The sequence below is a fragment of the Sphingomonas sp. genome, assembly GCF_013816785.1.
Lineage (GTDB): Bacteria > Pseudomonadota > Alphaproteobacteria > Sphingomonadales > Sphingomonadaceae > Sphingomicrobium.
Genome location: NZ_JACDDV010000003.1, coordinates 1 through 55,754 on the forward strand (window position 1 = coordinate 1; position 55,754 = coordinate 55,754).

The window sequence follows — 55,754 nt, forward strand, 5'->3', positions numbered from 1 at the left end:
GCCCAAGATATTCGAGCAGGCGCGGCAGGCGCGCACGAATACCGTTGATGTTGAACGTGACCAGCCTGGTCATCAGACCGAAAAGCTTGATCCGCAGCCACAGCCCGAGGCAGCGTTGGGATTGGTTACCTTGAACGCCGATCCGCCGAGATCCTCGACATAATCGACCTGGCTGCCATCAAGGAGGTCGAGGCTGACCGGGTCGACCACCAGCGTCACGCCTTCGGTCTGTGCCTGGGTGTCGTCCTCGGCGATTTCGCCCATTTCGAACTTATAGGAGAAGCCGGCGCAGCCGCCACCATCTACCGACAGCCGCAGGATCGCGGGCTTGCCTTGCCGGTCGGCGATGAAGGCGACGCGCTTGGCGGCGCTGGAGGTCAAGGAGATGGTGGTCACGTCCGCGATGTAGGGATGGCCGAGGATTGCTGCAAGCAAGCCGAGCCCCGGACTTGATCCGGGGTTAGCGCTTGGCAGCGACCGGGCCGCCCAGCGCGACCGCGTCCATCGAATGGGTGCCGGCCCCGTTTTTCTGCATGGCGACGATATAGTCGTTCGACTTCATGAATGGGATCGGGTTCACTGCACGGCCATCGATACGCACTTCGTAATGAAGGTGGCTGCCGGTCGAGCGGCCGGTCGAGCCCATGCGGCCGATCATCTGACCGCGGACGATATGCTGGCCGGCACTGACCAGGATCCCCGAAAGATGGCCGTAGCGGGTTTCGATACCGCGCCCATGGTCGAGCTTGATGAGGTTACCGTAGCCGCCATTGTTGTAACCGGCGTCGGTGACGATGCCGTCGGCGGTGGCATAGATCGCTGTCCCCATCGGCGCGGCGAGGTCGATCCCGGCATGTTTGGCGGCACCGCCACGGAACGGGTCCGAGCGGATGCCGTAGCCCGACGTGAACTCGGCGGTCCGGACCGGCTTTTCAGAAGGCACCGCGATCGCGTTGCTGGCCAGGTTGTCGAGCTTCTTCCAGCTGTTGAATAAAGATTTGAAAGTCGGGTCGGCCTGCGTCGCCGCATCGAACGGTCCGCCCTGCGCCAGCCGGCCCGAGGTCGGCAGCGTGTAGCCCAATTGCGCGATCATTTCGGGATCGATCTTCTGGCCCGAGGCCATCGCGGCGAGGATTTGCTGGCGCTGCTCAATCTGCTTGATCCGCTGCTCAGTGGCGGCGGCGAGGCGGGCGAAGTCGCCCGAAATGGAAATCGGCACCGAAATGGTCGGCGCCGGGGCAAGGAAAAGGCGGATGGTGGCGAACGCCGACCAGGCAAGGAGCAATAGCATCGCGACGAGCATCGCCATCTGGACCGGGGCCGATAGGCGCAGACGGCGCAAGTGGCTGCCGTCGTGGACGAACAGGTCCCGCGTCTGGAACAGCCTGGCTGCCGCGATGGTCGCTTGCCTCATGTTGCCTTACGCTCCTGCGAACTCGTCACCGCGCGGTTGCGCACTGCGAGAAAATCTTCAAATATTTGGAGCTCCCCAGCCCCGGACACGCCGACCACAGTGCCCACCGTCGTCGACAGGGAGAAACTGACCCGCAACGGTTAATCAATTCAACACCGGGTTCCCCACGAAGGGGTGAGCCGTCCGCCTCCCACGACGAACCGTTCAAAATCTTGCGTTAGGTTAGTCATTTAATCAGAAGTTTACGGCCAATTACCTCAGCGTCGTTCGAATCCTCGAAACGCCCCAGCGTGAATTCGACGGTTTCTCTTGCACCCTTTTCCCGCTAGAGCCTGCGACGGGCCACGCCGTCCCAACGCGGCGCGCGCTCTCTGAGAGGAGAGTTTATGGTTAAGCCGACTGGGCGCCCCGCGCGTCCCCATTTCTCGTCCGGACCTTGCGCTAAACCGCCTGGCTGGAGCCCCGATAAGCTCGACACCCGCGTGCTTGGCCGTTCGCATCGCAGCGCGCTGGGTAAGCAGCGACTCCAATATTGCATCGACCTGATGCGCGACAATCTGGGCCTTCCAGAGACGCATTGCATCGGCATCGTCCCCGGATCCGACACCGGCGCGTTCGAAATGGCAATGTGGACGATGCTCGGGCAGCGCGGAGTGACGACGCTCGCCTGGGAGAGTTTCGGCGAGGGCTGGGTGACCGACGCGGTCAAGCAATTGAAGCTCGACCCGATCGTGATCCGCGCCGATTATGGCCAGCTGCCCGACTTGTCGCAGGTCGACTGGTCGACCGACGTGCTGTTCACCTGGAACGGCACGACCAGCGGCGTCCGCGTCCCCGACGGCGAGTGGATCGCCACCGAACGCAAGGGGCTGAGCTTCGCCGATGCGACCAGCGCGGTGTTCGCCAATGATATCCCTTGGGACAAGGTCGATGTCGCCACCTTCAGCTGGCAAAAGGCATTGGGCGGCGAAGGCGGGCATGGCATGCTGATCCTCGGGCCGCGGGCGGTCGAGCGGCTGGAAAGCTTCACCCCGGACCGGCCGCTGCCCAAGCTGTTCCGAATGACCTCCCGCGGGAAGCTCAACGAGGGCATCTTTAGAGGCGAGACGATCAACACCCCGTCGATGCTGGCGGTCGAGGACGCGATCGTCGCGCTGGAATGGGCCAAGTCGGTCGGCGGTCTCACCGGCATGATCGCCCGCACCGAGGCCAACGCCGCCGCGCTCGGCCGCATCGTCGAGGAGCGCGACTGGCTGAACCACCTCGCCGGCAATCCCGCTAGCCGATCGAAAACGAGCGTCTGCCTGACCGTCGATGGCGCCGACGCCGATTTCATCAAGCGGTTCGTCAAGTTGCTGGAAAGCGAGGATGTCGCATACGACATCGCCAGTTACCGCGACGCCCCGCCAGGGCTGCGCATCTGGTGCGGCGCAACCGTCGACACCACCGATATCGAGGCTCTCGGGCCATGGCTAGACTGGGCCAGGGAGCAATGCCGATGACCGTTAAAGTCCTTATCTCCGACGCGATGGACCCCAAGGCCGCCGCGATTTTCCGTGAGCGCGGGATCGAGGTTGACGAGATAACCGGCAAGACGCCCGAAGAGTTGAAGGCGATCGTCGGCGGCTACGACGGCCTCGCCATCCGCTCGTCGACCAAGGTCACGCGCGACCTGCTCGACGCCGCTAGCAAGCTAAAGGTCGTCGGTCGCGCCGGTATCGGAGTCGACAATGTCGACATCCCCGCCGCCACCGCCCGCGGCGTGGTGGTCATGAACACCCCGTTCGGTAATTCGATCACCACCGCCGAGCATGCCATCGCGCTGATTTTCGCGCTCGCTCGCCAACTGCCCGAGGCCGATGCCTCGACCCAGGCCGGCAAATGGGAAAAGAACCGCTTCATGGGGGTCGAGGTGACCGGCAAGACGCTCGGGTTGATCGGCGCAGGCAACATCGGCTCGATCGTCGCTGCGCGCGCGCTGGGCCTCAAGATGAAAGTGGTCGCGTTCGACCCGTTCCTTACTCCCGAACGCGCGATCGACCTCGGCATCGAGAAGGCCGAACTGGACGAATTGCTGCGCCGCGCCGACTTCATCACGCTGCATACACCGCTCACTGATCAAACTCGCAACATTTTGTCGCGTGAAAATATTGCGAGGACCAAAACAGGCGTCCGAATCATTAATTGCGCCCGCGGCGGCCTGATCGACGAGGCGGCCTTGAAGGACGCGCTCGACAGCGGCCAAGTCGCCGGCGCCGCCCTCGATGTGTTCGAAACCGAGCCAGCAAAGGCCTCGCCATTGTTCGGCACGCCCAACTTCATCTCGACCCCCCACCTCGGAGCTTCGACCAGCGAGGCGCAGGTTAATGTCGCGATCCAGGTCGCCGAGCAGATGAGCGATTACTTGCTGCTCGGCGGCGTCACCAATGCGATCAACATGCCCAGCCTCAGCGCTGAGGAAGCGCCGCGCCTGCGTCCTTACATGGCACTGGCCGAAAAGCTCGGGAAGCTGGTCGGGCAGATTGTCGGCGAGGACGTCAGGTCGGTGGCGGTCGAGGTCGAAGGGGCGGCGGCGCAGCTCAACCAGAAGCCGATCACAGGCGCCGTGCTGGCCGGGCTGATGGGCACCTATTCACAGACCGTGAACATGGTGAACGCGCCGTTCCTGGCCAAGGAACGCGGCCTTGACGTGCGCGAGGTCCGGCACGACCGCGAGGGCGATTATCACACGCTGGTCGCGCTGGAAGTCGGCACAAGCTCGGGGACGCGCCGCGTCGCCGGCACGCTGTTCGGCAATTCCGGGCCGAGGCTGGTCGAGATGTTCGGGGTAGAGGTCGAGGCTGAGCTCGAGGGCGCGATGATCTACATCGTCAACAACGACGCCCCGGGGTTTATCGGCAAGCTTGGCACGGCGCTGGGCGAGGCAGGCATCAATATCGCCACCTTCAACCTCGGCCGCCGCGCCGCAGGCGGCGAGGCCGTCGCGCTAATTGCGGTCGACAGCGATGTGCCACACTCGGTGGTCGAGCAACTATGCGCGATCGACGGGGTTCGACGGGTCGTGCCGCTTACCTTTTAGGACAATCGCATGACCGACGACATGAAATTGGTTCTGAGCAAGGTTCCTGCCGTCACGCTCGGCTTCTGGATCATCAAGATCCTCGCCACCACGCTCGGCGAGACCGGCGGCGATAGCGTCAGCATGACATGGCTGGGCGAGACCACTCCCAACGCCCCCCAATCCTGGCTCGGCGGCTATTTGATCGGCACTTTCATCTTCGGCGCGCTGCTTGCGGTGCTGGTGTGGCTGCAGATAAGGGCGCGGCGGTTCCACCCGTTGCTCTATTGGGCGACGATCATTGCCTCGACGACCGCCGGCACTACCCTCGCCGATTTCGCCACGCGATCGCTCGGCATCGGCTATGCCGGCGGATCGCTGCTGCTGCTGTCGTGCGTGCTCATTTCACTGTTCACGTGGTACCGGACGATGGGCAGCGTCAGCGTCGACACGGTCAACACGCCGAAGGTCGAGCTGTTTTATTGGATCACCATCACCTTCTCGCAAACGCTGGGCACCGCGCTCGGCGACTGGGTCGCCGATTCCGGGCCGGGCTATTCGGGCGGCGCGTTGATCTTCGGCGCCGCGCTCGCGGTGTTGGCGCTGCTTTACTACGCGACCAGCATCAGCCGGGTGATGCTGTTCTGGGCGGCGTTCATCCTCACGCGGCCGCTCGGCGCGACGGTCGGCGATTATCTCGACAAGCCGGTCGCCAAGGGCGGGCTCGAGTTCAGCCGCCCGCTAGCCACCGCCGTCCTCGCGATCGTTATCCTCGCGCTGATCCTGCTACTGCCACAGCGCCCCGGCGAGCATCCGCGCGCCGAGGCCACCGCGTAGCTGGACGCCTCGCGCTCCAGTCAATAGGAGGCGCGCTGAACCGCGACCGGCCGCTTAGGGTTAAGGAATTTCGACTTGGGCAACGTCACCGTCATCGGGGCGCAGTGGGGCGACGAGGGCAAGGGCAAGATCGTCGACTGGCTCGCCAGTCGCGCCGACATGGTCGTCCGGTTCCAGGGCGGCCACAACGCCGGCCACACGCTGGTCGTCGGCGATCAGGTCTATAAGCTTTCGCTGCTCCCATCTGGGATCGTCCGCGGCACTCCCTCGGTGATCGGCAATGGCGTTGTGCTCGACCCGTGGGCGCTCAAGGCCGAAGTCGAGAAACTGTCTGCGCAAGGCATCGTCATCACCCCCGACGTGCTGATGATCGCCGAAACCTGCCCGTTGATCCTGCCGATCCACCGCGATCTCGACGCGCTACGCGAGGATGCTAGCGGCGCCGGCAAGATCGGCACTACCCGGCGCGGCATCGGCCCGGCCTATGAGGACAAGGTCGGCCGCCGCGCGATCCGTGTCTGCGACCTCGCCCATCTCGCCGACCTTGACCCGCTGCTCGACCGCCTGTGCGCCCACCACGACGCGCTGCGCGCCGGGTTCAACGAGCCGCCGGTCGACCGCGACCGCCTGCGCCGCGACTTGGAAGGTATCGCCGACTTCGTCCTGCAATTCGCCCGCCCGGTGTGGCGTGACCTCGACGAGGCGGCGAGAGCTGGCCGCCGTATCCTGTTCGAGGGTGCGCAGGGCGTGCTGCTCGACGTCGACCACGGTACTTACCCTTTCGTCACCTCGTCCAACACCGTTGCCGGGATGATCGGTCCGGGAAGCGGCATGGGGCCGTCGGCGGCGGGGTTCGTGCTCGGCATCGTCAAGGCCTATACGACGCGGGTCGGCAGCGGCCCGTTTCCGACTGAGCTCGACGACGAAACCGGCCAACGCCTCGGCGAGCGAGGACATGAGTTCGGCACGAACACCGGACGCAAAAGGCGTTGCGGCTGGTTCGACGCGGTGCTGGTGCGGCAATCGGCGGCGGTCAGCGGTATCACCGGGATCGCGCTGACCAAGATCGATGTGCTCGACGGGTTCGATACGGTCAAAATCTGCACCGGATATCGCATCGGCGACGCCACCTACGACTACCTCCCCGCCCACGCCGCCGACCAGGCCGCGGTCGAGCCGATCTACGAGGAAATGGTCGGCTGGAGCGACACGACGGCGGGCACGCGATCATGGGCCGACCTTCCCGCCCAGGCGATCAAATACGTCCGCCGCATCGAAGAACTGATCCGCTGCCCAGTCGCGCTGGTCAGCACCTCGCCGGAGCGGGACGATACCATCCTTGTCTCCGACCCCTTTGCCACGTGACTTGAGCGTCCGCTTTCGACCCATTGCGGACATTCGACAAGCGAGGATTCAGCGCTTCTGTAGAGTGACGGCCAGCCATGGTCCGGTGCCGGACTCATAGCCGCCGCCTTCATATTCGAGTAGCGATTTGAGATGCCAATCACCGGCGCTGTGATAAGCCTCCATGAGACCGTCGCGAGTTAGGTAATTGAAGTAGCGACCAGCGCTGTCTCGACCTTCCTGCTTGCCTGCCTTGTAACTGGCGCAATGAACCCCGTCGGTCTTTAGAGCGCGATGCACTAGCGAAATAACCTGAGGGAGCTCCGCGCGGGGGACATGCAGTAGGCTCGCGCTCGCCCAAACGGCATCATACTCCTCGTGAGCATCAAGCTCGTCAAAGCGCATCACGCGAACGGATCGGTCAAGGCGAGCTTGAGCAAGCTGTGCCATGGCGGGGACCGCATCCGTAGCCTCTACCTCGAACCCCGCAGCTAGCATCGCTCTTGCATCTCGCCCGGCGCCACAGCCCAGGTCGAGAATCCTTGCTCCAGTTGGAAGCAACTCAATGAAGCTATGGAGGTGCCGACTAACGCCGTCTGGTCCAGCAGCTGCGTAGTCCGGACAATACGATTGATAGAAACTGAGCGTGTCCGCGTCATACCTGGGCATGATTACCGGCTAGAGCATTGTGGCAATATCTGGAATGCCCGCTTTCTACCCAGATCGGGCTTCGCGAAAAACCCCTGTCCTACAACCTGGCAATCATGCCATCGCAGGGATGGCTCTTTCGCAATCGAATCCACGACCCGCGCGATCCGGAAAATCCCGGCCGGCGACAAGCGACGTGACCATGAACACGTGTGAACATTCGCCCTGAATACCCCTCCCGGGAAGGGAGGGGCCGGGGGTGGGTTGACCTCCTGCTTGTTCCCCGGCGAAGGCCGGGGTCCAGGGCGGTGCGCAGCAGCGCCTGTCGGCGCTCCTGGGCCCCTGCCTTCGCCGGGGTACTAGACCGTCGCTATATCGGGCGCGTCTTCGGCCTTCATTCCGACGACGTTGTAGCCCGCGTCTACGTGATGGATTTCGCCGGTGACGCCGCTCGCCAGATCGCTGCACAGATAGAGTCCCGCGCCGCCAACATCCTCGATCGTGACGTTCCGCCTCAACGGCGCATTATATTCGTTCCACTTCATGATGTAGCGGAAGTCGCCGATGCCGCTCGCCGCCAGCGTCTTGATCGGTCCGGCGCTGATCGCGTTGACGCGAATGCCCTCGGGGCCGAGGTCGGCGGCGAGATATTTGACGCTCGCTTCGAGCGCGGCCTTGGCGACACCCATGACATTGTAATGCGGGATGACCTTTTCCGCGCCATAATAGCTGAGCGTCAGCAGCGATCCGCCCGGCCTCATCATCGCCCGCGCGCGCTGCGCCACCGCGCAGAAGCTGTAGACCGAGATGTTCATCGTCATCAGGAAATTGTCGAGGCTGGTATCGACATAGCCGCCGCGCAGCTCGTTCTTGTCCGAAAAGCCGATCGCGTGGACGACGAAGTCGAGCCCGTCCCAGCGCGCCTTCAGCGCATTGAACGCGGCGTCGAGCCTGCCCATATCCGCCACATCGCAATCAATCAGCAGGTCGGAGCCGAGTTGTGCCGCGAGCGGACGAACCCGCTTTTCAATCGATTCGCCCTGGTAGGCAAATGCCAGCTTGGCACCGGCATTGCCGAGCGCCTGGGCGATGCCCCACGCCAGCGATCGATCATTGGCAAGGCCCATGATCAGCCCGCGCTTGCCCGTCATGATGCCGCTCATCGGCTATTCCCCCCCATCACTTCCTTGGGCACCACTTCGTCGGGAGCCGGCTCCTCGACCGTCAGTTCGTCGCTGTGTGGCCCCTCATATTGCTCCCCCTTTAGCGCCGTATCGCCGGCGTCGGCTAGGGCCGCGTTGAGTTCTGCCCCGGTGACTACTCCCAGCCCGATGACGAAGAAGAACAGCAGTACGACCATCACCCCGCCAAGGCTGCCGTAGGTCAGCTCATAGCCGCCGAACAGGCCGATGGTCGGCGGCAGCAGCTCGACGGTGATCATCCACCAGACGGTCACGAATAACGCGCCCGGCCATTTGCGGCACTGAAGATTACGGTAGCGCGAGGGGGTCAGCGCCAGGAATAAAATATAGAAGGTCGCGAACAATGTTAGGCCCGGGATAACTCGATAGAATCCCAGTTGATGGCCAAGTCCTTCTGAAAATGGCAGCCGTGCGACTACGAAATGTTGAGCGGAGGTGAGGAACAGGGTCACGCCGAACGCGATCAGCAGCAGGATGACGGCGGCAACGATACCCGCCATCGATCCGAGGCGATATTGCCAGAAGCTCGCCGAATATTTGACGCCATAGGCGCGGCGCAGGATGTCGCGGATCGTCTCGATGAAGCTCGCCGCGGTCCACAGTCCGACGATCGCGCCGAACCACAGTAAATTGCCCGAGCGGCCCTTGAGCACTTCGGCGATCGGCATAGCGAGCACATCGCGTACTTCCGGGGGAAGCCGGGCAAGTATGGTCACGACGGTCTGCTGCCCCTGCTCGCCGCTGCCGAGAAGGTGAGCGACCGCAGCGGCGAGGATCAGGAACGGGAACAGCGCCAGCAGCGCGAGATAGGCAAGGTTGCCGGCGTGGACGAAGCCGTCCTCATAAACCCCGAGTCCAACGCGTTTGAGCACAGTGAGCAGCGGCGGGCCTCGCCTCATCCGCCTGACGAAATCCGAGCCCCAGCGCGCATGCGCGCTTGCTAGCTGCTTGCGCCGCTCTTCGGGCGATTGGGGATGAATTTCTTCCACGTGAGTGAGCTAAACCCCCAGCGACGCGCGCGGGTTGCCTCCGCCGGCCCACTCGCCGACGAACCGTTCGAGCGCTTCGTCGCCCGCGGGCACGTCGACCGCCAGCTGGACGATCTGGTCGCCGCGCGTCCCGTCCCTGGCGGTAAAGCCGCGATTCTTAAGCCGTAGCAGCTTGCCCGAGCTCGAACCCTTGGGGATGGTCAGCATCACCGGGCCCTCGGGGGTCGGCACCCTGACCTTGGCTCCCTCGACCGCTTCCTTAAGCGTGATCGGCAGCGCCAGACGGATATTCTTACCCTCGCGACTGTAGAAACTATGCCCGCCAATTTCGATCGCGACGATTGCGTCGCCGCGTCCGCCGGGGCCTTCCTGACCTTGGCCCGCGAGCCTGATCTTGCTGCCATCCTCGACGCCATTGGGCAGTTTAAGGTTGATCGACCGCCCGCCCGACAGCGTCACCCGCTGCTCCTTCATCGTCGCCGCATCGACAAACGAGACTTTCAGGCGATAGGCGACGTCGGCGCCTTTTTGGGGCGGCCGGTTGCGCCCGAAGTTGCCGGTGCTGCCACGCCGCGGACCGCCCGCGCCACCGAACAGACCTTCGAACAGGTCGGACAGGTCGGCGGTGTCGGCGCCCTGAAACCCGCCGGGATAGCCTTCGAATCCACCGCCCGGCCGCGGGCCGCCGCCGCCGTTGCCGGTGAAGCCACCGCCGAACGGCATCCGTGGATTGCCGTCATCGTCGATTTCGCCGCGGTCGTAGCGCGCACGCTTGTCCTTGTCCGACAGAAGGTCATAGGCGCGGGTAACGCTCGCGAAACGCTCGGTCGACTTGGGATTATCCTTGTTGCGGTCGGGATGCAGCTGCTTGGCGAGACTGCGATAGGCCTTCTTGATCTCGGCCTCGCTCGCTCCCCGGCCGACGCCCAACTGCTGGTACAGGTCCATTCCATTCCCTTCGTCGCCCCGTTTCGGAGCCGCGTCTGCGTCCGTCAAGCTTCAACGGCTCTTTGCAGAACGTTAAGCCTCTGCCACGAAGAAGCGGGGGATATGAAGAGCACCGATCCGAATGCCAATCGCCGGCCGCTCAAATCGCGCTCGACCGGCTGGGCCGCTCTCGCCGCCAGGGGTGCGCTGGCGCTTGGCCTGAGCGCCAATCAGGTGAGCTTCCTCGGAATCATGGTGGCCGCTCTCGGCGCCTGGGCGATGGTCGCGGCGCCGGATCAGCCCCTCCTGTTCCTTGCCGCCGCCGCCGCGATCCAGTTGCGCCTGCTGGCCAACATGATCGACGGGATGGTCGCGCTCGAAGGCGGGCGCGGCGGGCCGACCGGAGCGATCTGGAACGAATTTCCCGACCGGATCGAAGACAGTTTGTTCCTCGTGGCCGCAGGCTATGCCGCCGAGATGCCATGGCTCGGCTGGCTGGCCGCGCTGCTCTCCGCGGTCTGCGCCTATGTACGACTGCTCGGCGGAACGCTCGACCGGCCACAGGACTTCGGCGGTCCGATGGCCAAGCCGCACCGCATGGCAGCGCTGACGATCGGATGCCTGATCGCCACTGCTTGGTTCGGTGGCCTGCAGCTTGCGCTCGGCCTCATCGCGGCCGGCACCGTCCTGACCATCGCTCTCCGCCTGATGCGTCTGTCGCGGGCGTTGCACACATGATCGGCGGTCTGATCGTCGGGCTGACCCGGGTGCTGGTCGGCGGCCAGGGCCTGTGGTTCGATTGCGCCCCGACCGATCGCCAGGCGATTTATTTCGCCAATCATTCCAGCCACCTCGACACAATCCTCATCTGGGCGACCATGCCGCCGGAGTTGCGCCGCCGCGTTCGCCCGGTCGCCGCCGCCGACTATTGGGGCAAGGGCCGCATTCAGCGCCACATTGCACTGAAGGTGCTCAATGCCGTGCTGATCGATCGTACGACCCGCTCAAGCAACCCCCTCGCCCCGCTCGAGGCGGCGCTCCACGCCGGTGACAGCTTGATCTTGTTTCCCGAGGGCACACGCGGCAATGGCGAATTGCCGGGCTCGTTCAAGCCGGGACTCTATCATCTGGCTAGGGCTTTTCCCGAGGTCGATCTCGTGCCCGTCTATCTCGACAATCTTCGCCGCGCCCTGCCCAAAGGCAGCCATCTTCCAGTGCCGCTCAACTGCGTCGCTCGCTTCGGGTGCGCGACGCGCCTCGGCGACGGCGAGGCCAAGGCTTCCTTCCTCGATCGCACTCGCGCCGCGGTGGTGAGCTTGGCATGAGCCTGCCTCCGCTCGAAAATATGCATTACCTCATCGGCGGCGTGATCGCGCTGCTCGGCCTCTCCTCCCTGATCGGCTGGGTGCTTGCGCGCCGGGTCACCAGCGACTCCGGCCGCGAGACGGTGCGCAACCTCAATGCGCGGATCAAGGCGTGGTGGGTGATGGTCGCGATCTTCGCCATCGCCTTCATCTTTGGCAAGGGCGTCACCATCCTGTTGTTCGCCACGGTCAGCTTCTATTGTCTGCGAGAATTCTACTCGCTGACCCCGACTGATCCCAGCGACCATCCGGCGATGGCCGTCGCCTTTTACCTGTTCCTGCCGTTGCAATATTGGCTGGTTTGGGCCGACTGGGTGACGATGCTGACCATCGCCATCCCGGTCTATGCGTTCCTCGCCCTGCCGGTGCTGTCGATCGTTAAGGGTGTCACCGCCGACTATCTGCAACGTGTCGCCAAGATTCAGTGGGGCCTGATGCTTGCGGTGTTTTGCATCAGCCACGCCCCGGCGCTGTTGATACTCGATCTCGGCGGGCCGAAGCCGGTCTATCTGCTGTTTTTCCTGGTCACCGTCGTCCAGCTGTCCGACGTCTTTCAATATATCGCCGGCAAGTTGGTCGGCCGCCGCAAAATGGCGCCGAACGTCAGCCCATCGAAGACCTGGGAGGGGCTGATCCTCGGCGGCCTTGCGGCGACCGGGGTCGGCGCGGGGCTATGGTGGATCACCCCGTTCAGTCCGTTGGAAGCGGCCGGAATGGCGCTCGCCATCGTCGTGGCGGGAGCATTGGGCGGGCTGGTCCTATCGGCGGTGAAGCGCTCGCTCGGCGCCAAGGATTGGGGCGTGATGATTCAGGGGCATGGCGGCGCGCTCGATCGAATGGATTCGGTGACCTTTGCCGCCCCATTGTTCTTCCACCTGACCAATTATTTCTTTGCCCGATGAGCATCGCGGCGCTGCTGCTTTTTATCCGCGCGCTCAGTCTGACCTTGCCACTGTGGCTGGTCGCGGGCTGGTCGGCGGCAGAGGCGGCGATCTTCTTCCTCGTCGCGGACATTCCGATCAGCTGGATCGCGGTGCGCAGCGGCACCCGCGCCGCGATTCTCGCGGCGATCGTCGCCGCCCTAGCCTCCGCAGCCGGCGCGCTGGCAATGTGGGTCTGGGCTCAGCACGACCCGAGCGGCGCGGCGGCGACCATGGCTGCGCTGCCCGGCATCGACGGCGGGCTGATCGGCGAAGCAGCCGACCGTTTGCACCACGGCCCGCACGCGGTCCTCGCCGGTTCGTTTACCGGCATTCCGTTCAAGCTGTTCGCCCTCGAAGCGGCCAGGGAAGGCAACTTCACCTTCCTCTTGCTCGCTCCCTTGCTTCGCCTGCCGCGCTTCCTTGCCGTCGCGCTTCTGTCGGGGACGGTATCGCGTTGGCTGTCGCGCCGGACGACGGGTCGCCAGCGCCTTGCCCTTCTCATATCCCTATGGACCGCCTTCTACGCCTGGTATTTCTCGGCGATGCCGCGCTGACCCTCGACAGTGCGGCCGCGACGCGGCAAAGCGCCAGCCATGGCCGACGATCCTTTCGCCTTGTTCGATGCCTGGCTTGGCGATGCGAAGGACAGCGAGCCCAATGACCCCGAAGCCATGGCGCTCGCGACGGCCGACGCCACGGGACGCCCCTCGGTGCGGATGGTGCTTCTGAAGGGCCATGGGCCGGACGGATTCTCGTTCCGCACCAACCTCGATAGCCGTAAGGGCGAGGAGTTGGCCGCCAATCCGAACGCTGCCTTGCTGTTTCACTGGAAAAGCCGGCGACGCCAAGTGCGCATTGAAGGTCCGGTGGGGCCGATCGACGACGATGAGGCTGACGAATATTTCGCCGGTCGCGGCCGCGATTCGCAGCTCGGCGCCTGGGCATCCGACCAATCGCGCCCGCTAGCCAGCCGGGCAATTTTCGAGGCGCAGTTCGAGGCGATGCAAGAGCGGTTCGTAGGAGGTGACGTGCCCCGCCCGCCGCGCTGGTCGGGGTTTAAGCTTTTTCCGATCCAGTTCGAATTTTGGTCGGACAGGCCGCACCGGCTGCATGAGCGACGGTTATTCACCCGCGACGGCGACGGCTGGCGCGAAGGATTGCTCTACCCGTGAGCGGCGGCCATCATCACGGACATTCCCATCACGGCCATTCCCACCCTGGCGACGAGCGCGCCCGGCTGACCAGCCGTGCCGCGCTGGCGAGCATTGCCACGGCGCTCTTCCTGGTCGCAATCAAAAGCTACGCAGCTTGGGACACCGGCTCGGTAGCGATGCTCGGCAGCCTTGCCGACACTGCGCTCGACCTGGTTGCCAGCCTCGTTACCCTGTTCGGCGTGAGCTGGGCGGCGATGCCCGCCGACGAGGACCATCGCTTCGGCCACGGCAAAGCCGAAGCGCTTGCCGCCCTGATCCAGGTCATCCTGATCGCGGTCTCGGCGATCGTCATCGCCTGGCGCGCGGTCGACCGCCTGATGCGCGGCGAAGTGACGCAAGGGCTCGAACTGGGGGTCGGCGTTTCGCTCGTTGCGATGGCGGTCACTATCGCCCTGCTCGCTTATCAGCGCACCGTCATTCGCAGGACCGGATCGGTCGCAATCCGGACCGACCATGTCCATTATCAATCTGACTTGCTCCTCAATTTGTCGGTGATCGTGTCGTTAACGCTCGACCAATTACTCGGCTGGCACCTCGCCGATCCTTTGCTTGGCCTGATCATCGCCGCCTGGCTGTTGTATGGTGCGTGGCGCGCCGCCAGCCATTCGGTCGATCAGCTGATGGACCGCGAATGGAATGAGGCGGAGCGCGCAGCCTTCCTATCGGCGACCCGTGATTACCCGGCGCTGTCGGGCCTCCACGACCTCCGTACCCGCTCATCCGGAGCGCACCGCTTCGTCCAGTTCCACGTCTGGGTGCCCGGCGACTGGACGGTGCGCGAAGCCCATGATCGGCTCGACGAATGCGAGGAATCGCTTCAGGCGCGGTTTCCGGGCACCGAGATCATCATTCACCTCGATCCGCAGGGCCATACCGACCGCGAAACGATGCTGCCTTCCAGCCTGACGGAAGCCAACCCATGACCACGCTCCCTTTCTTTTAGGTCGACGCCTTCGCCATCCGCTCGTCGCCGGATGCCAAGAACTGCTCACTCACCTTTGGCCATGCCTGGTTCGCGAAGAGCAATCCAGCGGCGAACAACACCGTGTCTTTAAGCAGAAATCCGCCCATGCCGGAAATCGCCGGGAAGCCACCCGCCGATTCCTCGAATACGCCGGGCATGACGAAGAACAGAGTCACTGTGATAAAAAAGGTGATCATCGCCAGCACCCCGCCGAAAAAACTCGCCAGTGCGCTGCGGAAACCAAGTAGCAGCAACACGCCCGCGCTAATCTCCATCACGCCCAGGAAGGCGGAGGCGCCCGCCTTGCCGAACGCTGGCAGTAGCCACGACAGCAGCGGATGGGCGGATATCAATGGCTCGACGCCGTCGGCCTCGAACGGAAAGAATTTCACGTAGCCGAAGGCCACAAAGACCAGCGCGAGCGCCAAACGCAACACTCCGTCGGACAGTCGGCGATCGGACATAGCAGTTCCTTTTTCGGTCAGCACTGCATCGAGTTCGCTACGACCTTGCAAAGGGTTACTCGAAGTTGGTGGTCTGCCGACGATCGAAGGCCGACATCAGCGGCGCCTATAGCGAGGGGCCGACGATCGGCGGGGCAATGCTGTGCAGCGCCAGCGTGAAGCGCAGAACGCTGTTGGCTGGGATGGGGCCGGTGGCTCGTTCGCCATAACCTAGCGCAGGCGGTATCCAGACCACCCACTCGTCGCCCGGCCGCATCAGCATGAGCGCTTCGGTAAAGCCCGGCACGAACTGGTCGACGCGTCCGGTCAGCGGTTTGCCGGCATCATAGCTGCTGTCGAACTTCTCGCCGGTCGTTAGCCGACCATCGTAGTCGAAGGTGACCGTGTCGTCCGCCGCGGGGCGCCGGCCGGACTTCAGACCCGACCGGACGACGAAATATTGCAGCCCGCTGGGCAAGGCGACGACATGCCTGGCGGCAGCGTTGCGGGTTAGGAAGTCGGATCCGGCGGCAGTCGCTGGCGGGGAAGGAACGGTCGAGCAGGCGCTCGTCGCGAGCAGCAGGCCGAGGGCGGCGATGTCGATGGCTTTCATGCCGCCCTGTTTAGCAAGGCCGCCGGATTTGCAAACTAGCGATGTGCGGGCTTTTCTAGGCGGCCCTTTCGAGCGCCGCCGCCTCGGTCTCGACGATCGTGCCACCTCCGAGCAGGCGCTCGCCATCGTAGAACACCGCCGACTGCCCCGGCGCAACGCCATATTCGGGCGAATCGAACGCAAGCCGCTCGCCGTCCCACAGTGCCGCAACCGGCCGTGCGAGACTCCTGACCTTGGTCTCGATCTCGCACTGGTCCTCGGCGAGCCAGTTGATGGCGTCGACGGTAGCCGCCCCGACCGCCAGCGCGCGGCGCGGCCCGACCACCAGCCGCCGCGTCGCAGGCTCGATCCGTACGACGTAAAGCGCCTCGGCCTGACCGCCAACGTCGATGCCGCGACGTTGGCCGATGGTGAAATGGACCACGCCCGCATGCTCGCCGAGCACGCCGCCCTCAAGATCGACGATCTCGCCAGGCGCCGCGGTTTCGGGCCGCAGCTTCTTGACCAGGCTAGCGTAATCCCCGTCGGGAACGAAGCAGATGTCTTGACTGTCGGGCTTGGCCGCGACGGTCAGCCCCGCCTCCCCGGCCAGCCGGCGCACCTCGCTCTTGGGGAGATCGCCCAACGGAAACCGAAGATAATCGAGCTGAGCGGCGGTCGTGCCGTAGAGGAAATAGCTCTGATCGCGCGCCGGATCGCGGCCCTTCCACAGCTCGACGCGGCCCGCTCGCACGATTCTCCGGACATAATGGCCGGTCGCCAGGCAATCGGCACCTAATTCGCGTGCAAAAGCGATCAGGTCGACGAACTTGACCCCCTGGTTGCACAGCGAACAGGGAACCGGCGTTCGACCGGCGGCATATTCATCGGCGAACCGGTCGATGACCCCGGTGCGAAACCTGCTTTCATAGTCGAGGACGTAATGCGCGATCCCCAGCCGATCGCAAACTGTCCTGGCGTCGTAAATGTCCTGGCCCGCGCAGCATGAGCCGGCGCGCTTCACCGCCTCGCCATAATCATAGAGTTGCAGGGTCACGCCGATTACTTCGGCGCCGGTCCGCGCGGCCAGCGCGGCGACCACGCTCGAATCGACGCCGCCCGACATGGCGACGACGATGCGGGTGGCGCTTGGCGCGCGATCAAGGTCGAATGATGCCGACATGGTGCGGGTCTTTACTCGAAATTCACCCTGTCCGGCTAGACATGTCCGACCGACAACGGGGTAAGGGACGCTAATTGTCACGATTTGAAGGCCGATTGACAGCGGCGGGCGACGTCCCGCTCGAGATGACCGAGTTGATGCAATTGCTGGTATCATCGGCTCCGGTCGACCAGCGCCACCGCGTCGACGCCATCGCCTGTTTGCTGTCCGTCAGCGAGGGGTGGAGGGAAGCAAAATCGTCGCTCGACGGCACGTTCGCGCCGGTCGCCGAAGAGACTGGGTTAAGGGGCGGCAAGGAATGATGAAGGGAAAAATTACCAGCCGCATTCAGAACTTTTCAACGGCCTTCGGTTAAATCCTGGCCACTGACAGCAGTTTAACGAGATTGAGGTTTATCGATGCTCGAGAATCAGAAAATTCGACCAGCACAGGTGATCGGACCGCTCGGCGAACCGCTGACGATCGACTCGCTGCCGCCGCCCGCCACCACCCGCTGGGTCGTGCGGCGCAAGGCGGAAGTCGTCGCGGCCGTCGCCGGCGGGCTGCTCAGCGTCGATGAAGCCTGTCAGCGCTACACGCTCAGCCTCGAGGAATTCACCAGTTGGCAGCGCGCCGTCGACCGGTCCGGCATGCCCGGCCTGCGCGTCACCCGGATTAAACATTATCGCGACCAGTACGAGCGTCAGCAGCGCTACTGATCGTCCTCCTCCGAAACATAAAAAAGAAGGGTCGGCTCCTTAGTGGGCGGACCCTTTTTCGATTTGTTTCGCATCCGCACTAGACATGGCGTTGCTTTGCCGGAACAACATGCGGGCATCACGCGTCTTTGATGCCAGAAGGCGCCTCGCATTCAATGGGGCGGCCTCGAACAGGAGGAACGCAATGACCTTGATCCTGATTATCATTGTCGGCGGCATTTTGGGCTGGCTCGCCAGCATCGTCATGCGCACCGACGGCCAGCAGGGAATTCTGCTCAACGTCGTCGTCGGTATCGTCGGCGCGGTTCTGGGTGGCCTGCTGCTGGCTCCGTTGCTTGGCGGCGGTTCGATCACAAGTGGTGATTTCTCGCTTCCCAACCTGCTGATCTCGCTGCTTGGCGCGATCATCCTGCTGGCGATCGTCAACCTCGTTCGCCGCGGCAACGTCCGCTAAGGCGCGACAGACGCGAATGAAATTGGGCCGCCCGGGATGACCGGGCGGCCCTTTTTATTGAAGTTCGAAGCTCATCGACAAAGTGACCTGGAGCTGTTGGGTGCCAGGTTCGATCTCGGTCTTCGCCGCCCGCGCGCTGACCATCATCGAGTCGCGCTCATAGGGCATCGGCGGCGGCACATAGGATCCGCTTTCGCTGACCGACAGCAGCCGAACGACCCGCTTCCCAAGCGCGCGCGCATAAAGCTCGGCGCGCGCCTGCCCGGCCGCGATCGCCTTCGCCCGCGCCGCGTCATAAGCCGCTTCGGGTTTATCGATCGTCAGGCTTGGCCCATTGATCTGGTTGGCTCCTTCGGCGACCAGGGCATCGAGAATCGCGCCGGTGCGCTTGAGGTCGCGGAATTTGACATTGACGCTGTTGCTTGCGCGATAGCCGGTCAGCGTCGGCGGCTGATTTTCTACGTAGCGATATTCGGGGTTGAGGTTGATCGACGAGGTCTGGATGTCCTTATCGGCGATACCCGCCCGTTTGAGCGCCGCGCGCACCCGCTCCATCCGAGTCGCATTCTCCTCGATCGCGCCGGTCGCGGTCGGCTTCAGCGTCTGAACCCCGGCCGAAATGATCGCGAGATCGGGCACTCGCGTCACTTCGCCGGTGGCGTTGATGTCGAGCCGCGTCCCGCTAAGCACGGGAATATTTGCCCCCGCCTGCGCCATCGCCGCCGCTGGCACCATCGCCGCGCCTAGCGCCAGCGCGGTCAAAATCCCTTTGCGCATTCTCACCTCCCATGGAAAAAAAGACCATCGCCCTGCGATCTGACGCAGCGGCGATGGCCCCTCAATGAACAACCGTAACGTGGCGATCAGCGGCGTCGAAGCACCAGCCGGTAAATCAGCAGAATCAGGAATGCGCCGACGATCGCGGCGACGAAACCGGCCGCTTCGCCCTGATCGTACCAGCCGACCATCTTGCCGAGAAATCCGGCGAGCAACGCGCCGGCAATACCCAGCAGCATCGTGATCAGGCAACCACCCGGATCCTTGCCCGGCATCAGAAATTTGGCGATCGCTCCGGCGAGCAGGCCGATCACGATCCAGCCGATTATTCCGTAACTTTCGATCATCCCACGTCGCTCCCTGTGCTATTGGTCAGGCGCCCGCCTTGAACCACGCTTGTTGCACCTTGGCAACAACGCGCGTCGGTGTAAGGGGTGCCGCCGTTCGTAGAAAATCGCTTTCCAAGACCATAGGCGAGGGTAGCAGTTGCGCCCGGTGACTTATTTACGTAATACAGCGGCGGCAGATAGGCTGCCAATGAGCATAGCAAAGTGGCGAAAAGATGCGGTATATGAACCGGGAAACGAAATTCGCGAACGCCGATACGCTGGTCGTGGTCGACCGCTCGGCGCGTCGGCGGACGATCATCATCGCCGCGATCGTTGTCGCGGTGCTGGCGATCGCAGCGTTCATGTATTTCGGTGGCAAGGACGATCCGGTCGCCGGGTCGGTAGCGGGCGCCAAGGGGCCAGGCGGCCGCGGCCAGATACCGACCGTCTCGGTGATCGTCCCGGGCCGCGGCTCGGTCTCGCGCGTCCTGACCGCCTCGGGCGCGCTGGCCGCGCTTCGCGACCAGCCAGTCGGCATCGCAGGCGAAGGCGGACTGGTCCGCGCCGTGACGGTCGACGCCGGCAGCTGGGTCCGCCAAGGCCAGGTGCTGGCTTCGATCGATCGATCGGTCCAGTCGCAAACAGCCGCCCAGCTCGCGGCGCAGGTCCAGGCGGCGCGCGCCGATGCCTCGCTCGCCCAGAATGAATTTGAACGCAGCCGGGCGCTGGTCGGGCGCGGTTTTGTCAGCAAGGCCGACCTCGACCGCAAGCGTGGTGCGCGCGATGCCGCCCAGGCCCGCGTCCACGTCGCCCAGGCGCAACTCGGCGCCACCCGCGCTCAGATCGGTCGGCTCGATATTCGCGCACCCACCAATGGCCTGATCTTGGCGCGCAGCATCGAGGTCGGTCAGATCGTCGGGCCGGGCGCCGGCGCTTTGTTCCGGCTAGCCAAGGGCGGCCTGATGGAGCTGCGGGCGCAAATGTCGCAACAGGATCTGGCATTCGTGCGCGGCGGCATGGCCGCGTCGGTCACGCCGATCGGATCGGATCGCAGCTTCTCTGGCTCGGTGCGCCTGGTCTCTCCGGTGATCGATCCGACCAGCCGCCAAGGCGAGGTGCGCATTTCTGTGCCTTACGACACGTCGATTCGTCCCGGCGGCTTCGCTGAAGCCAAGATTCAAGCTGGTGGAACAACCGCCCCGCTACTGCCCCAAAGCGCGGTGCTGAGCGACGAAAAGGGCAATTATGTCTACATCGTCAACCGCAAGAAAGAGGTCGAGCGCCGCCCTATCAAGATCGGCAATGTCGACGATCAGGGCGTGACCATCGCGGAGGGCCTGTCAGGCCAGGAAGCGGTGGTCCTGTCGGCCGGCCCGTTCCTCAACCCGGGGCAGAAAATCACGCCCAAACGGCAAGTTGCGCGATAGCGGAACTCGATTGAAGCGAAGGCTTACCCAATGAATTTCCGCAATATTTCGTCCTGGTGCATCAAGAATCCGGTACCGCCGATTGTGCTGTTCATCGGCCTGATGCTGGCCGGGATCGTCGCCTTCCTGCAGATGGACGTCAACAATAACCCGGACATCGATTTCCCGGCTGCCGAAGTGACGATCTCTCAGCCGGGCGCCGCGCCGACCGAGATGGAAAACCAGATCACGCAGAAGGTCGAGGCCGCGATCCGTTCGGTCAACGGCGTTGACGAGATCAACAGTTCGGTCCGTGAGGGCAGCAGTACGACCTTCGTCCAGTTCGAAATCGGCACCCCGACCGATCGGGCGATCAACGACGTGCGCGATGCCGTCGCCCAGATTCGCGGCGACCTGCCCGACGGCATCCTTGAGCCGCAAATCAACCGCGTCGACATTTCCGGCGATCCGATCCTGTTCGTCGCCGCCGAAACCACCGACATGAGCCTGGAGCAACTGTCCTGGTACGTCGACAATAGCGTCTCGCGCCGACTGCTCGGCGTGGAAGGTGTCGCAGCGGTGACCCGCGAGGGCGGCGTCGATCGACAGATCCGCGTCATCCTCGATCCCGCCGCGCTCCAGGCGCAGGGCATTACGGCAGCGCAGGTCAACCAGCAGCTGCGCCTGACCAATATGAACGGCACCGGCGGCCGGGCGGAAATCGCCGGGTCGGAACAGTCGGTGCGCGTGCTCGGCAATGCCAAGGACGCCTATGGTCTGTCGCAGACTAACATCATCGTGCCGGGCGGCCGTACGGTCCGGCTCGCCGACCTCGGGGAGGTCAAGGACGCCTATTCGGAGCAGCGCACCATCGCCAAGATGAACGGGCGGCAGGTGATCAGCTTCAACGTCCAGCGTTCCAAGGGCGCGTCGGAAGTCACCGCCTATGACGACGCGTGGAAGGAACTGCACAAGATCGAGAAGGAAGATCCGCGCATCCACTTCGCCGAGATCGTCAACCAGGTCGATTATACCAAGGAGCAATATAAGTCGGCGATGGAAGGGCTGATCGAGGGAGCAGTGCTGGCCGTCCTCGTCGTCTTCCTGTTCCTCCGCGATTTCCGAGCGACGCTGATTTCCGCAATTGCTATCCCGCTATCGGCAATCCCCGCCTTCTGGTTCATGAACCTGATGGGGATTACCCTGAACGGCTTGTCGCTGCTGGCGATGAGCCTGGTCGCGGGTGTGCTGGTGGATGACGCGATCGTCGAGATCGAAAACATCGTCCGCCACATGCGCATGGGCAAGACGGCCTACCAGGCGTCGATGGACGCCGCCGACGAGATCGGGCTGGCGGTGGTCGCCACCACCATGGCGATCGTCGCGGTGTTTCTGCCGGTGGCGCTGATGCCGGGCATTTCCGGGCAATTCTTCAAGAGCTTCGGCTACACCGTCGTCATCTCGGTGCTGATGAGCCTGTTCGTCGCACGGATGATCACACCGCTGGTTGCGGCCTATTTTCTCAAATCGCATGGCGAGCAGCCCCACGCCTCGGGCAAGTCGATGGCGCGCTACCTCGGGCTCCTCAACTGGAGCCTCGACACCAGCAAGGCGGAATCTTACCGGGCCCGCCACCGTGGCTTCTGGCGCGCCGTCTGGTCGCTGACCCGAGATCATCGATTTTATATGGTCGGCGCCGGCATCATCGCTTTCATCATCCAGGGCGTGCTGTTCGCGACGCTATCTATGTCGTTTCAGCCGCCGCTCAACCTCGACTTTTCGAGCGTCCGCATCGGCATGCCCCCGGGCGCTACTCTCAAGCAGACCGAGGTGGTCGCCGATCGCGCCGCAACGATCCTCGAGAAGGATCTGGCGGTTGATCGAGTGTTCCAGCGCGTGTTTGTCGGCGCCGGCAACCTCAACATCGTTCTCAAGAAAGACCGCAAGGTCACTTCGACCGAATTCGAGCGCGGCCTGACTCCGCAGATGTCGGCGATCCCCGACGCGCGAGTCAATTTCCAGAGCCAGGGCGGCGGTGGGCCCGGCAGCGGCGGGCGCGACATCGTGCTCTATCTGGGCAGCGACAATCCGGATCTGCTGGCGGCCACCGCCAACAAGATTTCGGAGGAAATGGCGACCCTGCCGCAGCTGGTGGCGCCACGCGCAATGGGCGATCTGGTCCGGCCCGAGATCACGATCAAGCCGCGTTTCGACCTGGCCGCCGACCTTGGCGTCACCACGGCCGCGCTTAGCCAGACCATTCGCATTGCGACACTGGGCGACATCGCCCAGAACAGCGCCAAATTCTCGCTCGCCGACCGCCAAGTTCCGATCACCGTGTCGCTCCCCGAAAGCGCGCGTCGCGACCTTTCGGTGCTGGAAAACCTCCCCGTCCCAACCGCTTCGGGCGGATCGGTCGCGCTGAAGTCGGTCGCCGAGATCGGCTTCGGCGCCGGCCCGACCACCGTCCAGCGGACCAACCAGATCCGCCGCCTGGCAGTCGGCGCCGACCTCGCACCGGGGCTGGTGTCGGGCGACGTCTGGCCCAAGATCAATGCGTTGACGACGGTCAAGAACCTGCCCGACGGAGTCCAGAAGCTCGAGCTTGGCGACAGCAAATGGCAGGCCGAATTGCTGTTCTACTTCGCCATCGCGCTGGCGTCGGGCGTGCTGCTGGTGTTCGCGGTGCTGGTGCTGCTCTATCGCCGTTTCCTGTCGCCGTTCGTCAATATGGGCTCGCTGCTGCTCGCCCCATTGGGCGCCGCGGTGGGATTGCACCTGACCTTCAATCCGGTATCGCTGCCGGTGCTGATCGGCATCCTGATGCTGTTCGGGATCGTCGCCAAAAATTCGATCCTGCTGGTCGATTTCGCGGTCGAGATGATGGGTCATGGCATGGCCAAGAACGACGCCATTTACGAAGCCGGGCACAAGCGCGCGCAGCCAATCGTGATGACCACCGTCGCGATGGTTGCCGGCATGGTGCCGATCGCCATCTCGCTGTCGGGTGACGGCAGCTGGCGCGCGCCGATGGGCGTCACCGTAATCGGCGGCCTGATCTTCTCGACCGCGTTGACGCTGCTGCTAGTGCCGGCCTTCTTCTCGATCGCAATCGATATCGAGAGCTGGATCGCGCGCAAGTTCGGCAAGTTCATCGACAATGGCGAGGTGCACAAGCCGATGGACGGCCCAATCCCGCAACCGGCGGAGTGACATCGCCCATCCGGAGGCTAGAGTGGCGGCGATGAGCCCGCCGCTGCAACCGCCGGTCCTGACCCGCTTCAACCCGGCCCAGCCGGGGACCGCGGGGATGAAGCGCGCCGCGACCGGCCTGTTAGTGGTGATGGCGGCAATCTTCATCGCCGCCCGCGCGTTCGAACCGGCTTATCCCTGGCTCGCCTGGGTCAAGGCCTTTGCCGAAGCCGGAATGGTCGGCGGCCTGGCCGACTGGTTCGCGGTCACCGCGCTGTTCCGTCACCCGCTTGGCCTGCCGATTCCGCACACCGCGATCATCCCCCGTAACAAGGACCGTATCGGTCAGGCGCTGGCCAATTTCCTCAAGGAGAATTTCCTGATCGCGCCGGTGGTGGCGCGTCGGATGCGGAACATCGACATCGCCGGTGCGGCCGGCCGCTTCCTGCAGGCGCCGCAGGGCGAGGAAACCCGCATTCGCCGCGGCGCATCGCGGCTGATCGCCGACTTGTTCGAAAGTCTCGACGATGAGCGGCTTGGCGGCCTCGTCAAGAGCGCCATCGCCAATCGGCTGCGCAAGATGGAGGTGTCGCCGCTGCTCGGCCATGCGCTCGCCTCGGCGATCAACGAGGACCGCCATGTGCCGATGCTCGAGGCCGCGATCCGCTGGACGACGCGCGCGCTCGACGCCAACGAGGGGCTGATCCGCGAGATGGTGCACAAGCGCGCCAACTGGGTGCTCAAGCTCGCCGGGCTTGATGCCAAGCTGGCCGACGCGATCGTCGACGGCCTGAGGAAGCTCAGCGCCGACATGCACACCGATCCGGCCCACCCGGTCCGCATCAAGATCGAGGAAGCGCTGGCGAGCCTCGCCAACGACCTCCAGACCAAGCCCGAGACGCGCGAGCGGGTGGAAGCAATGAAGGTCGAGCTGCTCGACAACCAGTCGGTGTCGCTATGGCTCGACACGCTGTGGCAAAAGGCCCGCGAGGCGATGATCCGCGCCGCGCGCAACCCCGACGCGGCGATGGCCGGCAAATTGGGCGAGGTGCTCAGGTCGATGGGGCAGAATCTGGAAAAAGACGCCCGGATGAAGTCGGCGATCAACATGTTCGCCCGCCGCGCCGTCTCGGGCATGGCCGCCAGCTACGGCAGCTCGATCGTCAAGCTGGTCAGCGAGACGGTGCGCGGCTGGGACGCCCAGACCATTACCAACCGCCTGGAAAGCGCGGTCGGCCGCGACCTCCAATACATCCGCATCAACGGCACGCTGGTTGGCGGACTGGTCGGCCTGGTGCTTCACGCGCTCGACGGGCTGTGAGTGAGGAAGCCGACGCGCTGGCCGAAATGGCTCGAAACCGCGGGCTCAAGCTGGTTCGCTCACGCGTCAGGACGCCCGGCAAGCGAGCATTTGGGAAATTCGCCCTGGTTGACCCGTCGGGCAAGACCGTGCTCGGTGCGGGCGATAAGCATCCGACCGCCACGCGCGAGGAGGTCGAAGCTTATTTGCGCACCGCCACCGCGACCGGCTGGAGCGCCTCGCTGGGGGTCACGCCGTCGCGCCGGCGCAAGACGGCCAAGCCCAAGCCCGCGCCGCCTCCTGCGCCCGAACTCAAGGTGCGCGAAGCCAAGCCGGCCGACGCCGCCGCGCTGGTCAAGCTCATTGCTCTGCTCGACCACCGCGTCACGGCCGCAGGGGTTAGGAAGCGCCTCGTCAACGCGGGCCTCCCGACGCTGGTTGCGGTGGAAGGCAAGGCGGTCGTCGGGCTGTGCGGCCTACACCAGATGAGCGCCATCCACCGCGACCAGCCGGTCGGACGAATCACCATCCTGGTCGTTGCCGAGGCATGGCGGGGAAAGGGTATCGGCCGCCTGCTCCTCGAGACCGCCGAGCATAGGCTGATCGACGCGGGCTGCGGCCCGATCGAAATTACCAGCAACGACCGTCTGGCCGAAGCTCACGGCTTCTATCGGAAGATGGATTACGAACAGACCAGCCGGAGGTTCGTCAAAACGCTTTGACCCGCTTTCGTCAGGCAGACCGTCCCCCGGACGGTCTTAGCCTGCCGAAACCCGCTCAATGCTCGCGCCGACGCCCTGCAATTTCTCCTCGAGCCGCTCATAGCCTCGGTCGAGGTGATAGACGCGCAGCACTTCGGTCTCGCCCTCGGCGGCCAGTCCGGCGAGCACCAGGCTCATCGACGCGCGCAAATCGGTCGCCATGACCTGGGCCCCGGTCAGCCCTTCGACGCCGTGGACGATCGCCGAGCGACCGCGCACGTCGACCTCGGCGCCCATCCGGCGCAGTTCCGGGACGTGCATGTAGCGGTTTTCGAAGATCGTTTCCTCGAGGAAGCTTTCGCCGCTCGCCAGCGCCAGCATCGCCATGAACTGCGCTTGCATGTCGGTCGGGAAGCCGGGATAGGGCGCGGTCGAGATGGCCAGCGGCTTCAATGGCTTGTCGGCGGTCACGCGCATGCCGTTGTCGGTCATCTCGATCATCAAACCCGCCGCCGCGAGCGCGTTGGTGATCGCCAGCATGTCCGACGGTTTGGCGCCAAGCAGTTCGATCGAGCCGCCGGTGATCCCCGCCGCGCAAGCGTAGCTGCCCGCCTCGATCCGGTCGGGCATGACCGAATAAGTACAACCATGGAGCCCCTCGACTCCATCGATAATCAGGTGCGACGAGCCGATACCCTCGATCTTGCCGCCCATCGCCACCAGCAGATTGCACAGGTCGACGATCTCGGGCTCGCGCGCGGCGTTGAACAATTGGCTGCGTCCAGTCGCCAGCACTGCGGCCATCAGCGCGTTTTCGGTCGCGCCGACCGACACCACCGGAAAACTGTAATCGCCGCCCGACAGGCGCCCCTTGAGGGCCGACGCTTTGACATAGCCAGCCGCCAGTTCGATTTCCGCGCCGAGACATTCGAGTGCCCTTAGATGTAGATCGATCGGCCGGTCGCCGATGGCGCAGCCGCCCGGCAGCGACACCGTCGCTTCGCCGGCCCGCGCCAGCATCGGACCCAACACCAGGATCGACGCGCGCATCTTGCGCACCATGTCATAGGGCGCGACAGTCGAGGCAATGTCCTTGGCCTCCAGCGTCATCTGCCGGCCGAACTCGCCTTTCTTGACGCCTTCAACCTTGGTCGAGACGCCGAGACCGTTGAGCAGGTGCGAAAAATTGTCGACATCGGCCAGCCGCGGCAGGTTGGCGAGCGTCAGCTTCTCGTCGGTCAGCAGTGCGCACGGCAGCAGCGCCAGCGCGCTGTTCTTCGCCCCCGAAATCGGGATCTGCCCCTCGAGGCGCTTGCCCCCAGTAATGCGAATGGAATCCATCGACGCGCTTTAGCGGCTGGCGGGGTACTGTAAATCCTCGCCCAGAGCGCGGAGGATATTTCAGGTCACGCTTTTTCCAGCGTGCATTGCAGCGGATGCTGATTTTCACGGGCGAAATCGATCACTTGGCTGACCTTGGTTTCCGCGACTTCGTAGGTAAACACGCCGCAGATCGCGAGGCCCTGCTGGTGGACCTGGAGCATGACTCGGGTCGCATCCTCGATGCTCATCGAGAAATAGCGCTGCAGCACGAGCACGACGAATTCCATCGGCGTATAGTCGTCGTTGAGCATCAGTACTTTGTAATTGCTCGGCTTTTTTGTCCGCGGGCGAGTGCGCGTGACCACGCCGGTCTCGATCTCGTCGAGCCCGTCACCGCGTCCGGGCTCGTCGCCCGCCATCAGAATCACGTCGCTAATCATCTGCGCCCCACGATATGGCATCGCGCCAACGCGCTGCAAGGCACTGCGGTCCGTCATTCGTCCCGAAATGAAAAGCGGCCGCCCCCGACTCTACGCTGGGGACGGCCGCACACTGGTTGCCCTCACGAGGAGGGGAGAAGTTTAGGCAACCAATTTGTTGACGCGCTCGGCGTTGATGCTGGCGCGATTCTGCAGCGGCTGCACGGCTTCGCCGGCAAGCTTGACGACGCGCTCGGTCAGCTTCGAGCTTTCCGCCACGATGCGGTCGAACGAGGCGCGGGCCAGTTCCGACTGGATCTGAAAGAACTCGGTCGGTGACTTGGCTTCGGCCAGCGTCTTGACCGCATCCGACGCCCGCTCAAGGCCCTGCTTGCTCGAGGCCAGGGCATCCTGACCGATCGCCTTGGCGCCGTTGGCGGCAATGCGGCCGGCTTCGACGATCGCGTCGACGTTCGCCTTGGCTAGATCGGTCATCTCTTCGGCGGTCTTCTGCGACTTGGCGACGAGCTGCTGGCTGCGCTCGCCGGCACCGGCGAACAGATTTTGGAACTTCTCGTTGCCGGGAAGCTGGAAGCCGGCGAACAGCGAGTTGAAATCATAAGCCATGGTGTTGATCCTTTCGATGGGGGCCACGGTTGCGGCAATCGCCGCCTTCCGCGTGGCGCGAACGGTCTTGACCGCGCGCTTGTTGTTGTTCTTGACGGCAGCGACGATTTTCGCCGGAGCCTTGCGGGCGCGGCGGGTCCGCACCACCTTCTTGACCTTGGCAAGAGGCTTCGTCACCGCCGCGCGGTTAGTCGAGGCGGGCTTCGCAGCCGCCGCTTGAGTCGCTTCAATAGCGGCCTTGGCCGGCGCTGCGACGGCATCAACGGCCGCGTTCACACTGCTCTGGGTCTTCTTATCGTCTGCCACGTCAAACTCCTTATGTTGCAGTGCACAATAATAGATCGCGGCCGACATTTCAAGCGTTTTTGTGCGTTGCAGCATAAACTGACCGAGCTGCTTGACGGGTCGCGCCCAACGGGGGCAAGTGCGGCCATGGCCGACCCGAGCAGCTCCCCCGATCCGCGCCGCCGCCGTGGCCTTTTGATCGTGCTGTCCTCGCCCTCCGGCGCCGGCAAGACGACCATCAGCCATATGCTGAGGGAAGCCGACCCGGAGATCACCATGTCGGTTTCCGCGACCACGCGGCCGATGCGACCGGGCGAGGTCGATAAGGTAGACTATCATTTCGTCGACGATGCCGGTTTTCAGTCGATGATCGACGACGGCGATTTCGCCGAGTGGGCCTATGTCTTCGATCATCGCTACGGCACGCCCAAGGCGCCGATCAAGGCCGCGCTCAAGGACGGCCGCGACATCTTGTTCGACATCGACTGGCAGGGAACCCAGCAGCTCGAGGCGGGCATGGGCGAGGATCTGGTCAGCATCTTCATCTTGCCGCCATCGATGAAGGAACTCGACCGCCGCCTCCATGCGCGCGGAACCGACCGCGATGACGTCATCGCCGAGCGCATGCGCCGCGCCGCCAGCGAGATCGGCCATTGGGCCGAATATGATTATGTGCTGATCAACGAGGATATGGATCGCTGCCTCGCCGAAGTGGAGGCGATCGTAGCCGCCGAACGCTTGAAGCGCACGCGCCAGCCGGGCCTTGTCGCCTTCGTCCGAGAGTTGGTCGAGCGCCCCTAGGCTATCGGGGCGAGTCGAGCAGCCGCAGGAAGCGCGCTCCGGCAAGAAAGTCGCGCCGCCGCGCTTCGAGCGCCGTTACGGCCTCGGCATCGGCGCCCCATTGCTCGGCCTGCCACCGCTCGTCTAGGCTGACCGCCCACCACGCGTCCTCCGGCGCTAAGGCCTTCTCATACACCGCCAGGGCGACGATCAAGGATCCGCTGATCGTGACCAGCGGAGACAGTCCGGCCAGGTTAAAAGCGGCCATCGTGCCGACTGCATCGCCCAGCCGAGCGACCGACGGCCCTGGCTGGGCAACATGCATGATCTCTTGTGAGGTCGCGAGCTCAGCCCCGAACCGCCGCTTCGCCCAATCGAGCAACGGATCCCATTCCTCCTCCTGCATCGTGACCAGAGATTTCGGCCGTTGTGCGCGATAACAGAGGAGGTCGCTTTCGCCATATTTGGCGAGTTCCGCCGCGAATCTTGCTGGATCAGGCGCGACTTGGTCGATCGCCGCATTAGAGAGCCCAGTTAGTGGCATCGCACGCGGATCGACCGTTTCGCCGCTGGCGTTCCACTCCGAGGCGATCGCCTCGGCCAGCGCCCGGGTCGGCACGACCAGGTCGGCCCGCGCCGGCGTTTTCACCCGGCGCCCGTCGAGCATGATGGCATAGCCTTTCCCGGCCTCGACCACCTCGGCATTTTTCCAGAATCGCTTCACTTGCGCCTCGACGCGCGCCGCCTGACATGCGTCGCGAAAACGGCTTCCAGGGCGCCGGTGATGGCCAATATGCCGCCGAGCAGCGGCCAGCCGCCCGGTTTGAGAATGTCGCTGAAGGCAATTGCAATTCCGCCTAGGAACAGGGCGAGGCCCATCAGCCGAATCGCCGTGAATGCCTTGAACTCCTGCCTGGCCCTCTCTTCGTCGCTCACCCGATCCTCCCGGTCCATCTGATCATTTGCGCTTGGGTTTGCGCGATGTCGGCTTGGTCAATGGCGCACTTCCACGTGCCCGCCGCTCGCCCTTGCGGGCCTTGCGCGCCGACTTGGCCGCCGCCGCCACGCGCTTGGCCTTTGTCACCGGCGACTTGGCCGGATCGGGCGTGTCGAGCGGCATCATCTCGCCAGCGATCTGCTCAAACCCGAGGGTCGCCAGGCTCTCGGCGAAATGCGCCGGCAGGTCGGCGGTGTAATCGATCGGCTTTCCGTCGAGACCCTCGACCTTCAGCCGCCGAGCATGGAGGTGCATCTTGCGGCTGATCCCGCCGGTCAGGAACGCTTCCGCCCCGCCATATTTGGCGTCGCCGACGATCGGATGGCCGATCGCCGCCATGTGCGCGCGCAGCTGATGCGTGCGCCCGGTCATCGGTTGGAGCTCGACCCAGGCGGCACGGTTGCCGGCGCGATCGATCAACCGATAGCGGGTTCGCGCGGGCAGGCCATTCTCCTCATCGACGTGCATCTTTTCGCCGCCGGTCCCGGGCTGCTTGGCGAGCGGCGCATCGACCACGCCTTCGTCGAGCGACGGCACTCCGACGATCAGCGCCCAATAGACTTTGCGCGCGGTGCGGCCCGAAAATGCTTTCGCGAAATGCCCCGCCGCCCGCGCCGATCGCGCCACGAGAAGCACGCCGCTGGTGTCCTTGTCGAGGCGGTGGACCAGCTTGGGGCGGTGGCCCTGAGCGTCGGCAAGCCCGTCGAGCAGCCGGTCGATATGCTGCACGGTCTTGGTCCCGCCCTGCGTGGCGAGGCCCGGCGGCTTGTTGAGCATGAACCAGTCGCGGCCCTTGGCCATGACCATGTCCTGGACATAGGCGGCCTCATCATCGCTCAGCGGCTCGACGACCCGCTGAGGCCGCGCGCCGGGGCCTTCCGCGAGCGTCGGCTCGGCCGGCGGCACGCGCAGCGTCTGCCCGGTCTGCAGCCGGTCACCGGGCGCGGCGCGCCTACCGTCGATGCGCACCTGCCCGGTCCGCGCCCAGCGAGACACGAGGTTGAAGCTGACGTCGGGCAAATGCCGCTTGAACCATCGGTCGAGGCGGATGCCGTCGTCGTCGTCGTCGACGCGAAACGTCCGGACATTGTCGGTGGGAGCCAGGGCCATGGCCGCCCTTAGCCGGAAGCCTGCTCGTCCGCCATTGCCCAATAATCCAATGTGCGGCGCTGCAGTTGCTTGATGAATCGCGCGGCCTTCGCCCCCTCCCACGGCCCCTTATAGCCATGCGCCGACCCGCCGCCAGCGACCCACCAGCCCTGCCCCGGCAGCCCATCCGACTGTCGCGCCACCAAGACCGCCAGCTCGGGCTCGCCACGATCTGCGGCCTCGGCGTCGACCGCGCCTAGCGTCTTGCACAAGGCGCGCATCTTGGGCCGGGAAAATCCGTACCCGAGCCGTTCGAGCAATTCCGAATAGGTCAGCCCATGCCCGGCCGATGCCGCCGCGACGAGATGCGCGCGGACCTCCTCTGGGTCCGAAATGCCGCTCACGTTGCTCCGCTCACGTTGGCCTGCTCACTTCGGCTGGTCGGCGACCGGGGTGAGTTCGAATACGTCGAGTCTGGCGCCGTTGTGCGGATAGGGGATCACCAGCCGCCACTTGAACGGAGCGATCCGCTCGAAGACGCCAGCCATATCGCGCTTGGGATCGTCGCCATAGGCACGCGCCTCCTCTTCGTTGCCGAGTGCCAGGCTGCCAAGGAAGATCAGGCGGCTGGGCAGATCGTCTTCCCACAATCGGCCGGCTGGCCGCTGGCTGCCAGTCTGCTTGACGATGGTGAATTGGTCGCCCTCGACCTGGATATAGCAGAAGAACGGCTGGAATTTCTGAAACGCCGGCCCCTTGCCGCCCTGCCGCCCCAGCGTGATCACGCGGCAACTGTAGCTCCCCGGGGTCGGCGCCGGGCGCGGAAGGGCCGCGTTGGGGTCGAGCAGCCTGCCTTCGGCCTTGACCCCATCGCGAAAGGCCGCTGCGCGCGCTTCGGTCAGCCCGCTAGACCAGGCAGCCGCGACCCGCCGGATACGGTTGAGGTCGGTGGGATTGGCGACCGCCTGCCAGATATCGGCCCTGGTGCGCTGCGCCGCGGTGACTACCGGCCGCGGCGCCTGCTTGGCCGGAAACACGCATCCAGCAAGGCCGCAGGCGCTCAGCAGGATGAAGGGCCGACAGGGTCTCAACGTCTCGACTCCTAAAAATGCAGGCCAGCTGCGCGCACCGTGACAAAGGCCGCGTCCGCTTTCAACCAACGATATCTTTGCCATGACGATTGACTGGGCGATGGCAGCCGTTACGCGAACGGCGGGTGAACGCACCGATCCTCTCTCCGCCAGTTTCCGACCAGGCCGCCCGCCATGCACGGGCAGGACTGTTCTACGGCCTTGCCGCCTACGGGCTGTGGGGTGTCCTGCCGATTTATTTCAAGCTGTTGAAGGGGGTTCCTTCGGTCGACATCGTCGCCCACCGAATCGTCTGGTCGATGGTCGCGCTAGCCCTTCTGGTGACCGTCGCCCGTGCCTCGAATCAAGTGAAGGCGGCATTTCGTCAGCGCCGTACATTGGCGGTACTGGCAGTGACCGCCGTTCTGATCGGCACCAACTGGTTACTCTATGTCTATGCAATCAATTCGGGGCATATCCTCGCCGGCAGCCTAGGCTATTATCTCAATCCGCTCGCCAACATCCTGCTGGGACGGTTCATCCTCAAAGAGAGGCTGACCCGGCTGCAATGGGCGGCGGTGGCCATTGCCGCGGCCGGAATCGCGGTGCTGGCGGCCGGCGCACTTGGCACGCTGTGGATCAGCCTGACACTATGCTTCAGCTTCGCCACCTATGGCCTGCTCAGAAAGATCGTCGCGGTTGAATCGCTTGCCGGCCTGACTATCGAGACGATGATCCTGTTTCCACTGGCGCTCGGCTGGCTGCTGATCGGCGGCGCCGAGGGGCGGCCATTCCTCGGCAGCGGCGGCGGGTCCGAAACGGCCTTGCTGATGGCCGCCGGGATTGTCTCGACCGTGCCACTGCTGTGCTTCACCGCCGCCGCGCGGCGTTTGCCCTATTCAACTGTCGGCATCCTTCAATTCCTCGCTCCCACGCTGCAGTTTTTGCTCGCTGTCGCGGTCTATGGCGAAACGTTCACGCGCGCCCATGCCATCGCCTTCGGGGCGATCTGGATCGCGCTCATCCTCTATGTTTCGTCGCTGATCGCCACCCGCCGCCGCGCGGCCCTTGCCGAGGGCGCCGGTTAAGGGCATCCTCGCGCCATGCTCAACCTCGTCTCGATCATCATCGGCCTTGTCGCGCTGGTCTGCGCCGCGATCGCCTTCATCCCGCTGCTCGGCTGGGCCAATTGGCTGATCATTCCGCTGGCCGTGGTCGGCGCGGGTATCGGCGCGATGGGTGCGGGCAAGGCGGGGCGCAACCTCAACCTGTTCGTCATCGTCGTCGGCATCATCCGGCTGATGATCGGCGGCGGGATCATTTGAGCCGCGATCCGCGCATCGACGCCTACATCGCGAAGGCCCGGCCCTTCGCCCAGGATATTCTAACGCACGTCCGCGAGCGCGTTCATGCCGTCGTTCCCGATGTCGAAGAAACGCTCAAATGGAGCATGCCCGCCTATACCAGGGGCGGCGCGATCCTGCTGATCGCCGCCGCTTTCAAGGCACATGCAGCCTTGAATTTCTGGCGAGGTCAGGAACTCGCCTCGTCCCACGACACGGTCGGGGCGATGGGGCAGTTCGGCAAGCTTAAAAGTCTCGCCGACTTGCCGTCCGACGCCAAGCTCGACGCGATGATCTCCGATGCTGCGCGCCTGGCCGCGGGCGCGGCCGTACCACGCAAGCCCAAGCACGCGCCGAAGCCGCCAGCCGAGCTTCACCCCGATTTCGCCGCCGCGCTCAGCGCCGATCCGAAAGCTAAAGCGACTCTCGACAGCTTTCCGATCTCAGCGCAGCGCGATTATTTCGGCTGGATCGCGGAAGCGAAGCAGGAGGCGACTCGAGCGAAACGCATCGCGACTGCGGTGGAATGGCTGGCCGAAGGCAAACGCCGGCTATGGAAGTATGAAAAATGCTGATGCCGGGGGCATGAGTAGTTTTGATACTCAAAATCGCTGAACCTCAGCGCGTCCTGACATATCTTCCCGGCGCATCCTCAATCGCCTTGAGCTTGCCCGCCCCCGGCACGCGCGCCCCATCGGCCTTGATCGTCTTCGGCGCCTCGGCCCTGAGCCATTCGACCCAGTCCGGCCACCAACTGCCTTTTTGCTCAGTCGCGCCCGCGACAAACTCGTTGAGGGTCGCGGCCGCGCTCTCATTGGTCCAATATTGATACTTGCCTGCGGCTGGCGGGTTGACCACCCCGGCGATATGCCCCGACCCCGCCAGCACGAAGCGCTTGGGACCGGTCAATATTCTCATCAGCTTCCACACGCTGGCGCTCGGCGCGATATGGTCTTCGCGGCCCGCCTGAATATAGGCCGGCGTGTCGATCTTGGTCAGATCGATCGGCACCCCGGCAATTTCGATCGCCCCCGGCTTAACCAGCAGATTGTCGCGATACAGCCGCTGCAGATAATCGCGGTGCCATTCGCCCGGCAGGTTGGTGACGTCGCCGTTCCAGTGCAGCAGATCAAACGGCGGCGGGTCGTTGCCCATCAGATAGTTATTGACGACATAATTCCAGATCAGGTCGCGGCCGCGTAGCAAATTAAACGTCGCCGCCATCACCCGCCCGTCGAGCACGCCCTTTTCGGCGGTCAGCTTGGTTAGCATCGCCATCGTCTCGTCGCCGAGGAACAATTTTAGGTCGCCAGCTTCCTCGAAATCGACTTGGGCGGTGAAGAAGGTCACGCTCGCAACTCTGTCCGCTTCGCCTTTCGCCGCCAGCCACGCCAGCGCGGCCGCTAGCGTCGTCCCCGCGACGCAATAGCCGATGGTGTGGACCGATTTCACGCCGAGCAGGTCGCGGATCACCTCGACCGCCTCGACCTGCGCCGCGACATAATCGTCCATTGTCACATCGCGGATCGTCTCGTCGGCCGATTTCCAGCTGACCATGAACAGGCTGACCCCCTGGTCGACGGTCCATTTGACGAAGCTTTTTTCGGGCGTGAGATCGAGGATGTAGAAGCGGTTGATCCACGGCGGGAAGATGACGAGCGGCGTCTCGAGCACCGTTTCGGTGGTCGGGGCATAGTGGATCAATTGAAACAGCCGCGTTTCGTGAATCACCTTGCCAGGTGTCGTCGCCAGATTGCGCCCCAGCTCGAACGCGCCCTCGGGGCTTTGCGTCACCTGCCCGCGCGAAATGTCGCCAAGCATGTTCTTGAGGCCGGCGAGCAAATTCTCGCCTTTGGTCTCGACCGTCCGCTTCATCACTTCGGGGTTGGTCGCCATGAAATTGGCCGGGCTCATCGCATCGACGAATCCCTTGGTGGCGAAGCGCAGGCGGCTCCGCGCGGCCTCGTCGAGCCCCTCGATCTCTTCGACCGTGCCGAGAAGTTTGTCCGAAATCGCCAGATAGCCCTGCCGCACCATGTCGAAGACCGGATTCTCTTTCCACTCGGGGCTGTTGAAGCGGCGGTCCCTCGCCTCGCCCGCTTGGGTCGCCTGCCCGATCATCTGGCCCCACGCCTCGAGCCCCTTCGACCAGGCCTCGGCTCCGGCGCTCATCCATTGCATCGGGTCTGTCGCGCTGGCCGGCGTCTGAGCGAGTCCAAGGCCCGGCATATGGCTCGCCTTGCCGAGATTGTCCGCCCAGGCGGCCATGATCATCTCATTAGCCCGCGCCATCACCAGCGCCCAATGCTGCCAGTCCTCTATCCCCGGAACGGTGGTCGTCGTGTCGTCGGTCATGGACCGCCCTATACTCGTCATTGCGAGCGGAGCGAAGTAATCCAGTTTCTTGTTCGCGCTGGATTGCTTCGTCGCTTCGCTCCTCGCAATGACGAATCACCATGACCCCGCCCGCGATCATCCCCGACGCCCTCGTCCTACTCGATTATATTGGCATCGCGGTGTTCGCGGTGTCCGGCGCGCTGCTCGCCGCCGAGAAGAAGCAAACCTTGGTCACCTTCATTTTCTTCGCCGTCGTCACCGGTATCGGTGGAGGTACGATGCGCGACTTGCTGATCGGCGCGCCGGTGTTCTGGGTCCACACCAACGCCACGCTGCTGATCTGCATCGGCGCGGCGCTTGGCGTTTGGACCTTGAGCCGCAAGGCAATCGCTGACCGCGCGCTGCTGTGGTTCGACGCGATCGGCCTTGCTGCTTACGCGACTTACGGCGCGTCGAAAGCGCTGACCTTCGGCGTCGCCCCGGTCCCAGCCTTTGCCATGGGCGTGATGACCGCCTGCGTCGGCGGCATCATCCGCGACGTGCTGGCTAACGAGCCGTCGATCCTGATGCGACCCGAACTCTACGTCACCGCAGCCGCGCTGGCTTCGGGCCTGTTCGTCGGGCTGAGCCTGGCCGGCGCTCCGCCGACCCTCGCCGCGCTGGTCGCCGGTCTGGCAGGTTTTTCGCTAAGAGGCGCGGCGATTGCGCGCGGTTTGAGTCTGCCTGCCTACAATCGATAGTCGCGCCAAGTTTTGGTATCACCCGAGCGAAGTGGGGCGTCTCCTGAATAATCGTTATCGACATACCGAGGCTTTGCTGCGTTCGTCTCGGCTCGCCAGTTAACGTCAAACGCTTGTGATTCGACCAGTCCTGCTGCACTCCAGCAAGTGCGCGCCCTTCGGCACGCGCGGGGACGGACATGAAGAAGCTCTGGTCGGCAATCGTCATCGGCAGCGTGCTCGCATTGGCCGCCTGCTCCACCGCGCCACCGCCCCCGCCGCGGCCGCAAATCGCGCAGCCGACCTTCACGCCTCCGCCCACCGAATACCGCTGGACCCAGGGCAATGCTGCCAAAGGCTTCGAGGCGATGGCTGGCGCGTTCGGGCGCATGACCCTACGACCAGCCGAATTTCTGTGGGCGCCGGTCATTCCTGCCGAGGGTGAAACGCGCCTGGTGGTCGACATCGCCAACCAGATTGCCTTCGTCTATCGCGCCGACCAGTTGATCGGCGTGACCAATGTGTCGAGCGGCAAGAAGGGTCACCCGACTCCGCTGGGCTTCTGGTCGGTCCAGTTCAAGCGGCCGATGTACCGTTCCAAGAAATACGACAATGCGGCGATGCCGTTCATGCAGAGCATCGACGACCATGGCATCGCTTTCCACGCCGGCGTCACACCCGGCTTTCCGGCCAGCCACGGCTGCATCCGCATGCCGCCGAAATTCGCCCAGCGGCTCTACGGCCTGACCAAGGTCGGCGACAAGGTGATCATCGAGGGCTGATTCCTCGCCAAGCTAGCCGAGTTGCGGCATATCAGCGCTCATGAGCCCCATTCTGCCCCCGCCGTCGCCCGAGTTGACCCACCTCGCCCAGATCATCGGCCAGGCGGTCGCGCCGGTGTTCCTGCTCGCCGGGGTCGGCTCGTTCCTTAACGTCTGCGTCGGTCGCCTCTCACGGATCGTCGATCGCGCGCGTACACTCGAGCCGGAATTGCTCGGCAGTCGCGGGCGCGAGCATGACCGGTTGGTCCGAGATGCGACTGCTCGACCGCCGCATGGCACTGGTCAGTCGCGCGATCTCGTTATCGGTGTTTTCGGCGGTGCTTATTTCGGCGGTGGTCGTACTGCTGTTCACCGCCTTCCTCACCGGTTGGAAAATCGGCACGGCGGTTGCGCTGCTGTTCATCGGCGCGATGGTCGCGATCGGGGTCGGCTTCGCGATCTTCCTGATCGAAACCCGCCTCGGCAGCCGCGCGGTCCGCGTCCGCGCCGACGTCCTGATGCATGAAGCAGAGGAAGCAGAGGGCTAAAGGTCGGCAGCCGTCCAGCGGGTCAGCTGACGGGTGGCGGCGCGCAAGGCGGCGGTCGATTGATCGGCCTTGCCGATCGTCAGGGCGCCGGTGAACAGCGCGATGACCACATTTGCAAAGCCGGCGGCGTCGCCGCCCGCATAGTCGGCCTGCCCGACGGATCGATCCTGCTCCACTTTCGCTGTTATCGCCTGGCGCCAATCGTCATAACGATCGGCCAGGGAGGTTCGAATCTCGTCGTCTCTTAGCGCCAACTCGGCGGCGAGATTGCCGAGCGGGCAACCGCCAACCGACCCCTGCTCCTCAAGCGCCGCCACCACCGAATCGAACACCGCGACAATACCCTGTGCTGCGGTCGGCGCGGCCGTCACCCGCTCAATCCACGTCGCCGCCACTTCGGCCGCCACACGCTCGTCGATCACCGCCAGTGCCAGACTCTTCTTACTTGGAAAATGGTGGTGAAGCGCGCCGCCGCTAACTCCGGTCGCACGGATCAGGTGGTGAACGCTGGTCGCGCCGTAGCCGCTCGATTGAAACGCTTGCGCCGCCGCGTCGAGCACGCGGTTGCGAAGCCCGACGGGATCGTTGGTGCGACGGCGGCTGCGGGATTTTATCATCCGCGTGCCATAGGCGCATTGATAAAACCGGACAATCGGTCCGTTCGTTTTTCGAAGGGGCGCGCGTCTCATGGCGATGTCTCGATCGCCGGCACTGAATTTGATCCCGGATCGCTCGACAAGGGCAGGCCCGCGGCCTATCGCCACGCCCGACAATTCAACTGTCTCGGGAAACTCCTCTCACCATGGTCACAGCCTCTTCGGTCCTCGATCGCGTGCTCGTCCTCGAAATGGTCCGCGTAACCGAGGCGGCGGCGATCGCCGCTTCCTCGCTGATCGGGCGCGGCGACGAAAAGGCCGCCGACGCCGCGGCGGTCGAGGCGATGCGCGCCGCCCTCAACGAACTGCCGATGGACGGCACCGTGGTCATCGGCGAGGGCGAGCGCGACGAGGCGCCGATGCTGTTCATCGGCGAAAAGGTCGGTTCTGCGCAGGGCAGCGGCCCCGGCATCGACATTGCGCTCGACCCACTCGAGGGCACGACCATCACCGCCAAGGCCGGCCCGAACGCGCTGGCGGTGCTGGCCATCGCCGAACAGGGCGGGCTGCTGAATGCCCCCGACGTCTATATGGACAAGATCGCCATCGGGCCGGGCTATCCGCAAGGCACGATCGATCTTTCAAAGTCACCGACCGACAATGTCCGCAGCCTGGCCGCCGCGAAAAATGTCCTGCCGCATGAGATCATTGCCTGCGTTCTCGACCGTCCGCGCCATGCCAGCCTTATCGCGGAACTGCGCGCGCTCGGCTGCGGCATCATGCTGATCCCCGACGGCGATGTCGCCGGGGTCATCGCGACCACCGATCCCGACACCACGGTCGACATATATATGGGCAGCGGGGGCGCCCCCGAAGGCGTGCTGGCGGCGGCCGCGCTGCGCTGCGTCGGCGGGCAGATCCAGGGCCGCCTGCTGTTCCGCAACGACGACGAGCGGGCCCGCGCGCGGCGCTGGGGGATCGAGGATCTCGACCGGATTTATGCGCTCGAGGACATGGCGCGCGGAGACTGCATCTTTGCCGCCACAGGGGTCACCGATGGGTCGCTGTTGAAAGGCGTCAAGCGGCGACGCGGCGGCTGCATCGAAACCGAAAGCATCGTCATGCGCGCCAGTTCGGGCACCGTCCGCCGCGTCAGCGCCGAACATCGCAAGGGTCTCGCCTGACGGCTCTTGTAGGTGGGCGCCTGCCCTGTAGGTTAACGACATGACCGCCGAAGTCCTCACTGCCAACCTCCAGCCGGTCGAACCTGCCTACCGAAATGCGCTGCGCCTTCGCGCCGCAATCTTCTGGGGGCCGGTGTTGGTCGGCGCGCTGGTACTCGACCGGTTGGTGCTGGCCGACACGGCGGTCGGCGGTCTCGTCCCCGCGCTGGTCGCGTTGCTCGGTCTCGGCGGGGTCGTCGTCGGTCCCAATCGAGTTTACCGTCGCCTCGGTTACGCCATCGACGGTCGCCTGCTGCGGATCGCCCGTGGCTGGCTGTTCCACACCGATACCATCGTCCCGTTCGTCCGGGTCCAGCATATCGACGTGACCGAGGGGCCGGTCGACAAGCTTTTCGGCATCGCCACGCTGGTCGTCCACACCGCCGGCACCCACAACAGCATCGTTACCCTTCCCGGCCTGTCGCCGACCCGCGCCGCCGACATCCGCGAGGCGATCCGGTCCGAGATTCGCGCCGATTCCGAATGACCGAGGCCGCCGCCCTCACCACCGACGATCCCACACTCGGCCCGCCCGAACGGCTGCACCCGCTGTACCTCGTGACCGGTCTCGGCAAGTCGGTGCGCGGCGCCTGGGGGTTGGTCGCGGGCGGCGCGGTACTTGCGACGCAGGGGCGCTGGTGGCTGATCGCGGCGCTGGCGGTCGGAATGGTCGTTGTGTCCTTGGGCAGGCTGCTGCTCAAATGGCTCAAGCTTGAATATCGCGTCGGCGCGCATGAGTTGCGCATCGACAGCGGCTTTCTGAACCGCACCAGTCGCGCCATCCCGTTCGACCGGATTACCGACATCGACCTCGAGCAGGGCCCCATCCACCGCCTGTTCGGCCTCGCTCGGGTGCGCCTGGAAACGGGGGCGTCGGCGGGAGCGAAGACCGAGGACGGCGTGCTCGATACCATCTCGCTCGAGCGGGCCGAGGCGCTGCGCGACCATATCCGCGCCCGCCACGGCCGGCCGGCGCCGGCGCTTGCCGAAGCAGAGGAAGAACCCGCTGCGCTGTTCGCGATGAACATCCGCCGGGTGCTAACCGCCGGGTTTTTCAACTTCTCGCTCGCGGTGCTAGCCGGGTTGTTCGGTCTCAGCCAGACGGTCGGCAATGTGATCGGCTTCGACCCGTTCAGCCGCTCCTTTTGGCGCGCATCGTTCGACCGGATCGAGCCGTTGCAGGGGTTGCTCCTCGCTCATCAATTCGTCGCTGTAATCGGCGGCTCGCTCCTCCTCGTCGCGGTCGGCATCGGCACCGGTATCGTCCGCACCGCGCTGCGCGAGCATGGCTTCCGCCTCGACCGCAGCGACACCGGGTTGCGCCGCCGCCGCGGCCTCCTCACCCTCACCGACGTCTCGATCCCCGCAAAGCGCGTCCAGGCCGCAATCCTCGTCACCGGCCCGATCCGCCGCGCGTTCGACTGGGGCCAGCTTAAGCTTCAAAGCCTCGCCCAGGACGGGGCCAAGGGCGACCATGTCGTCGCTCCGCTGGCGCATCCGGCCGAGACATCGGCGATCCTTGCCTCGCTTGGGTGGCGCGCGACGCCCAAAATGGACGGCTGGCGGCCGGTGTCCGAAGCTTATGTGACGAGTTTCGCGGTGTTGATGGCGCCAGCCCTTGTCGTCATGCTGGGCGCCACCGCCGCCTTCGGCCCGATCGCCTTGTTGTCGATCGCTGTCCTCCCCTTAGCCATCGCGGTGCGCTGGTTCGAATGGCGTCACACCCGCTTTGCCCTGTCTGACGGCTCGCTGTTCATTGATACCGGCTGGTGGCGGCAGCGCCGCGCGATCGTTCCGACCCCCAAGATTCAGAGCATCGACCTGACCGAGGATTTCTGGAGCAGGAAGTTCGGCATCTGCGTGCTCCGCTTGGGCGTCGCGGGGGGCAGCGGCTTTTCGGCACACCACATCCCCGCGCTTATTCGCTCAGAAGCCGAAGCGCTCCGCGCCAAGTTGGTCAACCTGCCGTGAGTGCCCTCTTCGCCTGCGGGGTGGAGCGCAGCCTGGCCGGCCAGCCATGGCGCTGGCGCCGCGCGGGCGGCGACGAGCTTGGTCGCGACCTCACCGACCAACTGCTGCTCGCCCGCGGAATCGAGGAAAGCGACCTCGCCCGACACCGCAGCCCAACGATCCGCGATTTCCTGCCCGATCCTTCCGTGTTCGCCGACATGGACAAGGCCGCCGACCGCCTCGCCGACGCGGTCGAAGCGGAAGAATCGATCGCCATATTCGGCGACTATGACGTCGACGGGGCGACCTCGGCGGCACTGCTGATGCTGCTGTTACGCCGCCTCGGCAATGAGCCAATGGTCTATATCCCCGACCGGCTGATGGAAGGCTATGGCCCGAGCGGCGCCGCGCTGGTCGAATTGAAGCGTCGCGGCGCTTCCCTGGCGATCACGGTCGATTGTGGGGCGCAGGCGTTCGAGGCGCTCGATGAGGCCGCCGCGGCCGGGCTCGAGGTGATCGTCTGCGACCATCACCAATGCGCCGCCCGCCTGCCGATTGCGCTGGCGATGATCAATCCCAACCGTCTCGACGAGAGCGCCGAGGGCGCGGCGCACGGCCATCTCGCCGCGGTCGGCATGGCGTTCCTGCTCGGCGTCGCCTTGCTGCGCGAACTTCGCCGGCGCGGTCGATTCGTCGGCGACCGCGCCGAGCCCAAGATCATCGACCTGCTCGACATCGTCGCGCTCGGCACCGTCGCCGATGTTGCGCGGCTCAAGACCCTCAACCGCGCCTTTGTGACGCAGGGCCTCAAGGTCATGAGCGAAGGCCGCAACATCGGTCTCGTCGCGCTCGCCGAGGCGGCGCGGCTCGTCAAAGCACCAAATTGCCGCGACCTCGGCTTCGCCCTCGGCCCGCGCATCAACGCGGGCGGCCGGGTCGGCAAGTCGGACTTGGGAGTCCGTCTGCTCACCACCGCCGACCCCGAGGAGGCCCGCGCCATCGCCGCCGAGCTCGACCGGCTGAACGAGGAGCGCCGCGCGATCGAGATGCTGGTCGGCGAACAGGCCAGCGAAGCCGCCGAGGCGCAAGCCAACGCCCCGCTGATCCTTGTCTCGGGCCGCGGCTGGCACCCCGGCGTGATCGGCATCGTCGCCAGCCGCTTGAAGGAGCGCTTCGGCCGGCCGGCGATTGTTGTCGCGGAAGAAGAGGACGGCACGGGCAAGGGTTCGGGCCGGTCGATATCGGGCGTCGATCTGGGCGCGGCGGTGCTGGCGGCGATGGACAGCGGTTTGCTGATCGCGGGAGGCGGTCATGCGATGGCCGCCGGGTTAACCGTGGCGCCGGGGGGAGTGGGCGCGTTAACCGAGTTTCTCCACGACCGGTTGGCCGCCGACATCGAGGCGGCGCGCGGCGGGCGCTCGCTGCTGCTCGATGCGCTGCTCTCGCCGGGCGGCGTGTCGGGGCCGCTTTGCGATGCACTCGACGCTGCAGGGCCTTATGGCGCTGGCTGGCCCCCACCACGCGTCGCCGCTGGGCCGGCGCGCCTGCTGCGCCCCGGCATTGTCGGCAACGGACATGTCCGCGCGATTGCCTGCGGCGACGACGGCAAGTCGTTCAAGCTGATCGCCTTCCGCGCCGCCGATACTCCGCTCGGCCAGGCGCTACTGTCGTCGTCCGGCGACCAGCGCTGGTGGCTCGCGGGCACGATCAAGCGCGACGAATGGAACGGCGGCAATGCGGCCGAAATGCACCTCGACGACGCCGCCCCTGCTTGACCGGCGGGCGGCCTTCCCCTAACCGCGCCCCGCTACCACGGCCCCTTCGTCTAAGGGTTAGGACGCGGCCCTTTCACGGCTGAAATACGGGTTCGAATCCCGTAGGGGTCACCATAGTCAAGCGCTAAACACCTTGACCATCCTGAATTTTTCTAACGAAGGGCAAGCGAGCCCCACATTTTGTCCCACACATATTTTCGGTCTTCGCTAAACGTCACGGCCCACTCTGGGACAAGAGTATGCCGATAGGGCTTATCGGGTTCGGCACCGGCTGCTTTTGGCTGGAATCGGACGGTCTGCACCTGCGAGAGTGGCTTTTAAAGACAGCCATTCGTGCTGAACCTCCGGCGGAGGATCACGGGTACAATCGTGAATTGATCGATTTCACCAGGCACACTGATGTCGCCGATGTTCGCCGGCGCTGTCGAGCTTTGCCCTGTTGAAGAATGAACTTCGCTTGGATACGGTGAAGCTGCGAATTCGGCCGCGGGCACATTGACTTAAAAGTTAGCCCGCCAAACAGGATCGGATACGACTGAGATCGGGCGATTCTGTAACTTTTGCGTCATTGGATCGAATTGACATTCGAACCCTTAACTAGGCTAATGACGGTGATGTTCCGCTTATTCCATCTTGGTTTGCTGATAATGACGCTCATTGGTTTGATCGGCCAATCATCAGCGATGGCGATGGCACAGGCGGCTCCCGCGTCGCGTCATGCCTATGCGGTAAACTCGTGGGCGGCCGGGATGGACTGCGCGCAAATGCCGATGGCGCCTGGCCGGAACAAGGGACCGTGCAAGCAGATTTCGCTGCAGTGCATCGCAGCGATGGGCTGTTCGCCCTTGGCGCTGACGGTGCCTGATGTACGAAACGCGGAGGCCCAGAGCGTTGAGCCTTCCAAAACCACGCCTAGCGCGGTTGCCCGCCTCGCGGGTCGATCCTACGGTCCCGAACCGGATCCGCCCACTTTCCTGATCTGACGCCCGGACTCCGTCACCTCGCCGCCTGACAGGTCGCGAAAACGACGGGCCAGCTCAGATCGAGGAATAACAATATGAACATGATTTCAGGCGCGAAGGCCTTGCCGCGCACTTCAGGCAAAGCAGCCGGCGTTGGGTTGTTGACGGCCGCAATGCTGTCTATCGTCGTGGCCGCTCCAGCGCGGGCCGATCCCCTCAGTTTCGAACAGGCCATTGCTCGCGCCCAGGCGAACGCGCCCTCGCTCCAGGGGAAGCGGCTAGGGGCGCAAGCCAGCCAGGCGGCACGAGGAGCTGCTGGCGCGCTGCCGGACCCCAAATTGTCGCTTGGCATCGACAGTTTTCCAATTTCCGGGCCGCTCGCTTTCAAGCCGTCGCAGGATAATTTCACTTGGGTTAAAATGGGCGTGTCGCAAGATATTCCGAACCCGGCCAAGCGCCGCGCGCAGCGAAATCGCGCCGATGCCGACATCAATGCGGCCGAGGCCGAAGTCGCGCTTGAGGCGCGTACCGTCGAGGTTGGAACCGCGGTCGCATGGATCAAGCTCGCGTTTGCCCAGCAACGACTTGCCGTAGTCGATAAGCTGCGCGGCCAGCTTGACCGGCTCGTGCGAATCACCCCCAGCTCGGTCGCCGCAGGAACGGCGCGCCCGGCCCAAACCCTTGCGGGCCGACAGTCGTTGGCCGAGCTTGATGACCGGCGCGAAGATCTGATCGCCGAAACCGACCGCGCTCGCGCCGAACTGACCCGGTGGACGGGGGACGTCGACCCGAGCATCGCCGGTCAGGTCCCCAACTTCGTGGTCGATAGGTCGATCCTTCGCCCCTCCCTCGACCAAAACCCCTTGCTCGCGCCGGTCGAGGCACGGATCGGCCAGGCGAGCGCCGATGTCCTACTGGCCGAGGCCGACCGAAAGTCCGATTTCGGGGTCGAGGCGGCTTATCAGCATCGTGACCCGCGCTTTGGCGACTACGTATCCGCCGGGATCACGGTCAGCCTGCCATTTTTCACGCGAAACCGCCAGAATGCGCTGATCGCCGCCCGTCAAGCGCAAGCTGGACAGGCCGACGCCGAACGCGAGGCAGCCCTCCGGGCGCTCGCGGCTGACCTCGAAGCGCGGCTGGCGGACCATGCCATGCACCATGCGCAATGGATGCGATCGCGGCGGACGCTCGAGCCTCTGGCCCGCGAGCGCGTAGGATTGGAGACCGCCAGCTATGGCGCCGGTCGCGCCAGCCTGGTCGAGGTCGTCGATGCCCATATCGCGCTTGTCGACGCGGCGTTGACCACGCTTGACCGCGAGGCACTCGTCGAAATCGACGGCGCCCGACTGACCCTCACGTATCGGAGCGCCGGACGATGACGCCATTTAACTTCATGCCACGCACTCCGGTGGGCCGGGCGATCATCCTTGCGATCCTCGCCAGCGTCGGCATCGGCTACGGCATCGCGCGATGGATTGCGCCCTCGACATCTCAGGTCGCTGGCTCGGCGTCCGACGGGCGCAAGATCCTTTACTGGTATGACCCGATGGTTCCACGGGAGCGGTACGACAACCCGGATTCGCTGTCTTCGATGGGAATGAAGACCCAGCCGAAATATGCCGAGGACGGCGCTTCCGATGGACCGCCGGGAGTCGTGGTAGACCCAGCTGCCAGGCAAAGCCTGGGTATCCGCCTCGCCGCCGTGGAAAGCGGAACGATCGAGTCCGATCTGGTGGTCAGCGGAACGGTCGGCTTCAACGAGCGCAATGTGGCGGTAATTCAAGCCCGGGCGAGCGGCTTCGTCCAGCGCGTTTACGACCGCGCACCGGGCGACGTCATCCGCGCGGGGGCGCCGATCGCCGACCTGCTGATCCCCGAATGGGGTGGCGCGCAGGCCGAATATCGGGCGGTCCAGCAGACCGGCGACCGCGCGCTTATTGCCGCGTCGCGCCAGCGCCTGCGGCTGCTTGGGGCGCCCGGTGTCGGTGGCAATGGGACGACCACCATAAGAAGCCCGATCGGCGGGGTCATCCAGACGCTCGATGTCCGGCGAGGAATGACCTTATCTGCCGGGCAGACGCTCGCCCAGGTGACGGGCCTCGGCACGGTGTGGGTCAACGCCGCCGTCCCTGAAGCGCAGTCGGCGGGTATCAGGGTGGGACGCCCGGTCCGGGTCGAACTGACGGCATTTCCGGGCGAAAGCATCACTGGTCGAATCATCGCGGTACTGCCGACCACGCAGACGGAGAGCCGTACGCTGACGATGCGCGTCGAACTGCCCAATCGCGGCGGGCGATTGCGGCCGGGTATGTTCGCGACGGTACATTTGGCGGGCTCACTAGCGGGTGGACTTCTGGTTCCGAGCGAAGCAGTCATTCGAACCGGCAAGCGCAATCTGGTGATGGTCGCGGGCGCGGGCGGGCGCTATCGTCCGGTTGAGGTGCAAGTCGGTCGCGAAGGCGGCGGCAAGACGCAGATCCTCGCCGGCCTTGCACCGGGGCAAAGAGTCGTCGCATCGGGTCAGTTCCTGCTCGATTCCGAAGCCAGCCTGAGCGGGATCGAGGCCAGTCCTGTCGGCGGCGAGCGCATGACCCCGCCGGAGCAGCGGCGTTGATCGCCGCGATCATCCGCGCCTCGGTCAAGGCGCGCTACTTTGTCCTTCTCGCCGCCTTCGCGCTCGTCGTGATCGGCATCGGCGCGGTCAGGACGACGCCGGTCGACGCCCTCCCCGATCTCTCCGATGTCCAGGTGATCATCCGCACCACCTATCCCGGCCAGGCGCCGCGGATTGTCGAGGATCAGATCACCTATCCGTTGGCGACGACTATGTTGTCGGTGCCCGGCGCGCGCGTGGTGCGCGGCTATTCATTCGTTGGCGACAGCTTCGTCTACGTCCTTTTCGAGGAGGGCACCGACCTTTATTGGGCGCGCAGCCGCGTGCTCGAATATCTAAGCCAGGTCCAGGGCAGCTTGCCCGACGGCGCCACGGCATCGCTTGGCCCCGATGCGACCGGGGTCGGCTGGATCTACGAATATGCGCTGGTCGACAAAACCGGGCGCCACGACCTGTCGCAGCTGCGCAGCATCCAGGACTGGTTCCTGCGCTACGAGCTCAAGGCCATTCCGGGGGTCGCCGAGGTCGCGAGCGTCGGCGGGATGGTCAAGCAATATCAGGTGGTGCTCGATCCGCAGAAGCTGGCGTCCTACGGAGTCACGCAAGCCGAAGTCACCGATGCGATCAAGCGCGCCAACCAGGAAACCGGCGGGTCGGTGATCGAACTGGCCGAGGCCGAATATATCGTCCGCGCCTCGGGCTATCTGACCTCGCTCGACGATTTCCGAGCGATACCGCTGAAGGCGGCGGCGGGTGGCATTCCGGTGCAGCTCGGCGATGTCGCGAACATCCAGCTTGGCCCCGACATGCGGCGGGGCCTCGCCGAACTCAATGGCGAGGGGGAGGTCGCCGGCGGCATCATCGTCCTTCGCCAGGGCAAGAATGCGCGCGAGGTCATCGACGGCGTTCGCACCAAGCTCGACGAACTCAAGAAAAGCCTGCCGCCGGGGGTCGAGATCATCACCACCTACGATCGCTCGGGGCTGATCGATCGCGCGGTCGAGAACCTCACGTCCAAGCTGATCGAGGAGTTCATCGTTGTCGCGCTCGTTTGCGGCCTGTTCCTGTGGCATGTCCGTTCGGCGCTGGTCGCGATACTAACGTTGCCGCTCGGCATTCTCATGGCGTTCACCGTCATGCGCATTCAGGGGCTCAACGCCAACATCCTGTCGCTGGGCGGAATCGCGATTGCCATCGGGGCGATGGTCGATGCCGCCGTGGTCATGATCGAAAATGCACACAAGCATCTCGAGCATTGGGCGCGCGACAATCCGGATCGGACATTGGAGACACCCGAGCGGTGGAAAATCATAACCGAAGCGGCGGCCGAGGTCGGTCCGGCACTGTTTCTCAGCCTGCTCATCATCACATTCTCGTTCATCCCGATTTTTTCACTTCAGGGCCAGGAGGGACGGCTGTTCGCTCCGCTCGCCTTTACCAAGACCTACGCCATGGCGGCCGCAGCAATCCTGTCCATCACGCTCATTCCCGTCCTGATGGGTTTCCTTATCCGCGGAAAAATCCCGTCCGAGGAGGCCAACCCGATCAACCGCTGGCTGACCCACATTTATCGGCCGGCGCTCGATTGGGTACTCGAAAAACCAAAGAAGGCGCTGGTCGTCGCGACGCTTCTGTTTGCGACCAGCATCTGGCCGATCAGCCAGCTCGGTGGCGAGTTCATTCCCCAGATGAACGAAGGCGACCTGCTTTACATGCCCTCGGCCTTGCCCGGTATTTCGGTCGCGAAGGCGGGAAGCTTGCTCCAGCTCACCGACCGGCTGATCAAGACCGTGCCCGAGGTCGACAGCGTCTTCGGCAAGGCCGGCCGCGCCGACACCGCCACCGACCCGGCCCCGCTGGAGATGTTCGAAACCACGATCCGCTTCAAGCCCAAGGACCAGTGGCGCCCCGGCATGACGCAGGACCGCCTGATCGAGGAACTGGACCGTGCCGTCAGGGTGCCGGGGTTGGCCAACTTCTGGATCCCGCCAATCCGCAACCGCATCGACATGCTGTCGACTGGTATCAAAAGCCCGATCGGCATCAAGGTTGCCGGCTCCAGTCTCACCGAGATCGACAGCGCCGCCCGCCGGATCGAGCAAGTGGCGAAAACCGTCCCCGGCGTCAGCTCGGCGCTCGCCGAACGTCTGACCGGCGGGCGCTATATCGACGTGATGGTCAATCGCGCGGCGGCAGCGCGTTACGGAATGAATGTCGCCGACGTTCAGGCGGTCGTGTCGGGCGCGATCGGCGGCGAAACGATCGGCCAGACGGTCGAGGGGCTGGCGCGCTATCCGATCAGCGTCCGTTATCCTCGGGAACTGCGCGACAGTATCGACGATCTGCGCAACCTGCCGGTCGTGACGCCATCGCTCCAGCAGATCACGCTGGGGACAGTGGCCAACGTCCGGATCAGCGAAGGCCCGCCGATGCTTCGCAGCGAGAACGGTCGCCCAGTGACGTGGATCTATATCGACGGACGCGGCCGCGCGCTCACCGCGATCGTCGGTGACTTGCAGCGAGCGATTGCCGCCCAGGTCAAACTGCCTCCCGGGATCAGTGTCACCTACACTGGCCAGTTCGAGTTTCTGCAACGCGCCATCGAGAGATTGAAGATCGTCGTGCCGGTAACATTGCTGATCATCTTCCTTTTGCTCTATGCGACCTTCCGCCGGTTCGACGAGGCTTTGCTGATCATGGCGACCCTGCCGTTCGCGCTGACTGGCGGGCTGTGGCTGCTCTATCTGCTCGGTTATAATCAGTCGGTCGCCACCGGCGTCGGCTTCATCGCGCTAGCCGGAGTGTCGGCTGAATTTGGCGTCGTCATGCTGATATATTTGAAGCACGCCTTGGCTGAGCGCGGCGCCGCACCGGACGAGGCGGCAATCAAGAGCGCCGTTCGTGAAGGCGCGCTGCTCCGCGTCCGTCCCAAAGCCATGACGGTGGCGGTCATCCTTGCCGGCCTGTTCCCGATCCTTGTCGGGACCGGCACCGGATCGGAAGTGATGAGCCGGATCGCGGCACCGATGATCGGCGGCATGATCACCGCGCCCCTTTTATCCATGCTGGTGATACCCGCGGGATTTTTGCTGTTGCGGCGGCGGCGCAAGAATCCAGTGTTCAGATTTGCGCGCGCACGAGCAGGGCCCGATACGAATGTCTAAAAATACGGACTAGCCGGTTCTATTTGTTCAAATGCACGCCACCGATCAGAAGGGTGCTGACGAGCCATGAAGAACTCAGCCGATTTAACGGCGGGTTTCGGGAGCCCTGTAAACATCCCGCGACGACTGCAATGAAACGCAAAGCAGACCCTGGCACTACCGCGAATCCAAGCTGCAAATAACCGGTGCTGTAATAAATGGCGGAAATCTGGTATTTTTTATGGCTATGACACCAGTCCGTCGGCCGCAGTGCCAAGAAAATCGTCAAAAAGGGATGTGCAGACAATGGCTTACGGCGCGACCAGTGCCGCAGCTTTATCTTGCCTTATGCCCGCCCCCTTCCCCAACCCGCCACCATTCATTCTTCTACGGCAAATCGAAGACCCCCCTGGACGCAGGTGGACGCCCCTCACCCAGGAGAAAGGCGACCCAATTAGATGCCCCTCATAGTGGCCGATTTGCAGACGCTACCAGCATGATGTTTCACCCGATTAGCGTGGCCGATCGGCACGAAAAACCGCGCAATGCGCGGTCAACTTCGCATGTAAAAAGCATCGTCATGTCGCTGATCGCCTTCCCACGCGGTCCGGCGAACACCAGCTGCTCGGTACCGACCTTTCCGTCGAGCGCGATACGCTCGCCGCGCAAGCGGCGCATGAGTGCGAGCCCCAGAGGGGACAGCGGCACGACATGCGGATCCTTCATCTTCATCCGGGTTCCCGGGAGCGACCAGGTGGGCCGCATCCAGATCGAACTCTCCCCAGGTCGCGAGGCGGGTCTCGTTCGATCGAACCGCAGTCAGCACCGTCAGTTTTAGGGCGTCTCGCCCAACGCTGTTCTCGAGCGTCGAAAGCTCATGCATGAAGGCCGGCACCTTGGCGTAGGGCATGGACGCAAAGTGAATGACCTGTCGAGTTTGGCGGGGCAGGCCACGCGTAACCGAACGAAGTGATATCTCCTCGGGCACGAACCCCTTGATGTGGGCGTAGTCGAGCGTCGTCCTGATCCGCTGCAATATCCGCCGCGCGGTGTCGGGAATGGTCAGCCAGATTGGCTCCAGCACGCCAAGGACGGCGGCGCTATCGACCGCATCGATCGGGGTCCTGCCGATCAGCGGGAAGACGTAGTTCGTGAGGCTTGGCGTCCACGACGGATGCTCGCCCCCCTTCCATCCGCCCTTCATCGCGTCATAGCAGGACCTAGCCACTGTCTCGAAACTCGGCGCTGCCATGCGGCGCAGTCCCAGCTCCTTGACCGGATCGAGGCCATTGCGGATCATCCGCCGATAATCGGCGACGGCGATCCGGGCGTCACTCAGTGATACCTCGCTCACGGACCCAAGGCCAAAGTCGCGCCGCCGGCCGCGATGTTGAATGCGGAGCATCCACGACTTCGACTGGCTGTTACGGACGACGAGGTAAAGCCCGTGCATATCGGCATACCGGCCAGGACGGGCGTAACGGACTTTAAGCGCGGTTAGCGGCACGAACTGACCCTTTCGCAGCCCCACATTTAGTCCCACACTTTGTGCTGGATTTAGCGAACATCAGTGGCACTGACTGGGACCGATGTTCCGCCTTCAATCGAGCAATATCAATGTGTTGAGACTTCCTGGGTTATCTTGCTACGAAGATTTTCTAGCCGTAGGGGTCACCATCGACCGAGTACCCGATAACGTTTGGCCATTTTGTTGGTTGTGGCGGTGGGGCCGGGGTGTTGGCGAGTTCTTCCTCGCTTTGGAGCGACGACACGACTGTCCGCTTTGGATGGGGACAGCGGACGATTTCTGCTGCTATGGCCTGGCCAATGCACGACAGACGCACGGCAATCCAGGCCATCGGTTCCTTCGCTGCTGCGGCCGCGCTGCCGTCCGCTGTTCTCAGTGCGACAGGAGTAAGGCCGAAGCCGCCCCGGCTGCGGCGCGGAGACACGGTGGGCCTGGTCAAACCGGCGGGTTTCCTAGCCGAGGAGTTCGATCTCCAACTCGCCTTGGAAACCATCGCCGCCATGGGTCTTATCCCCAAGCCGGCACCGCATCTGCAGGCGCGCTTTGGCTATCTGGCGGGAACCGACGAGGCCCGGGCGGCCGACCTCAACGCCATGTATGCCGACGACAGCGTGCGGGCAGTCTTCGCCGTTCGCGGCGGCTGGGGCTCCGCTCGAATCCTGCCCTATTTGGACTTCGACTTGATCCGCGCCAATCCAAAGCTGCTGATCGGCTTCAGCGACATCACGGCTTTGCACATGGCATTTGCAGCGCGAGTAGGATTCCCGACCATTCACGGCCCAAACGCCGCTGGTGCATGGGGAAAACTGTCCTGGAACGCCTTCAAAAGCATTGCCTTCGACGCCAAAACTCCCGTGTACGGCAACCCCATAGCGACTGAGGATCGGCTCGTGCAGCGCGATTGGCGCACGCAGACGATTCGCCCCGGCAAGGCCGTCGGGCGGCTGCTCGGCGGCAATCTCACAGTTCTCACTTCGCTGATGGGTACGCCGTACTTGCCGGCGTTCGACAAGAGCATATTGTTCCTGGAGGATCTCGACGAAGCCGAATATCGTATCGACCGTATGCTCACGCAACTGGCGCTGGCCGGCGTGCTGCGTCGCGTCGCTGGCGTGATCTTCGGGCAGTGTACCAATTGCAAGTCTTCGGGCCCCTCCTATGGTGGATTTACCGTTTCGCAGGTGTTGAGGCAGCATCTGCAGCCGCTTGGCGTTCCGGTTTATCAGGGTGCGCTGATCGGACATGTCGACGACCAGTTCAGCATCCCGATCGGAGTTCGAGCCGAGATGGACGCCACCGCCGGCACCATCCGAATACTCGAACCCGCTGTCTCCTGACGGACTTCGGCTGGTGCATCGATTCAACGCGAAGGTCTTGGCGCAGAGCTAAGGTCGCTCAGGTAATAACCTTGGGGTGTCCATCCAACGCTCTCGCGTGCAATGAAGCGGAGGATTGGCGAAATAGCAGTCTGGCGCGTGCGGGAGTTCACCGTGAATCATTTTGAGCTCCGTGACGGCGTACTACATTGCGAAGACGTGCCGCTCCCGCTGATCGCGCGGGAGGTGGGCACGCCGGTCTATGTCTATTCGACGGCGGCCATGCAAAGGCATGCGCGGGTTTTCAAATCCGCGTTGGCTTCCCTCCGCGATCCGCTGGTCGCCTTTGCTGTCAAAGCCAACCCGAATGTCGCAGTTCTGGCGACGCTCGCGGCCGAAGGGTTCGGCGCGGACGTCGTTTCCGGAGGGGAATATCGCCGGGCGCGCGCAGCCGGGATTCCGGCGGACCAAATCGTGTTTTCCGGAGTCGGGAAAACCGCGGATGAAATGGAACTGGCGCTCGAGGGCGGGCTCTTCCAATTCAACGTCGAGTCCTTAGCCGAAGCCGAGATGCTGTCGCACGTCGCGGTGTCCATGGGCCGTGTGGCTCCCATAAGCTTCCGGATAAATCCCGACGTGGCGGCGGGCTCTCACGCGAAGATCTCCACCGGCGGGGCCCAGGACAAGTTCGGGATCAACGCTGCCGACCTCATTCGCGCCTTCGAAATGGCCCGCGAGCTTCCCGGCTTGGAGGCGAAAGGGATTGCCGTTCACATCGGCAGTCAGCTTACCAGGCTCGAGCCCCTGGAGGCAGCGTTCACGAAACTCGGCGAGCTCATTGTTGAATTGAGGGCGGCGGGTCATTCGATCACGGTGGCCGATCTGGGCGGCGGGCTCGGCGTTCCCTACGATCCCGCTGCGCCGTTGCCGCCAAGCCCTGCCGATTATGCTGCCCTGGTCGACCGTATTGCCGCTGGATGGGGGCTCCGGCTGGTGTTCGAGCCAGGCCGGCTGATCGTCGGCAACGCCGGCGTTCTCCTGACTCGGGTCATACGATTGAAGGAAGGACCCAAGTGCCCGTTCGTAATCGTCGACGCGGGGATGAACGACTTGATGCGCCCGAGCCTTTACGATGCTTGGCATGGGATCGAAGCGGTCGCTCCGAGAGGCGACAACATCGTCGCCGACATCGTCGGCCCGGTTTGTGAATCGGGCGACACCTTCGCGCGAGCGCGGGTCATCAGCCAGGTCGAGCCGGGCGACCTGATGGTCATTCGGACCGCCGGCGCTTATGCTGCGACGATGGGGAGCACCTATAATTCACGCCCTCTCGCCGCCGAGGTGCTGGTGAATGGCAGCGAATGGGCAGTTGTCCGCGAGAGGCAGGATGTGGAGGCGCTGATTGCCGGCGACATCGTCCCGCCTTGGCTACCCACAGGGGGTCGCGCCGACGGCGCGTCCCGTCGCGGCGGCACGTGAGGCTTCGCCACATCGAGATCTTCCATGCGGTCTACGTGAACGGTTCGGTCAGCGCGGCCGCGCGTGCATTGAACATATCGCAACCCTCGGTTTCCAAGACGCTCCGTCACGCGGAGTCGCTGCTCGGTTTCCAGTTGTTTCAGCGTACCAGCGGAGGTCTCGTGCCCACCGGAGACGCGCACGCCCTGTTCATCGAGGTCAGCGAGATTCAGGATCGAGTCTACGCCTTACGCGAGGCAGGGCGCAATTTGAGACGCGGCGGGGGTGCGGTACTGCGAGTGTCGGCGCTCCCGTCGCTGTCTCTTAAAGCCGTGCCGACAGCGGTAGCGCAGTTTTTGCGAACCCATGAAACGGTCAAGTTCGACCTGCAGACGGTCCACCATGACGATCTCGTGCGCAAGCTGTACGAGCGCGAAACCGATCTCGCGGTCGCCTATCAGGTTCCGCCGGCTGGGCCGATCGGCTGCCAATTGCTCGGCGAGGGCGAGCTGGTCCTTCTCTACCGCGAGGAGGACATGCCCGCTGCGCCGCCACAGGTAGAACTCAGCCTCCTGCGCGATCAGCGTTTCATCAGCCTTGCCGACAGCGGCCCGATCGGCTTTCTCTTCACCCAAGAGCTGAAGCGCCTCGAGCTCGAACTCGACGCGGTCGTATCCGCCCGCACTTTCTACATCGCCACCGCGCTGGTCCAGCAGGGCGTCGGAATGACGGTCGTCGACAGTTTTACTGCCAAGGCATCGGTGGCACCGGGACTGTCGGTGCGCCCGCTAAATCCGCCGCTCACTTTCCCCGTGCACGGCATGTATCTGCTCAATCGGCCGCCGACGGCGCTCGCCACGGATTTCCTCAAGACGCTTGGGCGAGTGATCGGCGCTCCATAACGGGAAGCTATGGCGGGCGCCGCACTC

At 64.3% G+C, this 55,754-nt stretch carries 57 protein-coding genes, 1 tRNA gene and 1 pseudogene; 37 read left to right on the forward strand and 22 right to left on the reverse strand.

The window, feature by feature from the left end; translation table 11 throughout:
* Positions 1-72 precede the first annotated feature (72 nt).
* Positions 73-405, reverse strand: a complete 333-nt coding sequence (gene erpA, locus H0W65_RS01230; protein ID WP_294003150.1) for an iron-sulfur cluster insertion protein ErpA — start codon at positions 403-405, stop codon at positions 73-75.
* 55 nt (positions 406-460) lie between these two features.
* Positions 461-1,414: a M23 family metallopeptidase gene (locus tag H0W65_RS01235; RefSeq protein ID WP_294002987.1), complete on the reverse strand. Its 954-nt coding sequence runs from the start codon at positions 1,412-1,414 to the stop codon at positions 461-463.
* A gap of 386 nt (positions 1,415-1,800) precedes the next feature.
* Between H0W65_RS01235 and H0W65_RS01240 the strand changes: the two genes are divergently transcribed.
* The 4 genes from H0W65_RS01240 (at position 1,801) to H0W65_RS01255 (ending at position 6,674) form a co-directional block, all read left to right on the forward strand.
* The gene (locus H0W65_RS01240; RefSeq protein ID WP_294002989.1) at positions 1,801-2,916 is read left to right on the forward strand and encodes a phosphoserine transaminase; all 1,116 of its coding nucleotides are present in this window, start codon (positions 1,801-1,803) and stop codon (positions 2,914-2,916) included.
* Positions 2,907-4,493 carry a phosphoglycerate dehydrogenase gene (serA, locus tag H0W65_RS01245; RefSeq protein WP_294002991.1) on the forward strand — a complete coding sequence of 529 codons (1,587 nt, stop codon included), beginning with the start codon at positions 2,907-2,909 and terminating at the stop codon, positions 4,491-4,493. The genes H0W65_RS01240 and serA overlap by 10 nt, the downstream gene beginning before the upstream one ends.
* A 9-nt stretch (positions 4,494-4,502) precedes the next feature.
* Positions 4,503-5,309, forward strand: a complete 807-nt coding sequence (locus H0W65_RS01250; RefSeq protein WP_294002993.1) for a hypothetical protein — start codon at positions 4,503-4,505, stop codon at positions 5,307-5,309.
* Positions 5,310-5,384: 75 nt separating this feature from the next.
* Positions 5,385-6,674: an adenylosuccinate synthase gene (locus H0W65_RS01255; protein WP_294002994.1), complete on the forward strand. Its 1,290-nt coding sequence runs from the start codon at positions 5,385-5,387 to the stop codon at positions 6,672-6,674.
* A 48-nt stretch (positions 6,675-6,722) separates the two neighbouring features.
* Here H0W65_RS01255 and H0W65_RS01260 read toward each other — a convergent pair whose 3' ends face one another.
* The 4 genes from H0W65_RS01260 to H0W65_RS01275 form a co-directional block, all read right to left on the reverse strand.
* Positions 6,723-7,322, reverse strand: coding sequence for a bifunctional 2-polyprenyl-6-hydroxyphenol methylase/3-demethylubiquinol 3-O-methyltransferase UbiG (locus H0W65_RS01260; RefSeq protein WP_294002996.1), 600 nt, complete (start codon positions 7,320-7,322; stop codon positions 6,723-6,725).
* A gap of 338 nt (positions 7,323-7,660) precedes the next feature.
* A complete protein-coding gene (fabI, locus tag H0W65_RS01265) occupies positions 7,661-8,464 on the reverse strand; it encodes an enoyl-ACP reductase FabI (RefSeq protein WP_294002998.1) in 804 nt (267 codons plus the stop codon).
* Positions 8,461-9,402 carry a YihY/virulence factor BrkB family protein gene (locus H0W65_RS01270; RefSeq protein WP_294003000.1) on the reverse strand — a complete coding sequence of 314 codons (942 nt, stop codon included), beginning with the start codon at positions 9,400-9,402 and terminating at the stop codon, positions 8,461-8,463. Before H0W65_RS01270 ends, fabI begins: the two co-directional genes overlap by 4 nt.
* A 99-nt stretch (positions 9,403-9,501) precedes the next feature.
* Positions 9,502-10,440 carry a DnaJ C-terminal domain-containing protein gene (locus H0W65_RS01275; RefSeq protein ID WP_294003001.1) on the reverse strand — a complete coding sequence of 313 codons (939 nt, stop codon included), beginning with the start codon at positions 10,438-10,440 and terminating at the stop codon, positions 9,502-9,504.
* Between the two features lie 102 nt (positions 10,441-10,542).
* Here H0W65_RS01275 and H0W65_RS01280 point away from each other — a divergent pair, with 102 nt between their 5' ends.
* The 6 genes from H0W65_RS01280 to H0W65_RS01305 all read left to right on the forward strand — a co-directional run bounded on the left by H0W65_RS01280 (position 10,543) and on the right by H0W65_RS01305 (position 14,843).
* A complete protein-coding gene (locus H0W65_RS01280; protein ID WP_294003003.1) occupies positions 10,543-11,157 on the forward strand; it encodes a CDP-alcohol phosphatidyltransferase family protein in 615 nt (204 codons plus the stop codon).
* The gene (locus H0W65_RS01285) at positions 11,154-11,744 is read left to right on the forward strand and encodes a 1-acyl-sn-glycerol-3-phosphate acyltransferase (protein WP_294003005.1); all 591 of its coding nucleotides are present in this window, start codon (positions 11,154-11,156) and stop codon (positions 11,742-11,744) included. Before H0W65_RS01280 ends, H0W65_RS01285 begins: the two co-directional genes overlap by 4 nt.
* Positions 11,741-12,685, forward strand: coding sequence for a phosphatidate cytidylyltransferase (locus H0W65_RS01290; RefSeq protein WP_294003007.1), 945 nt, complete (start codon positions 11,741-11,743; stop codon positions 12,683-12,685). The genes H0W65_RS01285 and H0W65_RS01290 overlap by 4 nt, the downstream gene beginning before the upstream one ends.
* Complete coding sequence (locus tag H0W65_RS01295; protein ID WP_294003009.1) at positions 12,682-13,260, forward strand: hypothetical protein; 579 nt, start codon at positions 12,682-12,684, stop codon at positions 13,258-13,260. The genes H0W65_RS01290 and H0W65_RS01295 overlap by 4 nt, the downstream gene beginning before the upstream one ends.
* Before the next feature lie 39 nt (positions 13,261-13,299).
* On the forward strand, positions 13,300-13,878 hold the full coding sequence (gene pdxH / locus H0W65_RS01300) for a pyridoxamine 5'-phosphate oxidase (protein WP_294003011.1): 579 nt from the start codon (positions 13,300-13,302) through the stop codon (positions 13,876-13,878).
* 65 nt (positions 13,879-13,943) lie between these two features.
* Positions 13,944-14,843 carry a cation diffusion facilitator family transporter gene (locus H0W65_RS01305; protein ID WP_294003152.1) on the forward strand — a complete coding sequence of 300 codons (900 nt, stop codon included), beginning with the start codon at positions 13,944-13,946 and terminating at the stop codon, positions 14,841-14,843.
* 16 nt (positions 14,844-14,859) lie between these two features.
* Here the strand turns inward: H0W65_RS01305 and H0W65_RS01310 are convergent, their stop codons facing one another.
* The 3 genes from H0W65_RS01310 to mnmA form a co-directional block, all read right to left on the reverse strand.
* On the reverse strand, positions 14,860-15,372 hold the full coding sequence (locus H0W65_RS01310; protein ID WP_294003013.1) for a DUF417 family protein: 513 nt from the start codon (positions 15,370-15,372) through the stop codon (positions 14,860-14,862).
* Positions 15,373-15,454: 82 nt separating this feature from the next.
* Positions 15,455-15,940 carry an FKBP-type peptidyl-prolyl cis-trans isomerase gene (locus tag H0W65_RS01315; protein ID WP_294003015.1) on the reverse strand — a complete coding sequence of 162 codons (486 nt, stop codon included), beginning with the start codon at positions 15,938-15,940 and terminating at the stop codon, positions 15,455-15,457.
* Positions 15,941-15,995: 55 nt separating this feature from the next.
* Positions 15,996-17,102, reverse strand: a complete 1,107-nt coding sequence (gene mnmA / locus H0W65_RS01320; protein ID WP_294003017.1) for a tRNA 2-thiouridine(34) synthase MnmA — start codon at positions 17,100-17,102, stop codon at positions 15,996-15,998.
* 74 nt (positions 17,103-17,176) lie between these two features.
* Here mnmA and H0W65_RS01325 point away from each other — a divergent pair, with 74 nt between their 5' ends.
* The 3 genes from H0W65_RS01325 (at position 17,177) to H0W65_RS01335 (ending at position 18,254) form a co-directional block, all read left to right on the forward strand.
* On the forward strand, positions 17,177-17,404 hold the full coding sequence (locus tag H0W65_RS01325; protein ID WP_294003019.1) for a hypothetical protein: 228 nt from the start codon (positions 17,177-17,179) through the stop codon (positions 17,402-17,404).
* Positions 17,405-17,500: 96 nt separating this feature from the next.
* A complete protein-coding gene (locus H0W65_RS01330; RefSeq protein WP_294003021.1) occupies positions 17,501-17,800 on the forward strand; it encodes a DUF1153 domain-containing protein in 300 nt (99 codons plus the stop codon).
* Positions 17,801-17,984: 184 nt separating this feature from the next.
* A complete protein-coding gene (locus H0W65_RS01335; protein ID WP_294003023.1) occupies positions 17,985-18,254 on the forward strand; it encodes a GlsB/YeaQ/YmgE family stress response membrane protein in 270 nt (89 codons plus the stop codon).
* Between the two features lie 54 nt (positions 18,255-18,308).
* Here the strand turns inward: H0W65_RS01335 and H0W65_RS01340 are convergent, their stop codons facing one another.
* Both H0W65_RS01340 and H0W65_RS01345 read right to left on the reverse strand, forming a co-directional pair.
* Positions 18,309-19,031: an SIMPL domain-containing protein gene (locus tag H0W65_RS01340; protein WP_294003024.1), complete on the reverse strand. Its 723-nt coding sequence runs from the start codon at positions 19,029-19,031 to the stop codon at positions 18,309-18,311.
* Positions 19,032-19,117: 86 nt separating this feature from the next.
* Positions 19,118-19,378: a GlsB/YeaQ/YmgE family stress response membrane protein gene (locus tag H0W65_RS01345; protein ID WP_294003025.1), complete on the reverse strand. Its 261-nt coding sequence runs from the start codon at positions 19,376-19,378 to the stop codon at positions 19,118-19,120.
* A 224-nt stretch (positions 19,379-19,602) separates the two neighbouring features.
* Here H0W65_RS01345 and H0W65_RS01350 point away from each other — a divergent pair, with 224 nt between their 5' ends.
* From H0W65_RS01350 to H0W65_RS01365, 4 genes are all read left to right on the forward strand, one after another.
* Positions 19,603-20,787: an efflux RND transporter periplasmic adaptor subunit gene (locus H0W65_RS01350; RefSeq protein ID WP_294003026.1), complete on the forward strand. Its 1,185-nt coding sequence runs from the start codon at positions 19,603-19,605 to the stop codon at positions 20,785-20,787.
* Between the two features lie 30 nt (positions 20,788-20,817).
* Complete coding sequence (locus H0W65_RS01355) at positions 20,818-23,979, forward strand: efflux RND transporter permease subunit (protein WP_294003027.1); 3,162 nt, start codon at positions 20,818-20,820, stop codon at positions 23,977-23,979.
* Positions 23,980-24,076: 97 nt separating this feature from the next.
* A complete protein-coding gene (locus tag H0W65_RS01360; RefSeq protein ID WP_294003154.1) occupies positions 24,077-25,279 on the forward strand; it encodes a DUF445 domain-containing protein in 1,203 nt (400 codons plus the stop codon).
* The gene (locus H0W65_RS01365; RefSeq protein ID WP_294003028.1) at positions 25,276-25,980 is read left to right on the forward strand and encodes a GNAT family N-acetyltransferase; all 705 of its coding nucleotides are present in this window, start codon (positions 25,276-25,278) and stop codon (positions 25,978-25,980) included. Before H0W65_RS01360 ends, H0W65_RS01365 begins: the two co-directional genes overlap by 4 nt.
* A gap of 36 nt (positions 25,981-26,016) precedes the next feature.
* On the opposite strand, the gene murA is transcribed toward H0W65_RS01365, so the two are convergent.
* The 3 genes from murA to H0W65_RS01380 all read right to left on the reverse strand — a co-directional run bounded on the left by murA (position 26,017) and on the right by H0W65_RS01380 (position 28,634).
* The gene (gene murA / locus H0W65_RS01370; protein ID WP_294003029.1) at positions 26,017-27,300 is read right to left on the reverse strand and encodes a UDP-N-acetylglucosamine 1-carboxyvinyltransferase; all 1,284 of its coding nucleotides are present in this window, start codon (positions 27,298-27,300) and stop codon (positions 26,017-26,019) included.
* 65 nt (positions 27,301-27,365) lie between these two features.
* Positions 27,366-27,701: an ATP-dependent Clp protease adapter ClpS gene (gene clpS / locus H0W65_RS01375; protein ID WP_294003156.1), complete on the reverse strand. Its 336-nt coding sequence runs from the start codon at positions 27,699-27,701 to the stop codon at positions 27,366-27,368.
* 162 nt (positions 27,702-27,863) lie between these two features.
* Positions 27,864-28,634, reverse strand: coding sequence for a phasin family protein (locus H0W65_RS01380; protein WP_294003031.1), 771 nt, complete (start codon positions 28,632-28,634; stop codon positions 27,864-27,866).
* 126 nt (positions 28,635-28,760) lie between these two features.
* Between H0W65_RS01380 and gmk the strand changes: the two genes are divergently transcribed.
* Positions 28,761-29,414, forward strand: a complete 654-nt coding sequence (gmk, locus tag H0W65_RS01385) for a guanylate kinase (protein ID WP_294003033.1) — start codon at positions 28,761-28,763, stop codon at positions 29,412-29,414.
* Position 29,415: 1 nt separating this feature from the next.
* Here gmk and H0W65_RS01390 read toward each other — a convergent pair whose 3' ends face one another.
* Genes H0W65_RS01390 through H0W65_RS01410 form a run of 5 tightly spaced genes read right to left on the reverse strand, consistent with a single transcriptional unit; the run spans position 29,416 to position 32,516 of the window.
* Positions 29,416-30,117, reverse strand: a complete 702-nt coding sequence (locus tag H0W65_RS01390; RefSeq protein ID WP_294003035.1) for an ATP12 family chaperone protein — start codon at positions 30,115-30,117, stop codon at positions 29,416-29,418.
* The gene (locus tag H0W65_RS01395) at positions 30,114-30,329 is read right to left on the reverse strand and encodes a hypothetical protein (protein ID WP_294003037.1); all 216 of its coding nucleotides are present in this window, start codon (positions 30,327-30,329) and stop codon (positions 30,114-30,116) included. Before H0W65_RS01395 ends, H0W65_RS01390 begins: the two co-directional genes overlap by 4 nt.
* Before the next feature lie 22 nt (positions 30,330-30,351).
* Positions 30,352-31,500 (reverse strand): RluA family pseudouridine synthase, encoded by a 1,149-nt coding sequence (locus tag H0W65_RS01400; RefSeq protein ID WP_294003039.1) that lies wholly within the window; start codon positions 31,498-31,500, stop codon positions 30,352-30,354.
* A gap of 8 nt (positions 31,501-31,508) precedes the next feature.
* The gene (locus tag H0W65_RS01405; protein WP_294003041.1) at positions 31,509-31,883 is read right to left on the reverse strand and encodes a ribose-phosphate pyrophosphokinase; all 375 of its coding nucleotides are present in this window, start codon (positions 31,881-31,883) and stop codon (positions 31,509-31,511) included.
* Positions 31,884-31,907: 24 nt separating this feature from the next.
* Complete coding sequence (locus H0W65_RS01410; protein WP_294003043.1) at positions 31,908-32,516, reverse strand: DUF4893 domain-containing protein; 609 nt, start codon at positions 32,514-32,516, stop codon at positions 31,908-31,910.
* 179 nt (positions 32,517-32,695) lie between these two features.
* On the opposite strand from H0W65_RS01410, the gene rarD reads away from it, so the two are divergent.
* From rarD to H0W65_RS01425, 3 genes are read left to right on the forward strand one after another with little or no spacing between them, the layout of a single operon-like run.
* On the forward strand, positions 32,696-33,637 hold the full coding sequence (rarD, locus tag H0W65_RS01415; protein WP_294003045.1) for an EamA family transporter RarD: 942 nt from the start codon (positions 32,696-32,698) through the stop codon (positions 33,635-33,637).
* Positions 33,638-33,652: 15 nt separating this feature from the next.
* Positions 33,653-33,874, forward strand: coding sequence for a hypothetical protein (locus H0W65_RS01420; RefSeq protein ID WP_294003047.1), 222 nt, complete (start codon positions 33,653-33,655; stop codon positions 33,872-33,874).
* A complete protein-coding gene (locus tag H0W65_RS01425) occupies positions 33,871-34,467 on the forward strand; it encodes a YdeI/OmpD-associated family protein (protein WP_294003049.1) in 597 nt (198 codons plus the stop codon). Before H0W65_RS01420 ends, H0W65_RS01425 begins: the two co-directional genes overlap by 4 nt.
* 43 nt (positions 34,468-34,510) lie before the next feature.
* Here H0W65_RS01425 and H0W65_RS01430 read toward each other — a convergent pair whose 3' ends face one another.
* Positions 34,511-36,247: a class I poly(R)-hydroxyalkanoic acid synthase gene (locus tag H0W65_RS01430; RefSeq protein ID WP_294003051.1), complete on the reverse strand. Its 1,737-nt coding sequence runs from the start codon at positions 36,245-36,247 to the stop codon at positions 34,511-34,513.
* Positions 36,248-36,348: 101 nt separating this feature from the next.
* On the opposite strand from H0W65_RS01430, the gene H0W65_RS01435 reads away from it, so the two are divergent.
* The 4 genes and pseudogenes from H0W65_RS01435 (at position 36,349) to H0W65_RS12165 (ending at position 38,257) form a co-directional block, all read left to right on the forward strand.
* Positions 36,349-36,969, forward strand: coding sequence for a trimeric intracellular cation channel family protein (locus tag H0W65_RS01435; protein WP_294003053.1), 621 nt, complete (start codon positions 36,349-36,351; stop codon positions 36,967-36,969).
* Between the two features lie 179 nt (positions 36,970-37,148).
* Positions 37,149-37,730 (forward strand): L,D-transpeptidase family protein, encoded by a 582-nt coding sequence (locus tag H0W65_RS01440; RefSeq protein ID WP_294003055.1) that lies wholly within the window; start codon positions 37,149-37,151, stop codon positions 37,728-37,730.
* A gap of 40 nt (positions 37,731-37,770) precedes the next feature.
* Positions 37,771-37,908: pseudogene (locus tag H0W65_RS12160) on the forward strand (DUF2721 domain-containing protein); the annotation flags it as partial.
* Between the two features lie 55 nt (positions 37,909-37,963).
* Entirely contained in the window at positions 37,964-38,257 is a 294-nt protein-coding gene (locus H0W65_RS12165) for a DUF2721 domain-containing protein (protein ID WP_367120107.1), read from the forward strand.
* Here the strand turns inward: H0W65_RS12165 and H0W65_RS01450 are convergent.
* Positions 38,254-38,874, reverse strand: coding sequence for a TetR/AcrR family transcriptional regulator (locus H0W65_RS01450; protein WP_294003057.1), 621 nt, complete (start codon positions 38,872-38,874; stop codon positions 38,254-38,256). The genes H0W65_RS12165 and H0W65_RS01450 overlap by 4 nt on opposite strands.
* Positions 38,875-39,059: 185 nt before the next feature.
* On the opposite strand from H0W65_RS01450, the gene glpX reads away from it, so the two are divergent.
* From glpX to H0W65_RS01495, 9 genes are all read left to right on the forward strand, one after another.
* Complete coding sequence (gene glpX, locus H0W65_RS01455; protein ID WP_294003059.1) at positions 39,060-40,037, forward strand: class II fructose-bisphosphatase; 978 nt, start codon at positions 39,060-39,062, stop codon at positions 40,035-40,037.
* A gap of 40 nt (positions 40,038-40,077) precedes the next feature.
* Positions 40,078-40,563, forward strand: a complete 486-nt coding sequence (locus tag H0W65_RS01460) for a PH domain-containing protein (RefSeq protein WP_294003062.1) — start codon at positions 40,078-40,080, stop codon at positions 40,561-40,563.
* Positions 40,560-42,047: a PH domain-containing protein gene (locus H0W65_RS01465; protein ID WP_294003064.1), complete on the forward strand. Its 1,488-nt coding sequence runs from the start codon at positions 40,560-40,562 to the stop codon at positions 42,045-42,047. Before H0W65_RS01460 ends, H0W65_RS01465 begins: the two co-directional genes overlap by 4 nt.
* A complete protein-coding gene (gene recJ / locus H0W65_RS01470; RefSeq protein ID WP_294003066.1) occupies positions 42,044-43,801 on the forward strand; it encodes a single-stranded-DNA-specific exonuclease RecJ in 1,758 nt (585 codons plus the stop codon). The genes H0W65_RS01465 and recJ overlap by 4 nt, the downstream gene beginning before the upstream one ends.
* Positions 43,802-43,840: 39 nt before the next feature.
* Positions 43,841-43,915 (forward strand) — tRNA-Glu (locus H0W65_RS01475).
* Positions 43,916-44,415: 500 nt separating this feature from the next.
* Positions 44,416-44,784: a hypothetical protein gene (locus H0W65_RS01480; RefSeq protein WP_294003068.1), complete on the forward strand. Its 369-nt coding sequence runs from the start codon at positions 44,416-44,418 to the stop codon at positions 44,782-44,784.
* 74 nt (positions 44,785-44,858) lie between these two features.
* Positions 44,859-46,145, forward strand: coding sequence for a TolC family protein (locus H0W65_RS01485; RefSeq protein ID WP_367120108.1), 1,287 nt, complete (start codon positions 44,859-44,861; stop codon positions 46,143-46,145).
* Positions 46,142-47,380 (forward strand): efflux RND transporter periplasmic adaptor subunit, encoded by a 1,239-nt coding sequence (locus H0W65_RS01490; protein ID WP_294003069.1) that lies wholly within the window; start codon positions 46,142-46,144, stop codon positions 47,378-47,380. The genes H0W65_RS01485 and H0W65_RS01490 overlap by 4 nt, the downstream gene beginning before the upstream one ends.
* Positions 47,377-50,544, forward strand: coding sequence for an efflux RND transporter permease subunit (locus tag H0W65_RS01495; protein WP_294003071.1), 3,168 nt, complete (start codon positions 47,377-47,379; stop codon positions 50,542-50,544). The genes H0W65_RS01490 and H0W65_RS01495 overlap by 4 nt, the downstream gene beginning before the upstream one ends.
* A 532-nt stretch (positions 50,545-51,076) precedes the next feature.
* On the opposite strand, the gene H0W65_RS01500 is transcribed toward H0W65_RS01495, so the two are convergent.
* Positions 51,077-52,066 carry a tyrosine-type recombinase/integrase gene (locus H0W65_RS01500; RefSeq protein ID WP_367120109.1) on the reverse strand — a complete coding sequence of 330 codons (990 nt, stop codon included), beginning with the start codon at positions 52,064-52,066 and terminating at the stop codon, positions 51,077-51,079.
* A 272-nt stretch (positions 52,067-52,338) separates the two neighbouring features.
* Here H0W65_RS01500 and H0W65_RS01505 point away from each other — a divergent pair, with 272 nt between their 5' ends.
* The 3 genes from H0W65_RS01505 to H0W65_RS01515 all read left to right on the forward strand — a co-directional run bounded on the left by H0W65_RS01505 (position 52,339) and on the right by H0W65_RS01515 (position 55,727).
* Positions 52,339-53,388 carry an LD-carboxypeptidase gene (locus tag H0W65_RS01505; protein WP_294003073.1) on the forward strand — a complete coding sequence of 350 codons (1,050 nt, stop codon included), beginning with the start codon at positions 52,339-52,341 and terminating at the stop codon, positions 53,386-53,388.
* Positions 53,389-53,541: 153 nt separating this feature from the next.
* Positions 53,542-54,846 carry a diaminopimelate decarboxylase gene (lysA, locus tag H0W65_RS01510; RefSeq protein ID WP_294003075.1) on the forward strand — a complete coding sequence of 435 codons (1,305 nt, stop codon included), beginning with the start codon at positions 53,542-53,544 and terminating at the stop codon, positions 54,844-54,846.
* Positions 54,843-55,727, forward strand: coding sequence for a LysR family transcriptional regulator (locus H0W65_RS01515; RefSeq protein WP_294003077.1), 885 nt, complete (start codon positions 54,843-54,845; stop codon positions 55,725-55,727). The genes lysA and H0W65_RS01515 overlap by 4 nt, the downstream gene beginning before the upstream one ends.
* The last annotated feature ends 27 nt before the right edge of the window (positions 55,728-55,754 follow it).

Coding starts and splice junctions, on each gene's coding strand:
- H0W65_RS01490 (WP_294003069.1), top strand. CDS start 46,142: ATGACGCCATTTAACTTCATGCCACGCACTCCGGTGGGCCGGGCGATC.
- H0W65_RS01505 (WP_294003073.1), top strand. CDS start 52,339: ATGGCCTGGCCAATGCACGACAGACGCACGGCAATCCAGGCCATCGGT.
- H0W65_RS01465 (WP_294003064.1), top strand. CDS start 40,560: ATGACCGAGGCCGCCGCCCTCACCACCGACGATCCCACACTCGGCCCG.
- H0W65_RS01270 (WP_294003000.1), bottom strand. CDS start 9,402: ATGAGGCGAGGCCCGCCGCTGCTCACTGTGCTCAAACGCGTTGGACTC.
- H0W65_RS01430 (WP_294003051.1), bottom strand. CDS start 36,247: ATGACCGACGACACGACGACCACCGTTCCGGGGATAGAGGACTGGCAG.
- H0W65_RS01260 (WP_294002996.1), bottom strand. CDS start 7,322: ATGCCCAGGTATGACGCGGACACGCTCAGTTTCTATCAATCGTATTGT.
- H0W65_RS12165 (WP_367120107.1), top strand. CDS start 37,964: ATGACCGGTTGGTCCGAGATGCGACTGCTCGACCGCCGCATGGCACTG.
- pdxH (WP_294003011.1), top strand. CDS start 13,300: ATGGCCGACGATCCTTTCGCCTTGTTCGATGCCTGGCTTGGCGATGCG.
- H0W65_RS01400 (WP_294003039.1), bottom strand. CDS start 31,500: ATGGCCCTGGCTCCCACCGACAATGTCCGGACGTTTCGCGTCGACGAC.
- clpS (WP_294003156.1), bottom strand. CDS start 27,701: ATGGCGGGCGACGAGCCCGGACGCGGTGACGGGCTCGACGAGATCGAG.
- H0W65_RS01480 (WP_294003068.1), top strand. CDS start 44,416: ATGTTCCGCTTATTCCATCTTGGTTTGCTGATAATGACGCTCATTGGT.
- murA (WP_294003029.1), bottom strand. CDS start 27,300: ATGGATTCCATTCGCATTACTGGGGGCAAGCGCCTCGAGGGGCAGATC.
- H0W65_RS01240 (WP_294002989.1), top strand. CDS start 1,801: ATGGTTAAGCCGACTGGGCGCCCCGCGCGTCCCCATTTCTCGTCCGGA.
- H0W65_RS01275 (WP_294003001.1), bottom strand. CDS start 10,440: ATGGACCTGTACCAGCAGTTGGGCGTCGGCCGGGGAGCGAGCGAGGCC.
- H0W65_RS01235 (WP_294002987.1), bottom strand. CDS start 1,414: ATGAGGCAAGCGACCATCGCGGCAGCCAGGCTGTTCCAGACGCGGGAC.
- H0W65_RS01485 (WP_367120108.1), top strand. CDS start 44,859: ATGAACATGATTTCAGGCGCGAAGGCCTTGCCGCGCACTTCAGGCAAA.
- H0W65_RS01345 (WP_294003025.1), bottom strand. CDS start 19,378: ATGATCGAAAGTTACGGAATAATCGGCTGGATCGTGATCGGCCTGCTC.
- H0W65_RS01295 (WP_294003009.1), top strand. CDS start 12,682: ATGAGCATCGCGGCGCTGCTGCTTTTTATCCGCGCGCTCAGTCTGACC.
- H0W65_RS01285 (WP_294003005.1), top strand. CDS start 11,154: ATGATCGGCGGTCTGATCGTCGGGCTGACCCGGGTGCTGGTCGGCGGC.
- H0W65_RS01360 (WP_294003154.1), top strand. CDS start 24,077: ATGAAGCGCGCCGCGACCGGCCTGTTAGTGGTGATGGCGGCAATCTTC.
- H0W65_RS01335 (WP_294003023.1), top strand. CDS start 17,985: ATGACCTTGATCCTGATTATCATTGTCGGCGGCATTTTGGGCTGGCTC.
- H0W65_RS01440 (WP_294003055.1), top strand. CDS start 37,149: ATGAAGAAGCTCTGGTCGGCAATCGTCATCGGCAGCGTGCTCGCATTG.
- H0W65_RS01350 (WP_294003026.1), top strand. CDS start 19,603: ATGAACCGGGAAACGAAATTCGCGAACGCCGATACGCTGGTCGTGGTC.
- H0W65_RS01450 (WP_294003057.1), bottom strand. CDS start 38,874: ATGATAAAATCCCGCAGCCGCCGTCGCACCAACGATCCCGTCGGGCTT.
- H0W65_RS01435 (WP_294003053.1), top strand. CDS start 36,349: ATGACCCCGCCCGCGATCATCCCCGACGCCCTCGTCCTACTCGATTAT.
- H0W65_RS01355 (WP_294003027.1), top strand. CDS start 20,818: ATGAATTTCCGCAATATTTCGTCCTGGTGCATCAAGAATCCGGTACCG.
- mnmA (WP_294003017.1), bottom strand. CDS start 17,102: ATGTCGGCATCATTCGACCTTGATCGCGCGCCAAGCGCCACCCGCATC.
- H0W65_RS01420 (WP_294003047.1), top strand. CDS start 33,653: ATGCTCAACCTCGTCTCGATCATCATCGGCCTTGTCGCGCTGGTCTGC.
- gmk (WP_294003033.1), top strand. CDS start 28,761: ATGGCCGACCCGAGCAGCTCCCCCGATCCGCGCCGCCGCCGTGGCCTT.
- H0W65_RS01340 (WP_294003024.1), bottom strand. CDS start 19,031: ATGCGCAAAGGGATTTTGACCGCGCTGGCGCTAGGCGCGGCGATGGTG.
- fabI (WP_294002998.1), bottom strand. CDS start 8,464: ATGAGCGGCATCATGACGGGCAAGCGCGGGCTGATCATGGGCCTTGCC.
- H0W65_RS01290 (WP_294003007.1), top strand. CDS start 11,741: ATGAGCCTGCCTCCGCTCGAAAATATGCATTACCTCATCGGCGGCGTG.
- H0W65_RS01250 (WP_294002993.1), top strand. CDS start 4,503: ATGACCGACGACATGAAATTGGTTCTGAGCAAGGTTCCTGCCGTCACG.
- serA (WP_294002991.1), top strand. CDS start 2,907: ATGCCGATGACCGTTAAAGTCCTTATCTCCGACGCGATGGACCCCAAG.
- H0W65_RS01280 (WP_294003003.1), top strand. CDS start 10,543: ATGAAGAGCACCGATCCGAATGCCAATCGCCGGCCGCTCAAATCGCGC.
- H0W65_RS01460 (WP_294003062.1), top strand. CDS start 40,078: ATGACCGCCGAAGTCCTCACTGCCAACCTCCAGCCGGTCGAACCTGCC.
- H0W65_RS01315 (WP_294003015.1), bottom strand. CDS start 15,940: ATGAAAGCCATCGACATCGCCGCCCTCGGCCTGCTGCTCGCGACGAGC.
- H0W65_RS01330 (WP_294003021.1), top strand. CDS start 17,501: ATGCTCGAGAATCAGAAAATTCGACCAGCACAGGTGATCGGACCGCTC.
- glpX (WP_294003059.1), top strand. CDS start 39,060: ATGGTCACAGCCTCTTCGGTCCTCGATCGCGTGCTCGTCCTCGAAATG.